A 57,005-nucleotide genomic window follows, 5' to 3' on the forward strand; every position below is an offset into this window, starting at 1 on the left:
GATCCGCTCGGCCTGCGTGCGCAAAAAGGCCAAGTTGTGATTATGCGGCGTATAAAAAGTGCAGACCAGAAGCACGCAGTGGTAAAGTCGCTCTGCTGTCTGGTGCATCAAGAATGCCGCGAGTTTGAGGTCTCCGTCTCGTACTGCGTAACCAGCATTGCGCTTAAATCCCATCGCTGTCGGCAGCCACTCGTCAAAATACTCCTGCGCCATGGCGAGCGCCTGCACCGGTGTCTTGGGCTTAGGCGTATGAAGCTCAGTCTCATCGAACTGGTAAAGCGCAACACCGTCCTCCTTCACGTCCATGAAGAAATACCGCCCGTGGGCGAGCCCGTCGTTCACCTCCTGCAGGGTATGGACGATGAAGTTGACTGGAGTCTTGAGCGTACCGGTAACGCCATATTCGCGCATCAACCGGTCATCTAGCTTCGCCCAGTATTTGACTCTGTCGGTGAGCCGCTTGTCGTTGACGATGATCAGCAGATCGAAGTCGGAGCGGTAGCCCTTCGCGGTGTGGGGCTCATCGACCCACGTGCCGCGCGCATAGCTACCGTAAAGGATCACCTTGAGGATGCGCCCCGCCTTCTTCCACTCATGCTTGGCGAGGGCAAAGGCGTCATCAAACTCCTCGAAGATAAGCTGCACCACGCGCTCAAGTTCGCGCTGCTTTTGCGGGGGCAAATGATCAAGGTCGGTCTTCATCGTCTAATCTCTAGCAAGCAGCCGCGAAGCTTGCACCTGCCGAGTGCACAGGCGCGCGGCGACGGCGCACCCCAAAGCGCTAAGGAGCCGCGCGCTGATATGCTGCGCGTTAGCAACAATCCGACAAGGATTGTCGTTAGCATAGTTAAGAGGCGCTGGAGCCCAGCATTTCTGCGGGTTTGAGGCCTGTTTTGGTTCCTAATAGTCCGAGCTGTGAGTTCCTGATAGTCCGTGTCCCCCGGTTCCTGATAGTCCGAACAGACCACAGGCTTATCCACAAGGCCCATCCCCATTTCTGGAGACAGGCCTTGATTTGGAGCGGCGACAAGCACGAGCTACCGCAGTCTCTCAATCTGGCTTCAGGGCAGACCTAGACAAGTAGGCATCATGCCACAGCACGCAACGCTGCCAGTGTGCGCGCTTGCTTGATCTCCCGCACGCTCCGCAACTCGCCACCGTCCAATAGTCGAGCAATCTCTCCCGCCACTTGATCCGCCGCGATGACGAGCGCGGTATCCAGGTGCACATAGCGCTGGGTTACGCCGCGCGGGGCATGACCGAGCAGGCCCGAGATGGTCAGTTCACTGAATCCTTGTGCCGCTGCCATGCTTGCAAAGCTGTGGCGCAGGGTGTGCGGTGTCACGCTGTCCAGACCCGCGCGCGCGCAGACCCGGCCCAGCACCCGAACGACGCCTATGAAATGCCCATCGCCCCAATCCGCCGGGAAGATGAAGGGCGAATGGCTGGACAATGCCTGAGCCTCCAGCACATGCATTGCTGAGTCTCCCGCCACGCGGATTTGCGGACCGGACTTTGTATCCGGAAAACGGACGAGATTGTCGTCGGGCTGTACCCATTCCTTGCGCATTGCCAGCACTTCCATGCGGCGAAAACCGGTGAGAAGCATGACGCGGATTGCAGCAAGGCCGGTCGGGTGCTCGCCCTCGCTTTCCATCTGCGTCATCACCTTGCCAAGGTGACGGATTTCGCCAGCGCTCAGATATCGCTTCGCCTTCTGCGAGGCCATGATGCGCACGCCTTTTGCCGGACTAGCCTCAATAATGCCGAGGCGGCGGGCGTGATTGAGTAAAGCGCGAAGCGTGCTGATGGCGCGGGCAGCAACGCCTGCGCCGCCAGCCGTTTGCCCACCTCGGGATCTGCGCCTCGCTTGGGCAGTCCGACCAGCCGCAATATCACCTTGCAAGCGTTCAATATCTGCCAATTTCAATTGGCTGACCACGCGATTGCCTATCAGCGGCTTAATGTGGAGTTCAATGCGGCTTCGATCACCTGCGATTGATGACGCTTTAATAGGGCGGCGGTTGCGTCCGATCAGCCGACCGGCTTCGGCCTCGGCAAGATACCAATCGCAAACTGCTGCGATTGTCAGCCCCGTGCGGACCGAGTGTCGTTCGGCAGACGGGTCGGCCCCGTCGATCACGGCGGCGAGTTTCTTTTGGGCGAGGTTGCGGGCTTGCTCGACAGTCAGGACTCCATATTGGCCTATGACGCAGCGACGGGTCCTCGCCTCTTGGTTCCGATACTGGATGATAAAGGTTTTGGTGCCGCTTGGTTTTGCGCGAACGCCAAAACCGCGCAGTTCGTTGTCCCAAAGGAAGGCGTCACGCTCTGGGTTGGATTTAAGCGCCTCGACGGTGCGTTTAGTTAATCTGGTCATGCGATTTGTCCGTGATTTGAGTTGTCATTCCTTTCGAAGTTGCTCCTGCGCTCCGGTGGCCCACGCGCTTGATATTTGCTTCCCCACGCAGGTGCAGCATGACCGGGGAAGCAGGGGGGAAGCAGTAGGAGGGAAACCACCGGAAATCGCAGCGTACCAATGGCGACTCGGTGTGATAAACAAGCAATTGATGTTGCGTGGAATATAGTAGATTTTACTGAAAACGGAGACGATAGCGAAAATACCAATTGGCAGTTGCCAAGGTTGGGGTCGGGCGTTCGAATCGCCTCGCCCGCTCCATTTTTCGTAGTCAATTCAACGGTTTAAAAGAACCGTTCTTGAAGCTGACTAGCGATTTTTACGGCAGGTGACCACCGGGTGACCACCGTTTTTACGCTGGAGAACAGGTCGTCTCGGACGGCTAGATATTCGCCAGACGCGTACCAACCCGTCCCACCGCCGATCCTGCGAGGGCACTGGCGATTCGCGACATCGGAGCCCTCGTCGGCGCTGGCCTCGTGATCTCTTCGAGACTACCGACAACTAGCTGGCCATATTGTGAATCGGAATGCCCACTCGCCTTCATTATCTACATTGGCGAATTCGCCAAAGCGCGGCGCCGGGCAAAAAGTACTGCATCAGGCGGAAGACGACCGACTGCTTTGAGTCCCGAAAAGTAGGTATTGCTGACTATTTTCTTCCAACCTTGACGATTTATCAAAGACCCGCGAGCCACTGTTATTCGCGACCGGGTGTCGATGCGTATGTCCAGGCTGCACGCTAAAGGTATCGATGCGCCTGCCAACGGGCGTTTTCATCGCCCGGTCACATCCGCAATTTGCGGGCTGGTTTATAATGGCATTATAAGTTGGCCGTTTTCCTTGCTCAGCTTCAGTCTTGGGGTTGCGACACAATGAGTCGTGAATCCAGAAAGAGGAGTAAGTGATGAAGGATTTCGAACATAATGAGAATGAGGTCATTGACCTCGGAAAGGCCTCGGTGGAGACCAAGGGCAACGCCCTGTTCGATATCGATGTGAGCAGCGGCCGACTGTCCTATGCGACCGGCCTCGCCGAAGACTGAGCCTCGCGGGGGCGCGCGTTCTAGCAGGACCGCGCCCCTTCGCTGCAATCCTACTGCCGTGACCGAGTTCAGCAGCAGCGATATCGCCTGGGCCGAATGCAGCGGCAGGTTCGTTTTTCTCGATATTGCCGAGGATCGCTACTTTCAGCTGCCAGCGCCTCGCGAGGAGGCTTTTCGCGCCCAGGTTAAGGGCCAAGACTGGTATCAACCAACCGCTTTCCCGCGCCCACCTGAATGGACCAGACCGCGTATTGTTTCGTCCGAGATCCATGAGGGCCCCTTCCGGCTGGCCCGCGTTTCAGCGGCAATCTGGACCCAGCGCCGGATCGAGCGCCGAATTGCAACGCGTTCTTTCCGCGAAGTCCTGCTGGAGCTGAAACGCCTGAAAGGTCCGCTGGTGACCAGTGATACAAGTGACACCGAGCGGGCTATTGAGCTTCGCGCCTTTGAACACGCCCGGCTCCTGCGCAGTGCAGCAGATCGCTGCTTGCCGCGCTCGATTGCGCTAGCTCTGCGGCTGGCCCGGCGCCGTATCCACGCCCATATCGTTATCGGCGTCCGAAGCGATCCATTTGGCGCCCATTGCTGGGTCCAGCACGGCGAGGCCGTGCTCAACGACACTGCCGAGGAAGTGCTGCGTTACACGCCGATACTGGTTGTATGACCACACTGCGCTTTGCTCTCGCATTGCCGCGCCTAAGATCGGGGGCGTCTGCTGGGCTGCAGACGATGCCAAGCCTGAAGGATCTGTGCGGCGATATCCCGCGGCTCTGGATAGCCAAAGACACGCATGTCGCGAACCTTGGCTCTGCCGGATGTGTGATCGGCACGCTCTTCTCCCGGGACACCGCGCATCGCGTTTCTCAGTTGCCAGAGGTGGGTGCTCGCTCTGCGAAATGCCTCGCCGCCAACCTCGCCGCGAACTTCTGGGGTGCCTATATCGCAATTCTGCCCGATCAGGACCGTAGCGATTTGGCTGTACTGCCGGATCCTTCCGGACTGGTTCCGATCTACCGCCGGGTGACAACAACCCATGTGGTGCTCACCTCTGATCCGAAACTCTTCGAGCAGGCCTGCGGCAAGAGGATGAGTATATCTTGGGATTCTCTGGCTCGCTTTTTGATGTGTCCCGAATTGCGCGAGAGACAAACCTGTCTCGTCGGTGTCGACGAGCTTCGGCCCGGCGCCTTGACCTATCCGACTGCTTGCGATCCCGAAGAATTCCCAGTCTGGCGCGCGCAGCAGTTCCTGCCGGGCAGACTATCGCTCTCCTATGATGAAGCGAGAGCGCAGCTTCGTGACGCGGCGATCCGTGTCATGGGTGCGTGGGCAGAAGAGCTTGGACCCGTGTCAGTGGCGGTGTCGGGCGGCGTCGACTCTTCCCTCGTCTGCGCCGCGCTTGCGCGGGCGCAAAAGCCGTTCTCCTGCGTCACGCTCGCGACAGCAGACAGAAGCGGCGACGAGCGGGACTATGCCCGTCTTCTGGCTAAGCACCTGGGTGCAGAATATGCCGAACGGATTTACGATCCTGCGCGTTTCGATCCCCAGGTCAGCGCCTCGGCCGGTCTTCCGCGTCCGAGCCGCAGATCGTTTTTGTCGACCATCGACGCGCTGCTCGCCGATGCCGCAGATAACCTCGGAGCGCAGATCGTCTTCGATGGCAATGCTGGCGACAATCTGCTCTGCTTTCTTCATTCAGCAGCGCCGGTCGTCGACCGCTTGCGGGTCGAAGGACCCGGACGCGGCGCGGTCGAAACCCTGCTCGACATGTGCCGCGTTACCGGCTGCGATTTGCCTGCCATGGTCAAGGCGACCTTAAGGCGTTTGGTGCGCCGCCCAGGCGGCGAATGGCCCTGCGACCGGCGCCTGCTTGCCGATCATCTTGCATCGGATGAGGCGCTGGACCCCGTAACACCCTGGCTCGATATCAATGTGGGGCGCCATGGGGGGAAACGCGATCATTTTGCCCTGATTATGCGCGCCCAGCACCATGTTCACGGGCTTGGCATCGGGCCTGAACGCTTCTCACCACTGATGAGCCAGCCTTTGCTCGAATTGTGCCTGAGCATCCCAACATGGCTTTGGGCCAAAGGCGGTCGCAATCGTGCACTCGCGCGCGATGCTTTTGCCGCTGACCTTCCGCCGAGCCTGTTGGCACGCACCTCCAAATCAGGACCAGACAGCTTCATCCGCCTCGCGTTCCACCACCATCGAAGCGCCCTTCGCGAATTGTTGCTCGATGGCCTGATTGCACGGAATGGATTGCTCGACCGCGCAAGTGTTGAAGCCGCATTTGAACTCGATACGTCGCTCAATGGATCGACCATCTACCGGCTTCTGGATCTGGCCGAGGCCGAAACCTGGGCCCGGTCATGGCAATAAGGATTGCCCGTCGAAACATTGTAACTCTTCGGAAGAGGGTGCGCCTTCCATCGCGCTCCACCGCCGGTATTGCTGCGCCCGTGCCGGATCGCAGTTGATACGATCCATCAGCCAGAATTCGAACCATTCGGTCGATCGCTCGTAGATCGCCTGCCGGTGGGCGGGCTGCCATTTCACATGCGTTTCGTTCTCCAGCACGTAGAGTTCGATGGCCCGCCCGCGATGCGAATAGGTTTCTATTACATCGAGGCCGCCTTCATATTCGGAGTCGCCAGTCTGGATGAGGATCGGCACATCCACGGTGTCGACATTGAGGATGAGCGACATGGGTCTCCAGAATTCTTCGGTACCGGGCTCGAAGTGGCGGTAGCCCATTGCGCGAATGAAGTCTGTAAACCGGGGCCCGGCTGCCGTAGGATAGGAATACATATCTTCGCAGCATGATCCCATAGAGGCCGCTTGGAACAGGTCGGAGTTGATAAGAGCCCACTGCACTGTTGATCCGCCGTCGCTGAATCCGCTGATGCCCATCCTCCTGGCATCGACTGCGCCCGTCTCGATGGCGAGCTCGAGCGCGATCTCCAGGGACGACTGCACTCTGCGGCGGTCGATCCAGTCGGCGCGGTTGGCGCGGACAAGCTCCTCTTCACTCGTTGCGGTGAGCGCTGCAGCCGAGAAGGTCGGGCGATCAAAACTGAGCACAGCAAAGCCGCGGTTTGCCAGCGGGTGGATCGGCACTTCGTCGCCGGTCCCGCCGCGAAGGAAGCCGTCACTTGTGTACTGCACGACCACCAATGGGTGTTGCTGCCCCGGTCTGTGATCGGGCGGCAGAACAAGATCGGCGAAGCTTTCCGAGCCATATGCATTGTGAAACCGGAGCCGCTGTACGGATCCGAAAACTGCGTTCGCAAGGTCCGGATTGGGATCGTAGACAACCCGCTCGGCGCCCGTTCGGATATCGATTGCAACAATGCGCCGGGGCCTCGCTGCCCCTTCGCGCGCGCAGATCAGTTCGTTTCCCGAAGGACTGCACCCGATCAGAACGTCATCGGTTGTCAGCAGCGAGCGGGGCTGGCCCTCCTCCATATCCCAGCGCAGGATCGCCATCTGGCTGTTCGCCCAGCCCGTTCCCTGGAGAGCAAGCAATGTCCGGCCTTCGGTTGCCCACCACAGTTGGCGTATCCCTTCGCACGCCTCCGCATCGCAGGAGATCCGGCTGCCGTCAGACCGGATCACTGCGATGCGCGACGGACTTATCAGCCGGTCGGGATGCCTGGGTTCAAGCCACGCCGCATATCCGTCCGGCCCTGCGGCATATTCGCGTGCTTGCGCAGGCAGAGTGGCAGGCCGGTGGGCAACGAGAAGCTCGGCCTCGCTGGCTGTCGCCGGACGGATGCTGCCATCGCCGAGCGCCACGAAGGCATATTCCGGGACAATCTCACCAGTCGGGATCGGGCGGTCGGCAAATTGCGGGGAGAAGCGATCATCAAACAGGAAGCCTCGCGCAGCCTCTTGCGCAATCGCTTGTGCCTGCTGGCGAACTCCCGGACGTGTTTGCACGATGAGGCCATTGCCGTCAGCCGTCCAGGCGAAGCGGTCGACATCGTCGGGCATGGCCGTTGCCCGATGCGCGGGCGCTTCGCCCGCTGGATCGGAAAGCCAGACCTGCGTCGAACCATCGATGCGCTTGAGGTAGCCGATGCGTGCGCCGTCAGGAGACCAGCGGGGCGCATTGGGCCTGTCCCATCCAGCCATGATCGCCGGAAAATCGCGGAGCGGAAAGTCATCCCGGATAAACTCACCGCCTCTGTCGATTTCGGTTTCAGTCTCGCTTCCATCCATCGCGGTCACCACGAGCCTCAGGCAATACGCATTGGCTTGCGGGTTTGCGCGCTTCACAACAAAAGCGATCCGTTCGCCATCGGGTGAGATTTCGAACGCCGAAGGCGCGCCGGTCGGAGCTGCCCTGCCAATGTCCGCAATCCGGACCTGGTCGTCGAGCGTGAATGCCGATCTTTGCGCTTGCGCGCTGCTCGGCGTTTCATCGAACAAAGCACACGGGTCCTGGTCGCCAGGATCGATATATGTCGTGGGCACGATCGTCTGCGAAAGAGCGGCGGCAAGCAGTATGATTGTCACCAGTGCCTCCGGATGCCGAAGGTGACGAACCGCCCGATCGGCGAATAATTGGTTGAATCATAGGGTGTGTCCGTCGGCCCGGTCTGGCCGAGCGTTTCGGGTTCGTCGTCGAACAGGTTCTGGATCGTGAGCGAGATTTCGAGGCCTGGTTCGCGGCCCTCACCGCGAACAATTTTATAGCTCATGCCGAGATCGACCGTGATGCTGGGAGAAAGGCGGCGCTCTTCCTCGAAGCGGCGGTCGCGCAGCGCGCCAATGTAGTTGGCGGCGATATTGGCCGCGAACCCGCCAGACTGATAGCGCGCCGTGCCCCGCGCACGGTAGCGTGGTGGATTGAAAACCGTTCCGGCTAGCTGAACCTCGGGCAGATCGGGCGTGACCTGTTGCTGGCTATCGAGAAAGCTGCCCGAGAGATCGAAGGAGAGTGACTGTTCGTCGCCCAGGTTCTGGTTCCAGGCGATCCTGGCATCCACGCCTTCGACGGCCCAAACCGCAACGTTCCTGTTCCGGTTGTCGACAAAGGCGGCAACATTGGCGGGATCGTAGGGGGAGCCCGAGAAGTTTTCGAGACCGAATAGCGATCCAGCAATGAGCTCGGATAAAGTTGTCGGATCGGGAGAGAAATCGATCAGGTTTGCAAACCCCGGGTCGCGGAAAGCAGCCGCAATCGAGCCCGCAATAGGTCGCACCACCCGGTCTTGATAGCGAATGTCGTACCAGGTGGCCGAAAACGTCAGTTCGGGAATGGCGACCGGCTGCAGTTCCACACCCGCGGTCCAGCTGCGCGCGCGTTCCGATTTCACGTCCGGATTACCGCCGCTTGTGAAAAACACCGTGTCGGACCCCGTTCCGGCGCCGAATACGGCCGCTGGCAGCAGAATGGTCTGGTAGGGTATGAAACGCTGAAAGAGGGTCGGAGCCTTGAACGAGCGCGCCCAGCTGCCGCGCAACGTCAGCCCTTCGACCGGTGTGTAGCTCAAACCAAAGCGCGGCGTCGTCTGTTGATCGAGGCCTGGATAATCTTCGTGACGCGCCGCCGCCGAAAGGGTCAGCTCGGCGACTCCATCGATTGCATTACGCGGCGAAACGACCGGCAGGAAGAGTTCGCCATAGGCGAAACGCGCGCGCTGCGTCTTGTCGAAAGCGATCAGTAAATTTCCCGCTTCGCTGCGGCTGAAATCGAGCGTGTTGTTTCGCAGACCCCCGCCGACAGCCAGACGCGCCTCGCCTCCGGGAAGCGTGAACAGCGGACCCTCCAGACCCGCTTCGAGTGAGAAAACCTCATTGCAAAAACACCCCTCGGTCACGCTCGACGACCCGTCCTGCAGCGCGAAGGCGGTTCGGTAGTGCGTCCGGTCGCGGCCGAACACTCCCAGCACTGTTGCCTGCCAGTCTCCTGCGACGTCGAATTTCAGTGACGGGGCGAGCGTATAGGATTCCACCTCCGGATCGGCTTCCGATCGAAATGCCGATGATGCGGCCACGAGCGTTGAGCTTCGGCTTGAATAAAGCGCGTCGATACTGGCCTCGAGGCCGGGCGCGAGTTCGTGATGTGCCGAAAGCGTAACGGCATGGCGTTGCTGCGAGGGGAAGAGCGTGGTCTCCGGATCAAGCGAGCTGGCATAGGAGCGCTGGCCAGCCTCGATCGCCGAATTGTTTGCAAAATCGTAAGCGACGAAGAACCCGCCCCCGCTCCAGCGCGTGCCCGCCACTATATCGGCCTGCTGGCGGAAATTGCCGCCATCCGTGCTTGCGCCGATCTGCGCGGATGTCGTGATGCCTTCAAAATCGCGGCGAAGGATTACATTGACCACGCCCGCGACCGCATCTGAACCGTAGAGGGCCGAGGCTCCGTCCGGAACGATTTCAATCCGGTCGACCGCCGCGAGCGGGATGGATGAAATGTCGACCCCTGCAAAAGCGGAATCATAGGGTAGCCGGTGGCCGTTGAGGAGTGTCAGCGTCGCATCTGGTCCGAGACCGCGCAGATTTGCGCTTGAGGCCGAGTTTACGTTGCTGTTGGCGAACCCTGCGCCTGATCCAATACCTGGATTTTGCCCGCCGGAAAAGTTCTGCGGAAGTGTCCGGATCGCTTCGCCCAGATCGATCTGGCCCGCTTCGACGATCGCCTCGCGGTCGAGCGAAATTGTATCGCCAATGATCCGCGCGCCCCGGATCCGCGTTCCTGTAACGACGATCGCGTTGTCCCCGCTGGCGACATCCGAATGATCGTCCTGCACTTCATCGACTTCACTCTGGGGCGGCCCTGCGGATTGGGCGAGAAGCGGCGAAGAAAAGCCTGCCAGGGCGGTTCCTGCCAAGAGCGCCGTAATTGTCCGGATTGTCGATTGCATTGTCATCTCCCTGATCTGTTGCGATTATGTCGCCACAGGGAATGACGCAGGCATTCACGAGCACCTTAGTTTCAAATGAAATTAAATTTGCAGAGCCTGATCTTTGCGCGGTAAATCTGTCGCGCGCATTCAGACCCGATCAGCGAAAACCGTGCGAAGATGCGCGAGCGCTTTCATCATGTGATAATCGACTGTCGGCAGCGCGATGCCCAACTCTTGGTGGATCTGGCGGTAGGATTTTTTCTCGAAGCGGTTCATCCTGAAGATGCCCGCCGTTTTGTCGGGCAACTGCGCCAACGCGGCCTCGAAGCGCCCGGTCGTCTCTTCCACCTCAATTCTGTCTTCCTGCTTGGCGCAGCACGGCGCATCGGTGTTTTCGACCAGTGGCACCGTCTTGATACGGCATTTCTGTCTGCGGGCTTCATCGACCAGCAGATTGCGAGCGATCCGGAATAGAAATCCTGCCGGGTTCCGGAGATCTGTCAGTTGCGGGCTGGTCGCAGCGCGCACGAAAACGTCCTGAACCAGATCGCGGGCTCGCTCACGACCGACGCAGCGCGAAAAATAGGCAAGCAGGCATGCGCTCTCTCGGCGGTACAGGGCGTCGAGCGGGCAGGGCGAGCTTACCCGAGCTTGCGGTGCCGGGGTTCGCAGCGCGGAGCTCGATAGTCGATGATCGTCTCGCAGGGTGTCGGCAGAAAGCTGGTTCATGCAATGGACTGGGAGGCAACCGCAATCGGCGGCTCCTCATCGCAAGCCGAATGCGGGATCCAGAACTGTGCCGCCGTTCAGGACGTATCGACGTCCCTTGACCGGTTGGGCCGCCGGGCCTTGAGCGGACCGGCGTGCATGATAGCTGGCGGAAATATCCACGCGGTCGGCGCCAGAGTTTCAAACCGCGCGGGTCGAATGTGCCCAAGACAAAAGCAGCTTGCAAGGGGCAAGTGCCTCCATTTTCGAGGCAGCATGATACCCGCCCGGCGTTGCGGTCGCGCCGATATAAGGCACTCACATGCCTAGTACTGGGGAGGGCTCCTCCACATGCTTGGAATGTCCGCTGTTATCCCGCGGCGCTAGCCATCCGAGCCGAAAGGAGGTGCTCTATGGCTCGATCATCTGCCGACGATACTGGTACAGGCGACTTCGATTTTTCGGACTTCGCGCAGGAATTCCTGCGACGCAATCCGGCGTACAAGGATCAATATGCCGGACTTCATTTGCGCGATACCGGCGACAAGAAACCATCCGCCGCGCGGCGAATGGCTCGGTCATGGGGCCTAGAATTTCCCGTTCGATCCGAGTGTTTCGGCCACAGACAGCCCGGCGATCTGGAGAAGCGATGCCAATGCAAGCGTCGTTATCGTGGCTGGCGGCGCCCGGGACCTTGCCGGAATCAGAGGCACATTGGCTGAGTGCAAGGTGATTGCCCAGCACGAGAACGATGCCGGACAGCACATGGTGGTTTCCGATACGCGAAATCGTCACCGCGTCCTGTTGGCGCGCGAGCCATCTCCCGGCATTGATGGCTATGTCGTCCCCGACGATGCCGATCTTGGTGTCCGCGTAGCAGCTCTCAGTGAATTCGACCGGTCGAAAGAAGGCGCGGCGACAAAGGCGCACCATCGGCTCCTCAAGCCATCTGCTTACAAAAGCTACAGGCTGAGCATCCTGCTCGCCATTCTCGATCTGCTCGAAGACGCTTCACCCAAGCAGGTGACATTGAGAGAGGTCGCCAAAGCACTGATCTATCCCGGCCTTAAAGTCGGCCGCGCGATCGACTGGAAAACATCATCGCATCGCCGGCAGACACAGCGTCTCGTCGCTGAAGCGCATCGCATGGCGGCTGAGGGTTATCGTGAATTGCTCAATCCCTCACGGGGCAAGCGTTGTGCGAATTAACTGGCGTCGAAATCGTATTCGCCCGGCTGGCCTACCAGTCACAGGCCAGACGAATATCAGGCCTACGTCCTTGCAAAGACTTCCCAAATTCGCTGAAGTCGTTATGCCTCTCCTTGTGGCGCGATCTGCATCTCGCGACCGACGCCGCAAGGAACCCGACCTTCGGGGGCGCAACTGCAGCAGCCGGAACCGGTGCAATGGAAGCGCCGGGACTGGCCACCAGCAGCGATCGGACGGCGGCGTGTTGGATAGCGCCCTGCCGATCGGACGGGCAGGGCTATGCAGGCTTATTTCGCGGAGGAATTCGCATCCGAACTGGTCAATGTCCAGTCAGACGAGGAACTCGACGAGGCGCTGAAGCAAGTCTCTCGGCGGCTTGGCTTCGACCACTTCGCCTTGAGCCTCGAGCTGCGTTCAGGATCGTGCGAGGCTCCCGGTTTGCTCCTGCATGATTATCCCGACGAATGGGCCAAGGTGTATGTCGGGTTCGATCTGGCCGGACAGGATCCGGTCCGGCGAGCCTGCGACAAGTCGTTTGTCGGCTTTGCGTGGGGGTCACTGGGCGAACTGATCCCGCTAACTCGCGGTGATCGCCAGATGCTGGCGGTGGGGCGCGAATGCGGAATCGGTGATGGCTACACTGTCCCGCGACATTTGCCCGGTCTTGCGCGCGGAACGTGTACATTTGCGGTCTGCCCCGACCGAGACCTGCCACACAGTCGCTTTGCGGTCGCAGAAATGGTCGGTACGCTCGCACTGAGCTGTGCATTGGGACTGGGCTCAGCTCAATCCGACGGATCCGTGCCTGTCCTGAGCGACCGGCAACGCGAATGTCTTCTGTGGGTCGCACGAGGCAAGACCTCAGCCGAGACGGCCATGATCCTTGGGATTGCGACCGAAACAGTAATCCAGCATCTCAAAATGGCGCGAGAACGCTATCAGGTTCACTGTAAGCAATCTTTGATCGTTTCGGCGCTGTTCGATGGTCTGATCGGGTTTTCCGATATCATCCGATGGCGCGATGCGGGATGATTGGCGAAACAGAAGCTCTAAGGCCGGAACCGCTCGGAGGCCGTCAATTGCTGACCATCAAGCTCGATGGAAAGTGAATATTCTACGCCCCAAACCATGCAAGCAGCTAACGTCTTCACCAGAAGCCGACGATCAACAACTGGTATCGAGCAGATTACAGCATGGACCCTAAATCCGAGCCAACCGAGGGGTAGGCCGCGACCAATTTCTTCAGATCTCGAGTTGTCAGTGACAGCCTCATTGCAAGGCCGAAGAAATTGATAATCTCCCCGTATTCGGGTCCAAGCAGATGCGCGCCGAGGATAGTGTCGGTGTCTTTGTCGATGATAATTCTGGTGGCAGCACAGGTCTCGCCAACGCGAAGATTGGAATACCAATTGCCTGTGTCGTTTTCGGCGGCGCGGATATTGTAACCGGCTTCCTCTGCTTCTTCTTCGAGCATTCCGACGCGGGCCAATTCCGGAATTGTAAACACAGCGCTGGGCACGCCGCGATAGTCTGGCTTGGTCTGATTGCCCTTGAGCATGTTGGAGGCAGCGACCTTGCCTTCGAATACCGCGACAGGTGTCAATGGAGGCCCATGCGTGTTGGCCGCATCGCCTGCGGCGTAGATTTTCGGGTTGGACAGGCTCTGCAAATATTCATTGACTGCTATTCCCTTGTCTCCCGCCTCGATATTGGCAGCGCTCAGGTTCAGGCGATCGATTTCAGGCACGCGTCCCGCACCGTGCACGACCAGATCGGCGTGCAAGTCTTCGGTTTCACCATTCTTTTCGACAGTGACGATGAATTCGACGCCGTCAGTGGCGATCGATTTCAGCGATGTACGCCGACGCAATCCCACCCCAATTTCCTCGCCTCGTGCTACAAGCTTTTCGACGAGGTTTGTGTCAAAGGCCTTCAATGGCCTGTCACCGCGATCAATGATCTGCACCTCGCTGCCAGCTCGTGCAGCGATATGACCGAACTCGAACGAGACGAACCCGCCGCCGATAAACAATATACGCTTCGGGAGCACGCCCATCCGCATGAATTCGGTGCTGTTGGTGAGGTGTTCGGCACCTGGAACATCCACCGGGCGGGGCTTGGCGCCAGTAGCGATCAGGATGTGGTTTGCTTGGAAACGCCCTTGGCCCTCGATTTCGATCGTGTCTTCGCCAACGAATTGCGCCGTCCCGTGAAGTGTGGTGACGCCGTTTCTGTCGAGACCGCTCTCAATCTTCTCAGGCATTCTGTCGGTAAAGGCCTGAGCGAAGGCGATGAGATCAGGCCAGTTGATCGCGAGATCATTCGGTTCAATACCCTTGCCCTGCATCAGGCGAGCTCCATCGATGATTTCGGCGCCTCGCCGCAGCATCTTCTTTGGGTCGCAGCCGCGCAGCGCGCACGTGCCGCCATAGGGCAGTTCGTCGACCACTGCGACCGACCAACCCGCAGCGGCGCATTTGTTCGCGGCATTCACCGCCGCCATTCCGACGCCGAGTACGATAAGATCGAAGCTGCGTTCGTTCATGTCATTGACCTCAGCAGCATTCAACGCTTGTGCCATTGGCACGCGCTTCTTGAATTGGCGGGCAAGGCGCTGTGCCGAACGAACAGAAGACACAGCAGTCGCCTGCATTGGGTTTCAGCTTCATTCCGCAGCCCTTGCAGTCGTAGAAAAACCAGCATGCGTCGGTCGGCATGGTTTCGATTTCCTGGTGGCCGCACTGAGGGCACGTGATCGTGGATTGTAATTCCATCAGAGGCCGGTCCCGCTAAATTGTGTTTGGGCGGGATAGCCTACCTCGGTCGAAGCAGTAGCGATGTCGCGCATGGTGGTTTTGGCAGGATCGAAATGCGCTGTAGCAGTCTTGGCTTCGTAATCGATTGTCACATCATGCACACCTGCAACGCCTTCCATTGCGCGCCGCACCGTGATCGGACAGGTCGCGCAGGTCATATTTTCAACCGCGAAGCTTGCCGTTTGCAGCGTTTCAGCACTTTGAGCGGTTTTCTCGTTCGAGGACTGCGGCATGAGCGTCGCTGCCCCAATGCCTGCTCCGGCGATGGCCAATCCGGCAGCAACGGCAATCATTGTTTTTTTCATCCGTCTAACTCCTAATAAAAATGCGGCGCCCACCAATCGACCGTGGCCGAGGCAGCAACCAAGGCGGTTGCCAGCCACAGGGCGCTTTTTAGGATCGGGCTCGCTTCAGGACGCGCGCAATATGTACTGTCCTCACAAGTCTCGACTTTTCGGGAATGGACATGCCAAAATCCAAGGCCCAGACAAGCGACCGCTACGGCAATAAAAATCCACTTATAGGGTTCGAGCGCGGTCAGATTGCCGATCCACGCGCCACTGACGCCGAGGCTCAACAGGAGCAGCGGAGCAATGCAGCAGGAGGCTGCAAAAACCGCACTTAATGCGCCACCGCTCGCCAACAATCTCTGGGAGGTCTTTTGCGTTTGATCGGCCATGAAGTTCAATATAATCTCTGTAGTTACTACAGGTTCAAGCACAAATTGGCACGCGGCATATGACGACATCAAAAATGATTAAGCGAGGCGAACTGGCCAATCGGTCAGGATGCAACCTTGAGACCATTCGCTATTATGAAAAGATCGGTCTGCTGAAGCCGCCCGAGCGCACGGCCAGCGGGCACAGGCTCTATTCGCGCGATGACCAAGCGCGGCTTGGTTTCATCCTGCGTGGCCGTGATCTCGGTTTCTCGATCGGAGAGCTCAAGAGTCTGCTCACTCTCGTCGATTCTCACGACTACAGCTGTGGTGAGGTTTTAGAATTAACTGACGGCCATCTAGCGAGCGTTCGGCAGAAGATTATTGACCTGAAGAAGCTCGAGCGAACGCTTGCCGATGTCTCGGCTCAGTGCGAAGGCGGCGACGTTCCCGAGTGCCCCATCATCGACGCGCTTTACGGGCATGAGGTCGTTGTGCCCAATTGAGGTTTCACGTCGTCAAGGCTCGTAAATTGGCTGATTTAAGATTTGAAGAGAGGAACAGAACAGAGCGAGCTCGCCGGTGCGACTGCGTCCGATGACACGATTATGAGCACCCCAAAGTCGCAGCATCCCCAGTTCTTGGTATGTCTGCGATCGCCCCGAACTGGTGAAAGGCGACCTGTCTTCAAATCGCCAGGTAGCCGCCATGCAACACTCCCCAGTTTCTCTCCAAGCTTGCCCTTCGGATCCAGCACTTCGCGCAATGTTCGAGGCGCGCAAGCGGGTATTCGTCGATCTCCTTAAATGGAATGTTCCCGTTTTGGATGATGCATACGAGATCGACCAGTTCGATACGCCCGATGCGAGCTATTTGGTGCTGACCGACGGAGAAGGCCGCCATCGCGCTTCAGCGCGCCTTTTGCGGACTGACGGCGCTCACATTCTGGGAGAGCTTTTCCCCTGTCTGTGTGATGGTCCGATACCCTCTGGGTCCGATTTTCGCGAGATCACGCGTTTCTGCATCGAACCCACGCTCTCGCGGTTTGAGCGCCGTACGGCACGCGATCAACTGGTGACCGCGCTTGCCGACCATGCCCTAAAGACCGGCCTGTCGGGCTACACCGCTGTGGCCAATAGAGTTTGGTTCCGCCAAATCGAAAGCTTCGGCTGGCAATGTCGCACACTTGGCGGCGGCTGCAGGATTGACGGTGAGGACCTTGTCGCACTGCAGATCGATATAGATTGCGACACGCCGGACGATCTCGCTCGCGGCGGTATCTATCGAAAAGGTGCCTATCGGGTCGCCGAGGCGGCATCGGAGGTGGTGTCATGAGCGATATCAAATCAATCGATTGGCTCGAACGGCTGCAGAAGGATGGCTATTGCATCATTCCGGACCTCCTTCCTCAGAGCAGCATCGCGGCGCTCGATGCAGATCTTGAACGGGATTTTACCGAAACCCCTATGGGTCACGGCGATTTCTACGGGTTTCGCACGAAGCGTTTCGGTAGTTTGTTGCGCCGCTCACGCTGGGCCTGTGACCTTGTTCTGCAGCCTCTCATCCTTTCGCTGGCCCGCGAAGTCCTCGGTAAGGCTTGCGACCGAATTCAGCTCAATGTGGCCCAGGCAATAGCCATTCATCCCGGCGAGATCGAACAGTTCCCGCATTGCGATCACGACATGTGGGCCGGTGCCAAGGGTGAACACGAATATCTGCTCAATGTCATTTGGCCGCTCACCGACTTCAACTCATCCAACGGCGCGACCCGCATCTATCCCGGGACACATAAACGTCCTGTCGAGAGCCTCGATCAACTCGGTGATCCGATTGTTGCGGCAAGCAAGCCAGGTGATGCGATCTGCTTTCTTGGTTCGACCGTGCACGGTGCTGGACCAAACTCGACCGAAGACGTCCGACGCGGCGTCGTGATCGGCTACAGCCTCGGCTGGCTCAAGCCGTACGAGAACCTTTGGCTGGCATATCCGCCAGAGGTCGCGCGAAATTTTCCGCCCGAACTTGCTGAATTGGCAGGTTATGCGCAGCACCGGCCGAATCTTGGGAACTACGAAGGTCAGTGTCCATCCATTCTGCTCGGTGAAGAGGTAGCCAATTATCCGCAGGCTACCGATGCGCTTCGGCCCGAGCAGCTTGCAGCTGTCCATGAATTTGCGGAAGCTTGTCGCTCCAAGAGATGAGCCCGGCACAGGTCCTGGAACCGACCTATCGCCGCCTGAAAAGGGCATTGATGGAGGGTACTTGGCCGATCGGCCAGAAACTCGAAGCGATGCGATTGGCAGACGAGTTCGGTGTCAGCATGACACCTGTGCGAGACAGCCTCAATCAACTTGTCGGCGAAGGTCTTGTCGATCTGACCCCTGGCGAGGGGTACCGGGTCACGCTCCTGACCGAACATTCGTTGCGCGACATGCTCGCAGTAAATGTTCTTCTCTTGGAAAGCGTGGCCGATCCAGCACCACGGAAAATCGACACGGCTGATCTAGCCGCACCGATCGACACCTACGCTGACCGCGTTGGCGATGTTTTTTCGATTTTTGCCTTGGGTTCGGAAAACAGATTTCTAAGGCAGACGGTCGACCTGATTAGCGACCGATTGCACATCGTAAGAAGGCTGGAGCCTGACGTCCTGCCAAACGCTCTGGAGGCGCTTGCGGAGCTGGAGGGCAATGCTTTGGCGTCTCCGTCGAAGCGCGTCCAAGCTCTAAGGCGATATCATGACCAATGCCTCGCGAACGTCTCCCGGCTGATTGCGGTGCTCGCGGAACAGGGATCGACCTGAGAGTTGCAAGGCATAGCTCCTCAAGCATATGCTTCAAGCCTGTTCGGACCCGTTCAGTATCTGGACCAGATGCTCATTCCAATCATCGAGCGCTTCTCTCTTCTCCTTTTTCCAGTCGTGGCGTTGGTAGATCCCTGCAACGCCTGCTCTTGAGCCGCTGACATGGTTCAAGACTGCCTCTGTAACCTCGAAGCGAACGCCGAGGCGCTGGAAGTTGGTCGCTAACGTGCGCCGAAGATCGTGCAGCCGCCAGGATTGCAATGGCTCGCCAAGTTTTTGCTCTATGAGACCGTCCAGTTTCTTCTTGCCCTTGGCGTAGCCGGTAAAGCCTGCCCCGCTTGACGTGGCAAAAACGCGTCCTTTCTTCGGCCAGTTTGCGCCACCTGCCTGCCGATCGAGTTCGGCAACGGCAAGGTCGTTCAGCGGGATCGCGTTTGGTTCATTATTCTTTGTTCGTGAACCTGGTAGCGTCCAGAACCGGTCTTTCCGATCAACCTCTTGCCAATGTATTCCTGAAACCTCTTCGCGGCGTTGCCCTGTTGCAATGAGCAAGCGGACAATTGGACCGAAGCAAAGATAGCATTCGGGAGCTGCCTCCCAAATGTGTCGAAGCTCGTCGTCCTGTAGCCAGCGATCCCGCGGTCTTACCGGCGGTGGTGCTTCCATTCCCTCCATAGGACTGCGCTCGATATCGCCACGACTGACAGCCCATCGGAATAGGCGCCGCATCACCGCAAAGACATTCCGGCGATTGGCAACCTGATGCTCGGGCATATTGTCCAGGACGGCTACGATATCCGGCCTCGAAACTCGGGGAAGCGGCTTTTTTCCGATAACCGGTTCAAGGTAAAGCCGGATGACGCGTTCAACGAGCCTCGCCCAGCCAACACCCTTGCAGGATCGAGCGAAATGCGACGCATAGTTGTCGAATGCGAGATCGACGGCTTCGCGGCGCCTCTGCTTATCATCGTCTACAGGGTCGATACCTTGCGCAATTAGTAACTGAAGGCGTTCCGCCTCCACTCTCGCTGTCGTCGGTGTCCACGGCGACCCGTGCGCCCCGATAGTATAGCGTCTTGTTCGAGCTTCACGGCCGCCCATTCGGAACTGCAGCACATAGGATATCGAGCCGGCTGGAGTGATTTTCGCACCGAATCCTTTGAGGTCCGTATCCCAAAGGAGCTGGCTCGAGCTGCTCGGCTCCAGCGCATCTATCGATTTTTTCGTGATTTTTCCTGTTGCCATCCGAAACCTCGTGTCCCTTTTCTGGCAATCACCGGGCAATCACGCAAGCGGAAAAAGGGGCGAAATGGAGGCAATTCTAGCGTAAGGTGAACCTGCTAAGTACATTGTTTTACAATGATTTCGTACTTTAGCGTCGTCTGAATCGAAAGTACCAGACTTCGTGGTTATAAACCGTGCGCGCCTTGTGCTCGTAGCGCGTTTCGGGCCAGCCAGGGGGACGGTTCTGCCAGCTTGCCGGACCATCGACGACCCATTCGAACTCGTCGGTAAAACGGCGCATCACCATCAGCGCGTGGCGCAGATAGACCGCGTGATCGGTGCCGAAGCGAAACTCGCCGCCGGGCTTCAGCTTGTCGGCGATCATTCGCACCGGCCCATCGTTCATCATCCGCCGCTTGGCATGCTTGTTCTTGGGCCAGGGATCGGGGTGGAGCAGATAGACCATCGTCAGCGCGCCATCGGGTACGCGGCGCAGCACCTCCAGCGCGTCGCCATGCTGGATGCGGACATTGGCCAGCGTGCGGTCGCGCACATGGGTCAGCGCCTGCGCCACGCCGTTGACGAAGGGCTCGGCGCCGATGAAGCCATGGTCGGGCAGCATGTCGGCGCGCTCGGCCATGTGCTCGCCGCCGCCAAAGCCGATTTCGAAATGCAGCGGGCGATCGAAGCCGAACAGGCGTTCGGCTGTCACCGGGCCTTCCGCGGGCACTGCGATCTGGGGCAGCAATTTATCGACCAGTTCCTGCTGCGACGCGCGCAGCGGCTTGCCCTGGCTGCGGCCGTACAGCCGGTTGAGGGTGGTGGGGTCGCCTTCTTTAAACGCGCTCATGGCGCGGGCGCCTACAAGCCTACCCCCACGCCGTCCAGATGCCGTAGGCGCTGGTCACGCTCAGCGCGATGCCGACAAGGACCAGCATCAGCTTGGGGCTGAAATGCTTGGCCGCCATAGCGCCGAAGGGCGCGGCAGTGATCCCGCCGATGATCAGGCCCAGCGTCGCGCCCGCGATATGCGAGATGCCGAGGTGATAGATGAAGCTCGCCGAAATGGTCAGCGTGAGGAAGAACTCGACCGAATTGACCGTGCCCACGACCTTGCGCGGTTCGGCCCCCTGGACCAGCAGGTTGGAGGTCACCACCGGCCCCCAGCCTCCGCCCCCTGCCGCATCGAGGAAGCCGCCGACCAGCCCCAGCGGCGCGACATGCTTCGCTTGGCGCAGCTTGGGCGGGTAGAGCAGGCCGCGGATCAGCAGCCACACGCCGATCCCGGCGAGATAGATCAGTACGAAGGGTTTGATCGTATCGCCGTCGATCGAGGTGATCAGATAGGTCCCCAGCAGGCCCCCGATCACGCCGGGGACCAGCAGGCGGAAGAACAGCCCTTTGTCGATATTGCCATGCAGCAGATGGCTGATGCCCGACGTCGCAGTGGTGAAACATTCGACCAGATGCACGCGCTGCGAGGCGAGCGCGGGAGGCACGCCAAGCAGACCGACCATCAGCGTATTGGTGATGACCCCAAAGGCCATCCCCAGTGCGCCGTCGACCATTTGTGCTGCAAAACCGATCAGGATGAATGGGACGATGGGCCCCAGATCGAAACCGAACACCTCCATTGCGGGGGCGGGCCTTTCGCTGTTGATACCAGCGGCATCTACAGCGATTCGCAAAACCGCGCGAGATAGAAAATCTCTGCCGGTCTCGGGGGGTTGAAGCGGGCTCCCGCCTGCGGCTAGGCAGCGCGCCATGGACGGACTTCTCGACCGCTACGCCGACCTCGCACTGTGGCTCCAGTCGCTGATCGCCCTCGCCGGCCTGGTGGTGGTGGCGCTGGCAGTGAACTGGCTGATCAAGCGCGTGCTGCTGCGCGCCGCAGCGCCCTATCTCGACCGGCGCAGCGATACTGCCGATCGCGCGGTGGCATGGCTGGCGACGGTTATCCCGCTGCTGGTGGTGTCGCGCGGGATCGATTGGGTCCCCAACCTGCCGCCCGAACTGGTCACGGTCACGGTCAATGTCGTGCGCGCGTTGATCGTGCTGTCGGTGGCGATGGCGATCAGCGGGGCGCTCGATTACGCCAACGAGCTTTATGCGCGCCGCCCCGAAGCGCGCAGCCGCCCGATCAAGGGCTATATCCAGGTGGTCAAGATCGCGATGTTCTGCGGCGCGGCGATCCTGATGATCGCGGTGCTGATCGAACAGTCGCCGCTGCTGCTGCTGTCGGGGCTGGGCGCGATGGCGGCGGTCCTGCTGCTGGTGTTCAAGGACACCATCCTCAGCCTCGTCGCCAGCGTCCAGCTGACCAGCAACGACATGCTGCGCGTCGGCGACTGGATCGAAATGCCGAGCATGGATGCCGATGGCGATGTCATCGATATCGCGCTGCACACGGTGAAGGTGCAGAATTTCGATAAGACCATCACCACCATCCCGACGCACAAGCTGATTGCCGACAGCTTCCGTAACTGGCGCGGGATGAGCGACAGCGGCGGCCGGCGGATCAAGCGGGCGCTGGTGCTCGACCAGAATTCGGTCCGGTTCCTGGGTGAAGACGAGGTCGCGGGGCTCAAGCGGTTCCGCCTGCTCGAGAAGTATCTGGAGCGCAAGCAGGACGAGATCGCCGAATGGAACCGCCATGAACTGGCGAGCGATTCGGATGCCATCAACGCCCGCCGGATCACCAATATCGGCACGCTGCGCGCCTATGTGATCGCCTACCTGCAAAGCCACCCGCGGATTGCGGACGAGGGCTTCACGCTGATGGTGCGCCAGCTACCGCCCAGTCCGCAGGGCCTGCCGCTCGAAATCTACTGCTTTGCGAACACGATCGACTGGGCCGAATACGAGGCGATCCAGGCCGATATCTTCGACCACATGCTGGCGATCCTGCCCGAGTTCGGGCTGCGCGTGTTCCAGCAGCCGAGCGGTCTGGATTTGCAGGGCCTGGCCACGCCAGGGTGACGCGCAGCGACCCGGTCGTCACCGCCGATTCATCTGCCTGATCTGTCCCGCATAAGCGAAACGCCCGGTAGCCGAAGCTCCGGGCGTCGCTTGCTATCCCGTCCAGGGCAGCTGGATCAGGCCGCTTCGGCCTCTTCGTTCGGGTCGCGCAGCACATAGCCACGGCCCCAGACGGTCTCGATGTAGTTCTCGCCGCCGCAAGCATGGCTGAGCTTCTTGCGCAGCTTGCAGATGAAGACGTCGATGATCTTGAGTTCGGGTTCGTCCATTCCGCCATACAGGTGGTTGAGGAACATTTCCTTGGTCAGCGTGGTGCCCTTACGCAAGCTGAGCAGCTCGAGCATCGCATATTCCTTGCCGGTCAGGTGGACGCGGGCGCCATCGACTTCGACGGTCTTGGCGTCGAGGTTCACCGCCAGCTTGCCGGTGCGGATGATCGACTGGCTGTGGCCCTTCGAACGGCGCACCACGGCGTGGATGCGGGCGACCAGTTCCTCGCGGTGGAAGGGCTTGGTCACGTAATCGTCGGCGCCGAAGCCGAAGCTGCGGATCTTGCTGTCCATTTCGGCAATGCCCGAGAGGATCAGGACCGGGGTCTGCACCTTGGCGACGCGTAGCTTCTTGAGCACATCATAGCCATGCATATCGGGCAGGTTCAGGTCGAGCAGGATGATATCGTAATCATACAGCTTGCCCAGATCCAGGCCTTCCTCGCCGAGGTCGGTCGAGTAGACATTGAACCCTTCGGTCGTGAGCATGAGCTCGATCGCCTTGGCGGTTGTCGGCTCGTCTTCGATCAGCAGTACACGCATGGGAACTCCCCTGTCTGGCCCCTAGTGTCTCGCGGTAACTCCCGGGTAAGAGGAGTTGCCATGTATTAACCACACAACATCTGAATGGAAAAGGTTAACGCGAGGTAAAGGCCGTTAACTTTTTCTGCAGGGATCGTGGAAAATCAAATCGCTGCGAGCTTTTTCTGGCGCCGTCGCTGCGCGCTCGAGCCGATGCCGATGGCCTCGCGATACTTGGCCACGGTGCGCCGCGCGAGGTCGAAGCCCTCTTGCTTGAGCAGATCGGCGAGCTTCTGGTCGGACAGGACCTTCTTTGGATCCTCGCCGTCGCACAGCGTCTTGATATGCGCCTTGATCGCTTCGGAGGACGCGCCTTCGCCGTCCGCCGCCGACACCCCGCTGGAGAAGAAATACTTCAGTTCGAAGGTGCCGCGCGGGCAGGCGAGATATTTGTTGCTGGTAACGCGGCTGACCGTGCTTTCGTGCATCTCGATCTGTTCGGCGACCTCGCGCAGCGTGAGCGGACGCATGGCGGTCACGCCTTCGCGGAAGAAGCCTTCCTGCTTCTTGACGATTTCGGCGGCGGTCTTGAGGATCGTCTTCTGGCGCTGGTCGAGCGCGCGGATCAGCCAGTCGGCCTCGCCCAATTGTTCGTTGAGCCAGCTGTGCGAGGCCTTGTCGCGCGTGCCGGTCTTGAGCTCGAGATAATAGTCGCGGTTGACCACCAGCCGCGGCAGGCTCGCTTCATTGAGGCGGATATCCCAGCCATCCGCGCTTGGTGTGATCAGCACATCGGGCACGATGGCTGATTCGGCGCTGCCGCCGAAGGCCAGCCCCGGCTTGGGGTCGTAGCCGCGCAATTCGCCGAGCATGTCGGCAAAATCCTCGTCGTCGACTTCGCACATCCGTTTGAGCCGCGCGATATCGCCCGTCACGACCAGATCGAGATTGTCGATCAGACGCGCCATGCACGGATCGTAGCGATCCGCCTCCTGCGCCTGCAGCGCGAGGCACTCGGCCAGCGAACGCGCACCCACGCCGGTCGGGTCGAGCGATTGCACGGTGGCCAGCGCCCTCTCGGCCTCGGCCAGCGGGACCCCCATTTCCTCGGCAATCAGCCGCAACTCGCCGAGCAGATAGCCGGCTTCGTCGAGATCGCCGATGATGCGCTGCGCGACCAGCGCCTCGCGATTGTCATGCGCCACCGCGCCAACCTGGTTGGACAGATGTTCGGCCAGCGTCGGCCCGTTGGCGGAGCGGTTTTCGAGATCGGGCAGCTCGGCGCTGCCGCTACCGATATCGCCGCGGCTCCAGTCGCCCATGTCGCCGGGCGCAGCTTCGGGGTCGATCGCGTGGTCGGCGATATCGAGCGCGTTATCGCCATCGAAATCGGGCGCGCTGTCATGTTCCTGGGGTTCGGGGGCGCTATCCTCGCCCGCTTCGCGCTGGACTTCGCCCATTTCCAGCAGAGGGTTCGACTCCAGCGCGTCGCCGACGAAGGTCTCGATTTCCAGATTGGACAGCGCCAGCAGCTTGATCGCCTGCTGCAGCTGCGGCGTCATCACCAGCGACTGGGTTTGCCGCAGATCGAGGCGCGGACCCAGCGCCATTGATCAGTTCCCCGTGACTGTCGGCATCACAGTGTGAAACTCTCGCCCAGATAGAGGCGGCGCACGTTCTCGTCGGCGACCAGCGCTTCGGGCGTCCCGGCGAACAGCACCTGCCCGCCATAGATGATGCAGGCGCGGTCGACGATCTCGAGCGTTTCGCGGACATTGTGGTCGGTGATCAGCACGCCGATCCCGCGCGTGCGCAGATCCTTGACGAGGTCGCGGATGTCGCTGATCGACAGCGGATCGATCCCCGCAAAGGGTTCGTCGAGCAGCATGATCGAAGGCTTGGCGGCAAGCGCGCGGGCAATCTCGCAGCGGCGGCGTTCGCCCCCCGACAGTGCCATCGCCGGGCTCGCGCGCAGGCGGGTAAGGCCGAATTCACCGAGCAGGCGCTCCAGCTCCGCGGCGCGCGTGTCCTTGTCGGGCTCGACCATTTCGAGCACGCAATTGATGTTCTGCTCGACCGTCATGCCGCGAAAGATGCTGGTTTCCTGCGGCAGATAGCCCAGCCCCAGGATCGCGCGGCGGTACATCGGCAGATTGGTGACATCCTCGCCATCCATCAGGATGCGTCCGGCATCAGGGCGCACCAGCCCCATGATCGAATAGAAGCAGGTGGTCTTGCCCGCGCCATTGGGGCCGAGGAGGCCGAGCACTTCGCCCTTGCCCACCGACAACGAGATATCGGTCAGGACTGCACGCTTGTCATAGCTCTTGGCGATCGAAATCACCTCGAGCCCGCCCTGCGGGATCGGCGGGGCGGCATCGTGCAGCGCAGCGTGGTCCGGGTCGGTTGCGATATCGGCCATGCGCGGCGACATAGCATGCCAACTGCGCGTGAAAACCCCGCAGGCACGCCTTTTCGTTAAACTGGCAGGATTTGTGCATGGGCGGCAGTCGATGCGGGCCTGTGCCGCAAAAGGACGCCGCGTATCGCAATTACGCAGGATTGCTTGCCACACGGAAGCAATTTTGAAACAATACGATTCGGGTTGGAGAGAGCAAGGAGAGACGCGTTGAACAAGGCGCTCCGGGAAAACGATATCGTCAGCGGTCCGATGACCGAACGCAGGCGCGACTGGCGCAAGGCCATGAGCGACAATGTCGCGCTCGCGCTGCTGGTCTATACCGGCCTCCAGATCTTCATGACTGTGGGGGCGATGAAACAGGGCGTTTCCTCCATCGTGCCCTATCTCGCGCTGGTCATCCTGGTCGCCGGGATTATCCCCGCCTGTCGCTGGTTCGAACGCCGCTGGTCCGATCTGTCGGACGACGAAGCCGCCGACCTCGCGCTCAAGCCCGCCTTCCGCCGCGACCAGATCATGCTGTGGGTGCTGGCGATCGGGCTTCCGGTCGTTCTTACGCTCATCTTCAAGCTGATCTTTTCCTGACCGGCCGGGCGGTTGCCAGCCGGCGGCGCGGGGCCTACCTCGCGCGCATGACTGCCCACTCCCGGACCCTGCCATGATCACTTCCGACGCGGCGCTTGCCCGCTGCCAGGACCTCGTCGATCTCGCGCGCCAGATGGGCGCGGATGAAGCCGATGCGGTTGCCCGTGCCTCCTCTTCCGAAAGCGTCAGCGTCAGGCTCGGCGCGCTGGAAGAGGTCGAACGCTCCGAAAGCGAGGAGATCGGTCTGCGCGTCTTCGTCGGCCGCCGCTCCGCCTCGATCAACACCAGCGATTTCGCCCCCGAGGGGCTGAGGACGCTGGCGCAGCGTGCAGTCGAAATGGCGCGGCTCGCCCCCGAGGACCCCTACGGCGGGCTGGTACCGCGCGAGGCGCTGTTCAGCGGTGACGGTCCCGATCTCGATCTGTCCGATGGCGGCGAACTGTCACCCGGCGAATTGCGCGAGGCCGCGCTGGCGACCGAGGACGCCGCGCGGGCGGTGGCCGGCGTGACCAACTCCAACGGCGGCAGCGCGTCCAGTTCGCGCTCGGTTTTCGCATTGGTCACCAGCAATGGCTTTGCGCGCGGCCATGCGGGCGGGGCGCACACGCTTTCGGCCAGCGTCGTCGCGGGCGAGGGCGGGGACAAGCAGACCGATTACGCCTATCGCACCCAGCGCCATCGCAGCGATCTGCCCGATCCTGCGGGGATCGGCCGCGAGGCGGGCGAGCGCGCGGTGCGCAAGGTCGGACCCGGCTCGATTCCCTCCGCCAAAATGCCCGTGGTGTTCGACCCGCGCGTGGGCGGCGGGATCCTCGGTCATCTGCTCGGCGCAATGGCTGCCCCCTCGATTGCGCGCAAGGCGAGCTTCCTGATCGGCCGCGAGCAGGACCAGCTGTTCGACTGCGCGCTGCGGATCGTCGAGGACCCGCACCGCTTGCGCGGCCTGCGCTCGCGCCATTACGACGGCGAAGGCACGGCAAGCGTGCCGCGCGCGCTGGTCGAGGAAGGCCGCATCACCGGCTGGCTGACCAATGTGGCCAGCGCGGCGCAGCTCGATCTCGGCCTGACCGGCCATGCCAGCCGCGGCGGCGGCGGCGCGCCGGGGATTGCGCCGGGCAATGTCTATATGGAAGCGGGCGGCCCCAGCGTCGCCGAGCTGATCGCCGATATCGAGGACGGCGTCTTCGTCACCGACCTGTTCGGCCAGGGCGTCAACCTCGTCACCGGCGATTACAGCCGCGGCGCCAGCGGGCTGCGCATCCGCAATGGCGAGCTGGCGGGGCCGGTGGCCGAGATCACCATTGCGGGCACGCTGCCCGATATGTTCCGTGCGCTGGTGCCTGCCGGCGACCTCGAGCTGCAACGCGGGATCGACGTGCCGACCTTGCGCATCGACGGCATGTCGGTGGCGGGCCAGTGAGGGCTCTGCTCGCCGCGCTTGCCCTGCTGTGGGCGATGCCGCTGGCGGCGCAGCTTGAAACCACCGCCGAACCTGCCGCGACCCCAACCCCGGTCCAGACCATCGCCGCGACGCAGGATGCGGGCGACGACGAGCGCATTGCCGAGCGGATTTCCGGCATTTTCGCCGAACTGCCCGCCTTCGCAGCGGTCGAGGTCGCGGTCAGCGAAGGTGTGGTCTCGCTTACGGGCACCGTGCCCAAACCCGGCGATATCGCCCGCGCCGAGGCCATCGTGAACCGCGTCACGGGCGTGGTGACGGTCGAGAACGGGCTCGAGCGCGACCTGTCGCTGTCTGCCGACAGCGCGGGCATTTCGAGCCTCGCCGAACGCTGGAACTCCTTCGTTCGCATGCTGCCGCTGATCGCCGCGGCGCTGGGCGTGTGGCTGGTCATCGCCGCGATAGGCTATCTGATCGCGGGGCTCGGCCGGTTGTGGAAGCGCGTCGCGCCGAACAATTTCCTCGCCGAACTGATCGCCAGCGCGATCCGTTTCGTGTTCGTGGTCGGCGGGCTGGTGGTGGCGCTCGACATGATCGGCGCGACCGCGCTGCTGGGTGCGGTGCTTGGCGGGGCGGGGGTGGTCGGCATCGCGCTCGGCTTCGCCATGCGCGACACGATCGAGAACTACGTTGCCTCGCTCATGCTCAGCCTGCGCCAGCCCTTTCGCGCCAATGACTGGGTGCGGATCGACACTTTCGACGGCCGCGTGATCCGGCTGACCAGCCGCGCCACCGTGCTGATGACGCTCGACGGCAATCATTTGCGCATCCCCAACGGGCAGGTGTTCCGCGCGGTGATCCTCAACTACACGCGCAATCCGCAGCGCCGTTTCGAATTCGACCTTGGCGTCGATGCCGATGACGATGCCCGCGCGGCGCGCCAGCTGGGCCGCGATACGTTGGCCGGGCTCGAATTCGTGCTCGCCGATCCGCCGCCCGAGGCGCGGATCATGGAAGTCGGCGATTCCAATGTGGTGATCCGGTTCCTCGGCTGGATCGACCAGCGCGAGACCGATTGGTGGAAGGCGCAAAGCCAGGCGATCCCGGCGGTCAAGCAAGCGCTGGAAGATGCCGGATTCGGCCTGCCCGAGCCGATCTACCGGCTGCGTTTCGACCCGCGCTCGGCCAGCGTTCCCTTCGCCACCGAGGCCAGCGCCGTGGCCGATACGGCTGCGCCCGAAAAGCCGCGTCCCGTCCAGACCATCGCCGCCGCGCAAGCCGACGAGGACGTGCGCCCCTCCGACGAGATCGCCGCCATGGTCGAGGAAGAACGCCGGACCGGAGGGGAGCAGGAAACCGACCTGCTCGACCCCTCCCGCCCGGTCGAATAACTGTTACTTCGCGGCGTTGTACCGCTCGATGCTTTCGAGCACGATGTCGCGCGCTTCGGCGGCATCGCCCCAATTGCCGATCCGCACCCATTTCTCGCTTTCGAGATCCTTGTAGTGGGTGAAGAAGTGCTCGATCTGCTGGAAGATGATGCTCGGCAGATCCTTCGTTTCGGCGATGTCCGAATAATAGGGGAAGGTCGTGTCCACGGGCACACAGATCAGCTTCTCGTCGCCGCCATGCTCGTCTTCGAGGTTGAGCACGCCGATCGGGCGGGTGCGCACCACGCAGCCGGGGACGAAGGACGACCGCGCAATGACCAGCGCGTCGAGCGGATCGCCATCGGGGCTGAGCGTGTGCGGGACAAAGCCGTAATTGGCCGGATAGCGCATCGGTGTGTGCAGGATACGGTCGACGAACAGCGCGCCCGAATCCTTGTCGAATTCGTATTTCACCGGTTCGCCGCCGGTGGGGACTTCGATGATGACGTTGAGGCTTTCGGGCGGATTGTCGCCCGTGGGGATCATGTCGATGCGCATTGTGTGTCTTCTCTCTTTGCGGTCAGCCCCTCTCCCGGAAAGACTTCGCGGCGCCGATAGCGGCTTGTGAAGCATTGCGGAAGGGGGACGATGGCCCTAATCGCGCGCACCATGGCAAAGACACCCCAGGCAATCCGCGGCACGCAGGACATTTTCGGCGCCGACGCCGAGGCATTCGCATTCGTGGTCGAAACTTTCGAGCGCGTGCGCAAGCTCTATCGCTTCCGCCGCGTCGAAATGCCCGTGTTCGAAAAGACCGAAGTATTCAGCCGCGCGATCGGCGAGACGACCGACGTGGTCAGCAAGGAAATGTATTCCTTCGACGATCGCGGCGGCGAAAGCCTGACGCTGCGCCCAGAATTCACTGCCGGCATCGCGCGCGCCTTCCTGTCGAACGGGTGGCAGCAGCACGCGCCGGTCAAGCTGGCGACGCACGGCCCGTTGTTCCGTTACGAACGCCCGCAGAAAGGGCGCTATCGCCAGTTCCACCAGATCGATGCGGAAATCATCGGCGCGGGTGAACCGCAGGCCGATGTCGAACTGCTCGCCATGGCCGACCAGCTGCTCAAGGAACTCGGCGTCACCGGCGTGACGCTGCATCTCAATACGCTGGGCGATGGCGACAGCCGCGAGGCTTGGCGCGCCGCGCTGGTCGAGTATTTTCGCGCGGTGAAGGATGAATTGTCGGAGGATTCGCAGGAGCGGCTCGAGAAGAACCCGCTGCGCATTCTCGACAGCAAGGACCGCCGCGACCGCGCCTTCGTCGCCGATGCGCCCAAGATCGACCAGTTCCTGTCCGATGATGCGCGCGCCTTCTTCGACGCGGTCACCAGCGGGCTGGATGCGGCAGGGGTCAAGTGGCAGCGCGCCGAAAGCCTCGTGCGCGGGCTCGACTATTATCGCCACACCGCGTTCGAATTCATTCCCGACGAGGGCAGCGAAGCTGCGGGCAAGCTCGGCAGCCAGAGTACGATCCTGGGCGGCGGCCGCTATGACGGGCTGATGGAAAGCCTCGGCGGCGCGCCCACCCCCGCGGTCGGCTGGGCCGCGGGGATCGAACGGCTGGCGATGCTGGTGGGGGCCCTTCCAAGCGAAACACCGGACCTTTGGTTTATCCAAGATAATCCCGATTCTGGTGACTTAGCTCGGGAGTTGCTCGCGGTCGTCCGACGCGAGGGCATTTGGTCTGAAATGGCCTTAAGTGGATCGATAAAAAAGCAATTCGATAAGGTCAAAAAGGACTTGGCCGCAGTGCGTGTCGTAGCTGTTCAAACTGATCCTGACGAAAACATCATTGGTCGCATTCGACTTCGTGATATTTGGCACGAAGCTCCTCCGGTGCGAAAGCGACTGAAGGAAGCACTCGCAAAATATTACGTCATAGACGACGATGACGGAACGCGGGTCATTTCGATAATCCAACGCAAAAAATGACCATCCCTGCCGAACGCCTCGACCAGATTGCCCATCGCTTCGCCGAGCTCGAGGCGCGGATGGCGTCGGGCCAGCTCGTGGGCGACGCTTTCGTCCAGGCCAGCCGCGACTATGCCGAGCTCGAGCCGGTGGCGAAGGTCGCCGCCGAAGTACGGGCGGCGCGCGAGGAAGTCGCCAGTCTCGAGGAGATGCTTGCCGATCCGGAGATGAAGGCGATGGCCGAGGAGGAGCTGGCCGAGCTGCGCCAGCGCCTGCCCGAGGCCGAACGCGAACTGGCCATCGCCATGCTCCCCCGCGACACCGCCGATGCCAAGCCCGCTATGCTCGAAATCCGCGCGGGCACCGGCGGCGACGAGGCGGCGCTGTTCGCGGGCGATCTCTATCGCATGTACGAACGCTTCGCGGCCGAGCAGGGATGGAAAGTCGAACCGGTCAGCATGAGCGCGTCCGAGGTCGGCGGCTTCAAGGAAGTCGTCGCCAATATTGCCGGCACGGGCGTGTTTGCGCGGCTCAAGTTCGAAAGCGGGGTCCATCGCGTCCAGCGTGTGCCCGAAACCGAAAGCGGCGGGCGCATCCATACCAGCGCGGCAACCGTGGCCGTGCTGCCCGAACCCGACGAGGTCGATGTCCAGATCGATGCGGGCGATCTCAAGATCGATACCTACCGCGCCAGCGGGGCGGGCGGCCAGCACGTCAACACCACCGACAGTGCGATCCGCATCACCCATCTGCCGACCAACACCGTGGTCACCTGCCAGGATGGCCGCAGCCAGCACAAGAACCGCGAGAAAGCGATGCAGGTGCTGCGCGCGCGGCTGTTCGAACAGCAGCGCGAGGCGACCGAGGGCGCCGAGGCCGAAGCACGCAAGGCGATGGTCGGCTCGGGCGACCGGTCCGAACGCATCCGCACCTACAATTTCCCGCAAGGGCGCGTGACCGATCACCGGATCGGGCTGACGCTGCACAAGCTGCCCGAGATCCTCGCCGGGACCGGGCTGGGCGAACTGGTCGATGCGCTCATCGCCGAGGACGAAGCCAAGCGTCTTGCGGCGATGACCGAGTGAGCGACGGACAGGCCGTCGCCGATGCGCTGCGCGCTGCCGCGACCCGGCTTGGCGCAACCAGCCCGACCCCGCGGCTCGATGCCGAATTGCTCATGGCGCAGGCGCTTGGCGTCTCACGCTCGCATATGCTGCTGCAGCGCATGGGCGAAAGCGTCCCCGCCGGCTTCGACGATCTGCTCGACCGCCGTGCCGCGCATGAACCCGTCGCCTATATCCTCGGGCACCAGGAATTCTATGGCCGCAAATTCCGCGTCACCCGCGACACGCTGATCCCGCGCGCGGACAGCGAGGCTGTGGTCGAGGCCGCGCTTGAAGCGGCTACCGGGCCGAGCCGTGTGCTCGACATGGGCACCGGCACCGGCGCGCTGCTCCTGACCGTGCTTGCGGAACAGGGCGGCGAAGGGGTGGGCATCGACCGCAGCGCGGCTGCCATCGCGGTAGCGGCGGAAAACGCGGCCGCGATCGGCGTGTCGCAGCAGGTGCGTCTGCTGACCGCCGACTGGACCATGCCCGGCTGGAACGACGGGCTGGGCCAGTTCGGCCTGGTCCTGTGCAACCCGCCCTATGTTGAGGCGGATGCCGAGCTTGAGCCGGATGTGCGCGACTTCGAGCCGGCCTCCGCGCTTTTCGCCGGGCATGCCGGGCTTGACGATTATCGCGTGATCATTCCGCAGCTTGGCACGTTGCTGATGCCCGGCGGGGTCGCAGTACTCGAGATCGGGGCCACGCAGGACGCGGCAGTGAGCGCGCTTGCGCGCGAATCGGGCTTTGCTGTAACCCTGCGGCGCGATTTGGCGGGACGCCCGCGCGCGCTGGTCCTGCGATAAAAGACTTGGCAAAGTCGATTGGAACCCTTAATCGTGGCCACAGGCCTGCGGTGTACGGCTAACGCCACCCCGCCGGTTCCAGCTCCGACATTGCAGTTACGGTGCGCAGCCTACCGCTACGCATACCATGCACAAACCGGAGCACGCGAGCTGCGACAAGCGCAGGCGCGCAAGGGGTCACGCGGCCATTTGCGAACCGGATACGGTTCGCGCCGCGCTTTGTATGAGGACCAACTACCCTTGAACATGAATCGCAATAACCGTCGTCGTGGACGCGGTAACCGCAATCAGGGCGGCGCCAATTCGGCCAACCGCATCGACAGCCGCGCGCGCGGCAATGCCCCGCAGCTGCTCGACAAGTACAAGAAGCTTGCGCAGGACGCCCAGCACAATGGCGACCGCGTGCAGGCCGAATACTACCTGCAGTTCGCCGACCACTATCTGCGCGTGATCGCCGACAACAAGGCGCGCCAGGAAGAATCCAAGGGCAAGCGCGGCGACGATCGCGGCCAGAACCAGTTGGACGATGACGACGACGACGATGCCGGCGACGATCGCCGCAGCAACCGTCGTCCGCGCAGTCGCGGCGACGATCAGGAAGGCGGCAATCGTCAGCGGAGCCGCCGCGATGACCAGGATGACGGCAATCGCAAACCGCGGGCGCGCAAGCCGCGCACTGGCGATGATGGCGACGCCAATGATTTCGAATCCTCGGACAATCCCTTCACGCGCGAGGAAGAAAGCGAAGCGCCCAAGAAGCGCCGCGCTCCGCGCAAGGCGAAGAAGAACGAGGAAGGCACGCCCGGCAGCGAAGGCGAAATCGATGCGACGGTCCTGCCGCCCTCGATCGGCGCGAATGACGCCGATGGGGATGCCAAGCCCGCCCCGCGTCGGCGCAAGCGCAAGCAGGACGACGACAGCGAAGTGAGCGCGGTCGGCTGATCGCGCTTGCACCGCTGACCTGACGATCTAAGGGGCAGGCCGATGGAGAGAATCCCCGGCCTGGCCCGCACCCACCCGAACATCGCCGCCCTGCTCTTGGGCGTGTTGTCGGCTTTCGGCTTCCAGCCCTTCCATTTGTGGCCGCTCGGCCTCGCCGCAGTGGGCGCGTTCGGCTGGCTCGCGTGGCGTATGCCCAGCTGGCAGCGCGCGCTGCTCGCCGGCTGGCTGTTCGGCGTGGCGCATTTTACGGTCGCGAACAATTGGATCGCGACTGCCTTCACCTATCAAGCGGAAATGCCTGCCGTGCTCGGCTGGGCGGCAGTGCCCCTGGTCTCGCTTTATCTCGCGCTGTGGCCCGCGCTGGCGACCTGCGCCGCGTGGCTGGTGGCGCGCCGCGGCAGCCTGATCGCTTTCGCGCTGGCCTTTGCCGCGATGTGGATTGCCGCCGAGTGGTTCCGGAGCTGGGTCTTCAGCGGGTATAGCTGGGGTCCACTGTCGATGATGCTGCTGGGTCCATGGGACCGGCCGGGTCTGGCGATGGCGCTGCCCTTCGTCGGCAGCTATGCGCTGTCGGGTCTTACCGCGGGGTTCGCCATCCTGCTCGCCGATTTCGTCCGCACGCGCCGCTGGGCAAGCTTCGGGCTGGCCGCAGTCGCGCTTGCCGCGCTGCTCTACCTGCCTGCCGGGACGGTCCGCGAGGGCACGCTGCCGCTGACGCTGGTCCAGCCCAATCTCGGGCAGGACGAGATTAACGACGCCTCGCGGTTCGAAGAGCAATTCCAGCGCACCGCGCGGCTGAGCAGGCCGCTGAAACCGCAAAGCTCCCGCCTCGTCCTGTGGCCCGAAAGCGGCATCCCCGATTACCTGCGCGATGGCTATCCGCAGCGCTATTACACCCAGATGACCGCAGCCGGCGATCCTGCCTTCGCCCGCGCGCGTATCGGGCAGACGATCGGCGAGGGCAGCCTGCTGCTGACCGGCGTGGTCGATCTGGAAATTGCTACGGTCGACGGGCGCGAGCGCGCGGTGGGCGCCTATAACGCCATCACCTCGATCGACCCTGCGGGACGGCTGGGTGCGCGCTATGCCAAGGCGCATCTGGTGCCCTATGGCGAATATCTGCCGCTGCGCACATGGCTCGAACCGCTTGGCCTGTCGCGGCTGGTTGCAGGCACGCTCGATTTCATTCCGGGCCCGGGACCGCAAAGCTACGATCTGGGCGATCACGGCACCGCGGGCATGCAGATTTGCTACGAGATCGTCTTCTCGGGCGAGACCGTCGACCGCGCGAACCGGCCCGATTACATCTTCAATCCCTCGAATGACGGCTGGTTCGGCAGATGGGGCCCACCGCAGCATCTGGCGCAAGCGCGGATGCGCGCGGCCGAGGAAGGCCTGCCGGTGCTGCGCTCGACCACCACGGGGATCAGCGCGGTCATCGATGCGCGCGGCGTGGTGCGCGACCATATCGGACGCAATGTCGCCGACCGGATCGATACGCTCGTCCCGCCGCCGCATGCGCCCACCTGGTTTGCGCGGCTGGGTCACTGGCTCACGCTGCTCTGGGCGATCGCCCTGCTGGCGCTATCGCTGGTTGCCATGCGTCGTTCGGGAGGCTACCCCGTAAGGAACACATAAAGATTTCTTTATATCGGGAATTCGACCTTCATGCGCGCCAGTTTCCTCTTTACTTCCGAGAGCGTTTCGGAAGGCCATCCGGACAAGGTTTCCGACCAGATCTCCGATGCCATCGTCGATCTGATGCTGGCCAAGGATCCCGAGGCGCGGGTTGCCTGCGAAACCATGACCACGACGCAGCGCGTCATCCTCTCGGGCGAGATTCGCTGCGCGCCGATGTATGATGCGAAGAACCTCGACTGGGCCGAAAACGCCGGCTGGGCGCCGGGCGCAAAGGAAGAAATCGAAAAGGCCGTGCGCCGTACGGTGCGCGAAATCGGCTATGAACAGGACGGCTTCCACTGGAAGACGCTGACCTTCGAGAACCATCTGCATGGCCAGTCCGCCGAAATCGCGCAGGGCGTCGATGCCAATGGCAATAAGGACGAAGGCGCGGGCGACCAGGGCATCATGTTCGGTTTTGCCTGCGACGAGACCCCCGATCTCATGCCGGCGACGATCGACTACAGCCACAAGATTCTCGAACGGCTGGCGGCGGATCGCAAGAGCGGTGCGGCGCCTTTCCTTGAACCCGACGCCAAGAGCCAGGTCACGCTGCGCTATGAAAACGGCACGCCGGTGGCCTGCACCGCGGTGGTCGTCTCCACTCAGCACGCCAAGGGTTATCACGAGGGTGCCAAGGAAGCCGAGCTCAAGGCCTATGTGAAGGGCGTCGTCACCGAGCTGCTGCCCGAAGGTTGGATCGATGGCGATACACAGTGGCATATCAACCCCACGGGGGCGTTCGAGATCGGGGGCCCCGATGGCGACGCAGGCCTGACGGGGCGCAAGATCATCGTCGACACCTATGGCGGCGCCGCGCCGCATGGCGGCGGCGCGTTCAGCGGCAAGGACCCGACCAAGGTCGATCGCTCGGCCGCCTATATTACCCGCTACCTCGCCAAGAACATCGTCGCGGCAGGCCTTGCCCGGCGCTGCACGATCCAGCTTGCCTATGCGATCGGCGTGTCACAGCCGCTGTCGCTCTATGTCGATACCCACGGCACCAGCGCGGCGGGGGTCACCGACGAAGCGCTCGAGGATGCCATCCGCGGGATCGAAAAGCTCGGCGGGCTGACCCCGCGCGGGATCCGCACGCATCTCGGCCTCAACCAGCCGATCTACCGCAAGAGCGCTGCCTACGGCCATTTCGGGCGCCAGGCCGAAGGCGCGTTCTTCCCGTGGGAACGGACCGATCTGGTCGAAGACCTCAAGGCGGCGCTCGCCTGACCCGTTCGGGCGAGCAGGATCGCTGCTCGCTTTGCCATCACGGATTTCGAACGCGGCGCGGAGGGAAATTTACCCGTGTTCGCCCTTGCGCGGGCTGGGGTGGTCGAGCGCGAGTTCGGCGTCGGAGAAGGTGAACGGGCTGCGCACCCCCGCAATGCCGTCGAGTTCTACCCGCATGCCGCGCGCGCGCACTTGCGGATCGGCGAACACGGCGTCGATCGGATTGATCGGCCCGGCGGGAATTCCCGCTTCGCCGCATGCGCCGAGAAATTCCGTGAGTTCCCACTTGCGCGTCTCTTCGGCGATCATTGCGTCGAGTTCGGCGCGGTTGGCGAGGCGGCTTTCATTGGTGGCGAAGCGCTCGTCGCCCAGCAGGTCGTCGCGCCCCAGTAGCGCCAGCAGCCGCCGGAACAGCCCGTCATTGGCGGGCGCCAGCACGACCTTGCCATCGGCCACGGGGAAGACGCCGTAGGCGCTCACCTGCGCATGCTCATTGCCCATGCGCGGCGGGTTCTCGCCGGTGGTGAAGAAATGCGTCGCCTGGCTGGCGAGCAGGCCGACCGAACAATCGAGCAGCGCCATATCGACATGCTGGCCGCGCCCGGTGCGTTCGCGCATCGCCAGCGCGGCCTGGATGCCGATGACGGCATAGAGCCCGCAGGTCAGGTCCGAGATCGAAATGCCCATCTTCATCGGCTGGCCCGCAGGTTCGCCGGTCAGCGCCATGAAGCCGCTCATCGCCTGGACGACGAAATCGTAGCCCGCTTCATGCGCGCGAGGCCCCGTCTGGCCGAAACCGGTGATCGAGCAATAGACGAGGCGCTGGTTGGCCGCGGCAAGGCTGGCGTAATCGAGCCCGAACTTGGCGAGTGTCCCGGTCTTGAAGTTTTCGAGCACCACATCGGCCGAAGCGGCGAGATCGCGCACCCGCGCGAGGTCCTGCTCGTCCTTGAAGTCGGCTACGATCGAGCGCTTCCCGCGATTAGCGGCGTGGTAATAGGCCGCTTCGCGCTCGCCATTCTCACGCTCTATCCAAGGCGGCCCCCATAACCGTGTGCCGTCCCCCTCGGGGCTTTCGACCTTGATCACATCCGCGCCGAGATCGGCGAGGATCTGTCCGGCCCACGGCCCTGCCAGGACGCGCGCGAGGTCGAGGACCTTCAGTCCGGCTAGAGGCGCCTGCGGGTTGCGCGGTTGATCGAGCCACATGGCCCACGGCTTGCGCAGCCCTGACCCCGCGGTCAAGTCACTGCGTGTCCATCGCCGCCATCAGCCCGCTTACCGCGTCGATAAACTCCTCGCGAAAATCCTGCACCACCTGCCGGCTCGAACGCACCTGCTCGACCAGCCCGACGCCTTGGCCGACGAAATAGCTGACCAGTTCGCGCGCGCCTGCATTGCCCGCGGCTGCCTCGCGCTCGATCCGCGCAAAGGCGGGTTCGGAGACCATGCCCATCAGCGGCATCGGCAAGGTGCCCGGCCCTTCGGGAGCATCCCAGGCGGCGTGCCACGGCGTCCCGAGCTGGCGCGCAGGCTTGCCGGTGCGGCTGCGCGAACGCACCGTATCGCGGCTGCGCGCGGCGACCATTTTCTCGCGGAACGCGTCGGAGGCTTCGGCTTCGGGCGTGGCGAGCCAGATCGATCCGGTCCAGGCACCTTGCGCGCCTGCAGCCATCATCCCCGCCATCTGTCCGCCGGTCATGATCCCGCCCGCGGCCAGCACCGGAATATCGTGGCCCGCGCGCGCCAGTTCGCGGACGACTTCGGGGATCAGCACCAGCGTCGATACTTCGCCGCAGTGCCCACCCGCTTCGGTGCCCTGCGCGACAATGATGTCGACCCCGGCCTCTGCCTGACGGATCGCGTGTTCCTTGGCGCCGACCAGCGCCGCCACGGGCACGCCGCGCCGCTTGCCTTCCTCGATCATCGCGGGCGGGGCGATGCCCAGCGCATTGGCGATCAGCCTGATCGGATGGCGAAAGGCGACCTCCATCAAGGCGAGCCCGTTTTCGGGCGTGATACCCATGCGTTCGCGCAGGATCGGCAGGTCCGCTTCGGGGGCGATGCCATATTCGCCCAGCACCGAATTGACGAAGCCCTGGTAGGACGGGTCGATCACTGCCGCCCGGCTCTTGTTGTCCGCCAGCTCGCGGACCCGCGGGTCGACAACTTCGGGGACGAGGACGTCCACCCCGTAGGGCGTACCATCGACATGCGCGTCGATCCAGGCGAGTTCTTCCTCGAGCTGGTCGGGGCTGAACCGCGTCGCACCGAGCACGCCGAAGCCCCCCGCCTTGCTGACTGCGGCAACGACATCGCGGCAGTGACTGAAGGCGAATAGCGGGAACTCGGCCCCCGTCATTTCGCATACGCGGTTCATCGGCATTGGTGTCTCCTCTCGCAGGTCACCCTATCCGCAAGCCGCGTCGGCGCAAGCGCGCGTTACTGGCGCTCCATGATTGCCGGCGCATCGCCCGGCGTGGGCTTCCAGCGGGTGGCGGGCGGGAAGACCTCGCCCACGCTGCCGTGCTGCCAGCCGCCGTAGACCGGGTTCGGCATCAGGAACCAGCCATTGCCCCACAGCTGCGCATATTCACCGCGAGCGACCATCGCGCGGCGCGCGGCAATCGCGCTCTCGTCGGCATTGAAGACATCGGCGAAGTCGCCGAGATTGTCGCCCGCCATGGCGATCACGCAATAGCTTTCCGCGATCATCGCGCGGCGGCCATCCTTGCGGCTGCCCATATCGTCGTCGCCGCGCAGATAGAGCGTTTCGAGGTGGACCGCGGGCCCGGCGCCCGCCGCCTCGAGCGCGGCCACCGTGCCTGCCGCGGTGTCCGAGTTGCGGTTGGTGTTGAAAATCACCGTGATGCCCGCCTCGCGCAGCCGCCTGAGGCCAGTAACCGCACCCGGGACGGGCGGGGCGATGCCCGCGCCCTGGTCCGCCCATTGTTTCCATTCGGCCGGGTCGAAGGCCTTGCCCGTCAGCGCCTGCCAATATTCATAGCCGGTGTTGAGCAGGACGGTCTCGTCGACATCGAACACCGCGGCGAAGGGCTTCGCCGTCCCGTCTTCGGCCACACATGACGGCGTGCCGATCCCGCCCGCTGCATCGGGCAGGCCGAGCGGCACAGAGCGCGGTGCGCTGCGCTGGCGCGAAACCGCGATGGTGTAATCGGCCAGCTGGCGCCATGTCTGGATCGATGCCCCCGCAGCTTCGCCCGAACCATAGAGCCAGCGCATCGTATCGGGGGCGGGCTGTTCCTCGCCGGTGGCGGCGGCGGGAGCAGCGGCGATCGGGGCCGCCTCCACGGTTGCGCAACCGGCAAGCGCAATGGTGCTGGCGGCAAGCAGGAAAAAGCGGGTCATCGGCGGGTCTCCATATCGGCGGGAAGGGGGCAGGCGGGCGTCTCGACAAGCCAGAGCAGCGAATGGATTCGCCAGCGTCCGGTTTGGTCGCGCCTTACCTGGAACGAGTTGACGCCGCGAGTCGCCCCCGTGGTGCCGTCCGCTTCGGTCCATGCCCCATCATAGGATGACCATGCATGGCCAATGTCGCCATAGACCTCGACGCGGTTGACCAGCGCGGTCTCGCCAAAGCCGTTACCGGTGAGAAAGGCGCACTTGCCGGCGATGTATTCCTCGACCGTACAGCTTTCGCTGCCGGTGGGGCGCAGCGCGGTCATCCGCGCTTCGGGCCAGTACAGTGCGCGCATCGCCGCCCAGTCACGTTCCGCACCGGCGGGTCCGGAGATGACCGCATAAGCATCGGTGACCAGCTGCTCGATCGCGGCGGCGGTGTCAGGCATCGCATTCTCCTCGCGTCCTGCCTAATCCGCCGAAGAGGGGCTGTCACCTCGCTGCGTGCGCCGCGATCGGCGATGTGATTGTGCGGCGCAATATGGAAAATGTGCACCGCACGCATTTCCGAGAGACGGTAAATCAAGGGTTTACGATATCTGCAACCTCATATGTTGCGGTTCATGCAACAAAACTTGTTCTTTTCGCACTTGCACAATATCCGGATGCCGCGCATATCTCCTCGTGCCTTTTAGGCATCCTCTCCCAAGACTTCTAAGCCCGGTTGGTTCGCCAGCCGGGCTTTTTTCTGTCTGCGGCAGACCCGCTGCCCGCGCTCGTGCATTGCATCGGCGGCGACCGGTCCCCAAGTGGGGCCTCACCAGACCACAGGTAAGCGGAGCCCCACCCAGATGCCCGACGCGGACGCTTCAACAGCAGCAGAAGAAACCACCGTCAGACTGCAGGTTGCAGCTGCGCGTCAGGACGAAAGCGGGCAAGGCATTGCGCGCATGCCGCGCTCGGCCTTCCAGACGCTTGGCATTACCGAAGGCGATGTGGTCGAGATAACCGGCAAGCGCGCCACCGCGGCGATCGCCATGGCTGCCTATGACGAGGACCAGAGCCTCGACGTGGTGCGGCTCGACGGGCTGCAGCGCGGCAATGCCGAGGTCGGTTCGGGTGAACATGTAAAGATCGCAGTAGGCCAATCGCGCCCGGCGACGCGTGTCGTCTTCGCCCCCGCGCAGCGCGAAATGCGCCTGCAGGGCCCGGCGCAGGCGCTGAAGCGCAATTTCTTCCGCAAGCCGCTGGTCGCGGGCGATCTGGTCGCCACCACCGGGCAGCAGCCGGTGCAGAACATGCCGCCCGAAGTGCGCCGCATGTTCAATGCGCCCGCCTATGCGCTGACCCAGATCCGCCTTAGCGTCGTATCGACCACGCCGAAGGGCATCGTCCATATCGACGAGGATACCGAGGTCGAACTGCGCGCCGAATTCGAAGCCCCGCGCGATGCCCGCGCGGTGGTCAATTACGACGATGTCGGCGGGATGGAGGATACCATCCAGCAATTGCGCGAGATGGTCGAACTGCCGCTGCGCTATCCCGAACTGTTCACCCGGCTGGGTGTCGACCCGCCCAAGGGCGTGTTGCTGCATGGCCCCCCGGGGACCGGCAAGACCCGGCTGGCGCAGGCGGTCGCCAATGAAAGCGACGCCAACTTCTTCACCATCAATGGCCCCGAAATCATGGGCTCGGGCTATGGCGAGAGCGAGAAGGCGCTGCGCGAGGTATTCGAACAGGCGGGCAAGTCCGCCCCTGCGATCGTCTTCATCGACGAGATCGATTCGATCGCCCCCAAGCGCGACCGCGTTCCGGGCGAAGCCGAAAAGCGCCTCGTGGCGCAGCTGCTGACGCTGATGGACGGGCTCGAAGCGCGCTCGAACCTGGTGGTGATCGCAGCGACCAATCGCCCCGACGCGATCGACGAGGCATTGCGCCGCCCCGGCCGTTTCGACCGCGAAATCGTGATTGGCGTGCCCGACGAACAGGGCCGCCGCGAAATCCTCGGCATCCATACCCGCGGCATGCCGCTGGGCGACAAGGTCGATCTCGATGAACTGGCCAAGGCGACCTACGGTTTCGTCGGCGCCGACATCGCGGCGCTGGCACGCGAAGCGGCGATCGACGCGGTGCGGCGGATCATGCCCAAGATCGACCTCGACGAGCGGACCATCCCGCCCGAGGTGCTCGACGAGCTCTACGTCGGGCGCGAGGACTTCCTTTCCGCGCTCAAGCGGATCCAGCCGTCCGCCATGCGCGAAGTCATGGTCCAGATGCCCAAGGTCGGCTGGTCCGACATCGGCGGCGTGGGCGATGCCATCGGCAAGCTCAAGGAAGGTATCGAACTGCCGATGAAGAATCCCGAGGCGTTCCATCGTCTCGGCATCCGCCCGGCCAAGGGCTTCCTGCTCTATGGCCCCCCGGGCACCGGCAAGACGCTGCTGGCCAAGGCGGTGGCGCGCGAGGCCAAAGCCAATTTCATCTCGATGAAAAGCTCGGACCTGCTGTCCAAATGGTATGGCGAAAGCGAGCAGCAGATCGCCCGCATGTTCAAGCGCGCGCGCGCGGTGGCACCCTGCGTCCTGTTCATCGACGAAATCGACAGCCTCGTTCCCGCACGCGGGTCGGGGCAGGGCGAACCGCAGGTCACCGGACGCGTGGTCAATACGATCCTCGCCGAAATGGACGGGCTGGAGGAATTGCAGTCGGTCGTGGTGATCGGCGCCACCAACCGCCCGACTTTGGTCGATCCCGCACTGCTACGTCCGGGGCGCTTCGACGAACTGGTCTATGTCGGTACGCCCGACCGGCCGGGCCGCGAACAGATCCTCGGCATCCATACGCAGGACATGCCGCTGGCCGACGATGTCGACCTTGGCGATGTGGCGGGCAAGACCGCGCGCTTCACCGGCGCCGATCTCGAGGATGTCGTCCGCCGCGCGGGCCTCAACGCGCTGCACCGCGCAGGCGGCGATGTGCAGGAAGTGGCGGGCATCGACTTTACCGAAGCGCTCAAGGACAGCCGCGCGACAGTCACTTCGAAGATGGAAGCCGAGTACAAGAAGATGCGCGGCGAGTTGAAGAAGCGTGCCGCCGAAGTGCGCCCGATCGGCTTTCTTTACGACGGCATGGTCGAAAGCACCCGCGACGCGAAGCACGGGCCCGAAACCGAAGGCTAGCCGCCGTCTGCGGCGCGCGCGTTGGCGGCCTCCACCTCGAGCCGGTGGCGAATCAATGCCTCGGGCTGGTTGGTCTTTAGCCAGCCCAGCATGTGTTCGCGCACCGCGCAGCGCAGCGTCCACAGATCGCCGATCGTCTCCGCGCTCATCGACAGGCGCAGTTCGACGCTTTCGGGGTACGCTTCGGTCATGAGCAATTGGAGGTTGCGTCCGTCCCACAGCGGGTGAGCCTGGACGTAACGCTCGAATTCAGCGCGGATCGGCTCGATATCGGCGATCGGGTCGAGATTGAGCATGACCGGGCCGGTCAGCTTCTCGTCGACCCGCGACCAGTTCTCGAAACTCTCGTCGAGGAAGCGCATGGTCGGCACCACCAGCACGCGCTCGTCCCAGGTGCGCACGGTGACGAAGCTCATGCGGATTTCCTCCACCCGCCCCGCCTGATCATCGACCTTGACCAGATCGCCGATCCGCAGCGGCTGGGTGATCGCCATTTGCAGGCCCGCAATCAGCGATTTGAGCGCGGGCTGGGCGGCGGCACCCACCGCGAGCGCGGCGAGGCCCGCCGAAGCGAGCATGGTCGTCCCGACATCGCGCACGCCGGGGATGTTGAGCATGATCAGCGAGACGGTGATGATGATGATCCCCACCTTCACCGTGCGCGACAGGATCGCGATCCGGGTCAATCGTCCGCGCTGCGCCACCGGGTCGTCGGCTTCCCCGATCTGCGCTTCATACCCACGCGCCAGGCCGCGCACGACCGCATAGGCGACCCAGCCGATCACTGCCGGGGTGAGGAATTTGGCGAACAGGTCCCAGCCGCGTCCGACCAGCGCATCGTTTTCCGCGGCGGCGGTAATCGCGAAGGCAATCGCGGCCCAGCGCAGCGGCCTGCGCACCGCTTCGACCACCACGTCGTCGAGCGTGCTTTCCGAAGCGCGCGCCAAGCGGCGCAGGATGGCGAAGATGATCCAGTGCGCGATCAGCGCGACCAAGACCGCGCCGCCCAGCACGATAAGCGTGTGAATCAGGCCGTCGTAGGAAATTGGCCAATTGCGCGGATCGTAGCGTTCGAGCATCTGCGGCGGGAGTATGGGCGCAGGCGGGTTAACGCAAGCTAGTCGTCGGTGGGAAGCTTGATCGTGACCTGCAGGCCGTCGTCGGCAAAGCTGCGGTCGAACGTGCCGCCGAACTGGCGCGCCGCGCTGGTCATCAGCAGGCTGCCGAAGCCCTTGCGTTCGGGCATCTCGGCCAGCTCGGCCCCGCTTTCGCGCCAGCTCAGGATGACGGTGCCATCCTGCTCGGTCCAGCTGACATGCACCGTGCCCTCGTTCTTCCACGCGCCATATTTGACTGCATTGGTGGTGAGTTCGTGCAGCACGAGGCCGAGCGGGGTGACCTGCTTTGCGGGCAGCAGGATTTCGGGTCCCTCGATCTGTGCCGGATGCTTGCTCGACCGATAGGGCGCGAGCGAGGTCTCGACCAGCGCGCGGAGCGAGGCGACGGGGCGCTCGAGTTCGCCCTGGCTCACCTCATGCGCGGTCAGCAGGGCGCGGATGCGCTGCGCAATGCTGTCGGTCACTTCCTTGGCTTCGGGCTTGTCGCGTGCGCTCATCTGCACGATCGCGAGGATCACCGCGAAGAGGTTCTTGACCCGGTGGTTGAGTTCGCGCGCCAGCAGGTCGGCGCGGTCGCGCGCTTCGCTGACGATGGCCGCCTGCGCCGCCTCGGCCTCGGCGCGTGCCGCACGCCCCACCAGCCGCGTCCCGGCGAACATGGCGAGCACCAGCAAGACCAGCAGCGCGCCGAGCAACGGCAACACACGCGCTTCGGACCGTGCGGCCTCGGCGCTGTGATCGGCGAGAATCTCGTTCTCGATGTCCTCCATCTCGGCAATCGCGCGGACGAGCCGTTCCATCGATTCAATGCCTTCGTCGGTCAGCACTGCACGGCGCGCATCGAGCAGCCGGCCGTCTTCGAGCAGTTCGACACTCTCGGCCATCTCGTCGAACTTGGCGCGGGCGAGTGCGTCGATCTGGTCGATCAGCTCGATTTGGCGCGCAGTCGCTTCCTCGCCGATCAGCGTGCGAATGCGGTCGAGCGCCGGATCGATCTGTTCCCGGCCAGCCAGGTAGGGGGCGAGATAGCGGCGATCGAGCGTGATCAGGTAACCGCGCTGCCCGGTCTCGCCGCTGAGCACCGAGCGGTTCACCTGCCGCAGTTCCTCGAGTACCTCGACCGTGCGGCGGACCTGTTCGCGCTGGGCGCGTTCGGACTCCACCGTCTGGTAGACCAGGAACAGGGTCGCGAACATTGCCGCGGCGATGACGCCGAGCAGCGCGACATTCATCCAGCGTGGATCGCGCGTGCGCGCGACGAATTCCTCGATCTCGGTCAGTGTGCGGCTCCCCAGCTGGTGCCGGTGCCGATATCGACACCCAGCGGCACATCGAGCGTCACCGCAGGTTCGGCGGCGCCCGCCATGACCCGCTCGATAACCGCAGAGGCGGCGGCGACATCGGCTTCGGGCAATTCGAACACCAGCTCGTCATGCACCTGCAGCAGCATGCGGACATGGCCCAGCCCGGCTTCCTGCAGGGCGGGCATCATGCGGACCATCGCGCGCTTGATGATATCGGCGCTGGTCCCCTGGATCGGCGCATTGATCGCTGCGCGCTCGCTGCCCTGCCGCTCGGCCTGGTTCTTCGAACCGATCCGCGGGAACCAGGTCTTGCGCCCGAAGAGCGTTTCCGAATAGCCGCGTTCGCGGACTTCCTCGAGCGTACGGACGATATATTTCTGGATGCCGGGGAAGCGCTGGAAATAGGTGTCGATCATCGCCTGCGCCTCATCCGCCTCGACCCCCAGGCGTCCGCCCAGGCCCCAGCGCGAGATGCCGTAGAGGATCGCGAAATTGATCGTCTTGGCGCGTCCGCGCGTATCGCGATTGACCTCGCCGAACATCTCGATCGCGGTGCGGGCGTGGATGTCCTCGCCCTGCGCGAAGGCTTCCTTCAAACTCGGCACATCGGCCATATGCGCTGCCAGCCGCAGCTCGATCTGCGAATAGTCGGCGGCAAGCAGGACATGGCCCGGCTCGGCGACGAAGGCCTCGCGGATCTGGCGACCGATCTCGGTGCGGATCGGGATGTTCTGCAGGTTGGGATCGGTCGAGCTCAGCCGCCCGGTCTGCGCACCGACCAGGCTGTAGCTGGTATGCACCCGGCCCGTCTGCGGGTTGATCGCTTCCTGCAGCGCATCGGTATAGGTGCTCTTGAGCTTGGCGAGCTGGCGCCATTCGAGTATCTTGGCCGCAATCGGCGCGCCTTCGCCCGAAAGGCGTTCGAGCACGCTCTGGTCGGTCGAATACTGCCCGCTCTTGCCCTTCTTGCCACCCTTGTAGCCGAGCGTGACGAACAGCACTTCGCCCAATTGCTTGGGGCTGCCGACGGTGAATTCGGTCCCCGCAATCGCGTGGATTTCCTTCTCCAGCCGAGCGGTTTCGCCGGCGAATTCCTCGGACAATCTGGCCAGCCGCGCGCGGTCGACCTTGATCCCGTGCCGCTCCATCTGCGCCACCACCGGGACCAGCGGGCGGTCGACGCGCTCGTAGATCTTCGTCCCGCCTTCGGTCGCGAGCCGCGGTTTCAGCTGCTGGTAGAGCCGCCAGGTGACATCGGCATCCTCGGCGGCATATGCGGTCGCCTTGTCGAGCGGCACTTCGCCAAAGGGGATCGCCTTGCGCCCGGTGCCGCACAATTCCTTGAAGGTCAGGCAGGTATGGCCGAGATGGCGTTCGGCCAGTTCGTCCATCCCGTGACCGCCGCCGATCCCGTCGAGCTGGCGCCCGGCATCGAGATCGAAGCTGATGATCATCGTATCGTCGACCGGCGATACCGCCACGCCGTTGCGCGCGAGCACGTTGAGATCGTATTTGCCGTTGTGGAACACCTTGAGCACGGCATCATCCGCCAGCAGCGGCGCGAGCGCCTCGAGCGCGGCAGCCTTGTCGATCTGCATCGGCTTCTCGGCAAACATGTCGCTGCCGCCATGACCAAGCGGGATATAGCAGGCATCATTGGCGCCCAGCGCCAGGCTGATGCCGACCAAATCGCACTGCATGCAATCGAGCGAGCTGGTTTCGGTATCGACCGCGACCAGCCGCGCGGCTTGCGCGCGCTCGACCCAGGCCTCGAGCCGGTCGAGCGTCTGGACGCATTCATAGGTGCTGCGATCGACCGCGGGAAAATCGGGCAGCGGCTGGCGATTGCCCGCCGCATTGGCGGGCGCACCGGCCGTGTCGCGCTTCGCCGGGTCGAGATCGGTGGTGCGCGACGGGCTGCCATTGCCTGCCTCGAGCCGTTTGAGCAGGCTGGAGAAGCCATGCTTGCCGAGGAAGGCGGCGAGCGGTTCGCTGGGGACCTGGTCGAGCTTCATGTCGTCGAGCGACACGGGCAGGCCGCAATCCTCGCGCAGCGTCACCAGCACTCGGCTGAGCTCGGCATCGGCGCGATATTCGAGCAGGCGTTCCTTGAGCTTGCTTTTCTTCATGCCCTCTGCCGCATCGAGCGCGGCGGTCAGTCCGCCATGTTCGGCGATCAGGCGGCTGGCAGTCTTGGGGCCGACACCGAAGATACCGGGGATGTTGTCGACCGAATCGCCCATCAGCGCGAGAACATCGCCGACCTTTTCGGGCGGGACGCCGAATTTCTCCTCGACCTCCTCGATATAGATGCGCGCATTCTTCATCGTGTCGAGCATGTCGATCCGCGCGCCGTCCTGCTCGCCGACAAGCTGCATAAGATCCTTGTCGGACGAGACGATCGTGACGTTCCACCCCTGCCGCTGCGCTTCGCGTGCGTAGGAGGCGATCATGTCGTCCGCCTCGACATCGGGTTCCTCGATGCACGGCAGGCTGAAGGCGCGGGTGGCGTCGCGGATCAGCGGAAACTGGGGCACCAGATCCTCCGGCGGCGGGGGCCGGTTGGCCTTGTACTTGTCGTAGATCTCGTTGCGGAAGCTGCGGCTCGACTTGTCGAGAATCACTGCCAGATGCGTCGGCCCATCGGCCTTGTGCAGATCGTCGGCCAGCTTCCACAGCATGGTGGTATAGCCATAGACCGCGCCCACCGGTGTCCCTTCGGGGTCGGTCAGCGGGGGGAGGCGATGATAGGCACGGAAGATATAGGCCGAGCCATCGACGAGGTAGAGATGCGGTGTTTCAGCCATGGCCAAGCGGCTTAGCAACGGCGTGGCCCAATGGGGAGCGCGATTTTCGCCCATCCCCACAAGTCGCGGAATCCTGTCGATTTTGGCCAAAATGAGACCGGAATGTGGCAAGATTGCGGTGAATCTGCTTGCCGTGCCCCATTTCTGCCATTATTCAGACGCTGTGAGGCCCCAATAGGGTTTCGCGCGGGAGGGGCCACCGGCCTTGCACCGCACCCAACACTCGCTGTTCAAGGATTTAGAACTATGCGCAAGATCGCTCTTTTCGCTGCTGCTTCGGCCGCTGCCCTGACCCTCGCCGCTTGCTCGGAAGCTACCGAAGACAGCGCCGAAGCAACTGCCGATTCGGTTGCTGCCGACGCTGAAGCCAACATGGAAGCCACTGGCGAAGCCATGGAAGCCGGCGCTGACGAAATCGCTGCTGACGCCGATGCAACTGCTGCTGAAGTCGAAGCTGCTGTCGAAGGCGACGAAACTGCTGCTGAAGCTGAAGCCGACTAAGTCGATTTCGCTTCGCGGACGGTTTTTCGTTCACGAACAGAAAGGGCGGTGCCTCACGGCGCCGCCCTTTTTGTTTGTCCGGATGGCAAGCTGGGGGTCAGTCCCCGCCGTAGTCCGCCGTGGCCCAGTTGCGGCCGTCCTGCGCTTCGCGGCCAAAGCCGTCATACAGCGCCTGGGTAATGGTCGAGATCCGCGAATCGCGATTGTAGCGCGCTTCGAGCTTGCGCGTGCGGCTGCCGTTTTCCACCGCCATCGACGGGCTTTGCCCGGTGACATAGATCGCGGCGGCAATCGCGCGCCCATCGGGCGTATGGAAAATGCCGATATCGCTCGCGGTCCGCGCAAGCGTCCCGGTCTTGTGCGCCAGATTGGCGCTGAGCGGTAGCGCCGAACGCATCCGCTGCTTGCCGGTGGTGGTTTCTTCCATCGCATCGAGCAGGACGCGGCGCGAATAATCGCTCAGCCATTTGCCCTGGTAAATCCCCGCGAGCAGCTGGCCCATCGCACGCGGCGTCGCGCTGTCCTTGGTATCGACGCTCCAGGCGGGGTCGATGCGGCCATCCTCCCGGATGAGCGTGGCGATATCGCGGGTCAGCTGGAACCCTTCGATCCCGGCATCTTCCATCCATTTGTTGACTGCGCGCGGGCCGCCGACTGCGGCAAGCAGCGCGTCAGTGCAATCGTTGCAGCTCTTGCTGATCATCAGGCTGAGATGACGGTAGGCGGGCATATAGGCCCCGCCCGGACGCGGCAGGCGAAACTCGCTCGTCAGGCTCCACCGGCCGGCATCGACACCCGCCAGATAGGTCGCGGCAATCGCGACCTTGCTGGTGCTGGCCATCGGGAAACGCTGGTCGGCCAACACGCCGACCTCGCGCCCGGTCGACAGATCGATCGCATAGACGCCGATCCGCCCGTTCGACCCTTCCGCCAATTGCGCGATCTGGCGCTCGAGCGGGGTCGCATACAGCGCGTCATAGCTTGGCGGGGTCCGAACTTCGGTCCCCAGAACAGTGTCGAACTGGGATTCGAATCCATTGCCCTGCGCCAGCGCGGGCGTGGCGCATGCCATCGCCGCAATCGCCAGCAGTCGTCCGAAAAGTCTGTTACCCATACTGACCCTGTATACCTTTCAAGGTTAGGCGAAGCTTAATGCTGATCGATTGGGGCCAGACAAGGGCGCCGCGATGAAAAGTGTTGCGCGCGCGACAGGTTCGGTGATCGCCGCGTTACTTTGATGCGGGGAGCATCGGTCAAGCGTTGGCAATCACTTGTTCGATCCGCTCGGTCGGTTCGCCCGACATGGTCTTGTCGATCTCGCCGACCAGCCGCTTTTCCAGTTCGGAATGATAGTGGCGGCGCATTTCGCCCAAAGTCTTGGGATCCGCGATCACCAGTACATTGTCGATCTCTCCCGCGACTGCCTTGGCGTTGAGCCATTCACTGGCCGCGGCGCCATGCGCGAGCTCGTTGAGATCGGTGCGCCCATGCTGTTGGCCACCTGCGTCCTGATGCTTCACCCCGGCGCTGAAGTTGGTCGCCGACAGATCGGGTTTTTCGGCTGCCCCGAGCTTGGGTTCGAGCGGCTGGCCGCTGTTGCGCATCACGATGAAGTTCTCGCCGTCGACGATGGCGACATGGGCATTGGTGGGAAGGCGCATGGAGTCTCCTCTGGATTGTTGCTTGCCCTGACAACGATCGAGATCGCGATGAGGTCCGGGCTTGAGCAACGGCCCGTTTCAATGCACAACTCATTCCATGGGAGAGACGGAAAGCGCGGGCGCGCTGGAGCAGGGACTGGCGCAGGCGCTCGCACGCGCCGGTATGGCCGCACCCGGGGGGATCACGCGGCTGACGGGCGGCGCAACCATGGAAAGCTGGCGCTTTGCGAGCGGGGGCGGGGACTATGTCCTGCGCCGCGCGCCCAGCCTGTCATTCATGGAAGACCGCCCCCTCGGACATGATACCGAGGCCGCGATCATCCGCGCCGCGCATGGTGCAGGCGTCACTGCCCCCGAAGTGCTGGTCGAATTGCAGCCCGGCGACGGCATCGGCAGCGGTTTCGTGATGCGCGCCTTGCCCGGGACGCCCGATCCGCGCGCGATCCTGGCGATGGACGATCCTGCGCAATTGCTGCGTCAGGTGGCGCGCGACCTGGCGAAAATCCATTCGCTGCCGCGCGCCGCGCTGCCCGGAGATGTGCCCGAAATGGATTATGCCGAGGGGGTCGATGGCCTCGCCCGGCAGTTCGAGGAAGCTGGCGCCGACCGCCCGATCATCGCGCTCGGCCTGCGCTGGCTGCGCGAAAACCTGCCCGAGCGTGTCGAGCCGGTGCTCAACCATGGCGACTACCGGCTGGGCAATCTGCTGGCGCAGGATTCGCAGCTCACCGGCGTGCTCGACTGGGAACTCGCGCATTTCGGCGACCGGCACGAGGACCTCGCCTTCGGCTGCATGGCGGTGTGGCGGTTCGCGCGGGTCGACCGGCCCGCGCTCGGGCTGGGATCGCTGCAGGACTATGTCGATGCCTATCAGGCCGAAAGCGGCGCGCAGGTGCATGCCGGGCGGTTCCGCTTCTGGCTGGTCTATCGCACGGTGTGGTGGGCGCTCGGCTGCCTGCGCATGGCGAGCTTCTGGCGCAGCGGCGATGATCGCATGCTCGAACGCGTGGTAATCTCTCGGCGGACGAGCGAGCAGGAGCTCGACCTGCTCCTGCTGCTCGAAGAGGATGCCCCGGCCGCCGAACAGGCTCGGCCCGTGCCTCCTGCCGACGACCCGCTCGAACCCGAAGGCGAAGCGAGTGCGGGTGAACTCGCCACTGCCATCGCCGAATGGCTCGGCACGGTGAAGGACCGGATGGAGGGGCATGACCGCTTCCAGCTGGCAGTCGCGCGCAATGCGCTGGGCATGATCGCGCGCAATGACGCGGTTGCCACGCAGAGTGAAGATGCCATGCTCGCGCAGGATCTGCTCGACGGCAAGGCAACGCTGGCAACCCCCGGCCTGCTGGCGATGCTGCGGCGCACCGCGCTCGACAAGCTGGCTGCCGACGTGCCCAAATACCCGATGCTCGCACTCGCGCAGGCCAAATGGACAGGAGAGGATTGATGGACTTCGCGATACCGCAGGACCTGGAGGACTATTACGCCGAGCTGGAAGGCTTCATCGACAGCACCATCGCGCCGCTGGTGGCGCGCGACGACAACATCCGCTTTTTCGATCACCGCCGCGAGGATGCGCGCACCGACTGGGATCGCGGCGGCCTGCCGAGCCACGATTGGGAAGACCTGCTGCGCGAATGCCGCAAGGCCGCCGACGAGGCGGGCCACTGGCGCTTCTCCGCGCCGAAGAAATACGGGGGCAAGGATGGCTCGAACCTGTGGATGGCAGTGATCCGCGACCGCTTCGCGCAGCGCGGACTGGGGCTGCACAACGATTTGCAGAACGAGCATTCGATCGTCGGCAATTTCCCCTTCGTCGCGATGTTCGAGACTTTCGGCACCGAGGCCCAGAAGCAGGAATTCATCACCGGCGGCTTCGAAGGCACGCGCCGCGTCGCCTTCGGCCTGACCGAGCCCGACCACGGTTCCGACGCCACCTGGATGGAGACCAGGGCGGTGCGCGAAACGCGCGACGGGGTCTCCGGCTGGCGGATCGATGGCGAGAAGATGTGGATCACCGGCATGCATGTCGCCACGCATTGCGCGATGTTCGCGCGCACCGGCGGCGAGAATGGCGATGCCAGCGGGATCACCTGTTTTCTCGTCCCCAATCCCACGCCGGGCCTCGAGATCGAGGAATGGATGTGGACCTTCAACATGCCCACCGATCATCCGCGCCTGTCGGTCAACAATGTCTGGGTGCCCGACGAGGCGATCCTCGGGGTCGAGGGACGCGGGCTCGCGCTGGCGCAGAGCTTCGTCCACCAGAATCGCATCCGGCAGGCCGCATCGAGCCTTGGCGCGGCGCAATATTGCGTGGAAGAAAGCGTCAAATACGCGCGGACCCGCAAGCCGTTCGGCCAGGAACTCGCGCGCAACCAGGCGATCCAGTTCCCGCTGGTCGAGCTCGCGACGCAATGCGAAATGCTGCGGCTGCTGATCTACAAGACCGCCTGGGACATGGACAACATGCCGCATGAAGAGATCGAGAAGACGATCTCGGACAAGGTCTCGATGTGCAATTACTGGGCGAACCGGCTGGTGTGCGAAGCCGCCGACCGGGCGATGCAGGTGCATGGCGGGATCGGCTATTCGCGGCACAAGCCGTTCGAGCATATCTATCGCCACCACCGCCGCTACCGTATCACCGAAGGGGCGGAGGAAATCCAGATGCGCAAGGTCGGTGCCTATCTGTTCGGCTATCTCGGTCCGCGCCGCGGGAAGTTCTCCGCAGCCTGACCGGGCGCGAGGGCGGTTCCCGAAATTGCCGCTTGACCGGCTGCGGATCGCAGGGCCTTTTGGGGCAGCAAATTTGGGGATCGACATTATGAAAATCACGCTTCAGGCGCTGGCTACCGGCCTGCTGCTGTCCACCTCGGCTGCGGCCTTTGCCCAGCCTGCGCCGATCGTGCTGCCCGGCGCGCCGGGCACAGCCTCGCGGGTGATCGACGAGGATGAGGCGATCCGCCTGTCCGATACGCGGTTCTCGCCTGCCGACGTGAAGTTCATGCAGGACATGATCGTCCATCACCAGCAGGCGGTCGATCTGGCCGCGCTGGTCGAGGGCCGCAGCAACCACGCCGATCTGGCGAAGATCGCCGGACGCATCGATGCGAGCCAGGCGGACGAGATCACCTTCATGCGCGACTGGCTGGCCGAACGGGGGCAGCCCACCGCGGCAATGCACCACGCGGGAATGGACCATTCCGTGCATCACCTGATGATGGGCATGGCGACGCCCGAACAGATGGCCGAGCTGGCAACGCTCGAAGGAACCGCGTTCGACCGCATGTTCCTGCAGTTGATGGTACGCCATCACGAGGGCGCGATCGATATGGTCGAAGCGCTGCATCGCCAGCCCGGGACCGCCTACGACCCGGTGATGTTCGAATTCAGCAACGATGTGGTCAAGGAACAGAAAGCCGAGATCGACCGGATGAACGGCATCCTCGCGGCGCTGTCGAGCGATCCGCGCGCCAGCCTCGCAGCGGGGTTCCGCGATGCAGAGGAAGCGATCAGCAATCTGCGCCTCGTGACCGCACTGCCCAAGCCGACCGGCTTTTTCGATCCGGAGAACCCGGCCCAGCTTGCGCCGCTGATCGAGGAAGACGAGGAAACCGAAGACGCAGCCGAGCTGGTCGATGCGACCCGTCCCGATATTCGCGACGAGGAAGACGAGGACGGCCAGCCTCGCTTCGGCGAGCGCGGCTCGCTGCTGAGCTTTGCCAATACCGACATGGCGTTCAGCCGCGACCTGCTGGTGGCGGGCAATTACCACGGGTTCAACACCTACCGGCTGGGCGCGGACGGCGCCCCGCAGCTGATCAGCTCGACCGTCTGCCCGGGCGGACAGGGCGATGTCTCGATCGTCGGCGACCTCTTGCTGATGAGCGTGCAGGACAGCCGGGCACGCAAGGATTGCGGGCTGCAGGGCATTGCCGACAATGTCAGCGACGAACGGTTTCGCGGCCTCAGGATCTTCGACATTTCGGACGCCACCCGCCCGCGCCAAGTCGGGCAGGTACAGACCTGCCGCGGCAGCCATACGCATTCGGTCGTCAGCGCCGATGCGGACCGCGTGGTGGTCTATAATTCGGGCACCAGCTACGTCCGCGATGGCAAGGAACTGGCGGGCTGTTTCGAAAGCGGCGGCGACAGCACCGCGCTGTTCAGCATCGATGTGATCGCGATCCCCGTGGAAGATCCGGGCGCGGCGCGGATCGTCGACAGCCCGCGCATCTTCGCGCAGGACGGGCAGATCGCGGGCCTATGGCGCGGCGGCGACCATGGCGAGGGCACGCAGGACACCCGCGTCACCGATCAGTGCCACGACATCACCGTTTTCCCGTCGCTCAACCTTGCGGCGGGCGCCTGTTCGGGCAATGGCATCATCCTCGACATTGCCGACCCGCTCAAACCGCAGCGGATCGACGATGTGACCGACCAGGGCTTCGCCTATTGGCACTCGGCGACCTTCAACAATGACGGCACCAAGGTGCTGTTCACCGATGAATGGGGCGGCGGCGGGCGACCGCGCTGCCAGGCGGGCGATCCGGTGACCTGGGGCGCCAATGCGATCTACGCGATCGAGGATGGCAAGCTCGACTTCCGCAGCCTCTACAAGCTGCCCGCACCGCAGACCGACAAGGAAAACTGCGTCGCGCACAATGGTTCGATCATCCCGGTGCCGGGGCGCGATATCTTCGTCCAGGCATGGTATCAGGGCGGCATTTCGGTGATCGATTTCACCGATGCGGAGAACCCGTTCGAGATCGCCTATTTCGACCGCGGGCCGGTCGATGCGGACCAGCTGGTGACCGGCGGTTACTGGTCGGCCTATTGGTACAATGGCCGCATTTACGCGACCGAGATTACCCGCGGGCTTGATGTCTTCGCGCTCGAGCCAAGCGAGTTCTTGACGGCCGAGGAGATCGCGGCGGCCGAGGCGGCGCAGTACGAAGGCGAGCTGTTCAATCCGCAGACGCAGACGCAGGTGACCTGGCCGGCAGAAGTCGCCGCGGCGGCGGAGGCCAGCCGCAAGGGCGGTTGAGATGGCTATCGATCAGCGAAGCGGCGCCCGCTCCCGCAGCCGGACGATCGGGGCGAGGCTTGTCATCGGGCTGCTCGCGCTGCTCGCCATCGCGGCGCTGATATCGCTGCTCGATACCAACCGCGGTTCGGTGCGCATGCTCGACATGCTGCGCGAGCCGTCGGTCTATCTGGCTGCGGCGCTGGCGGTGGTCGGCCTGATCCTGTCGCGCAGGCGGGCAGTGGTGCTGGGTCTCGCGGCGATCACCATCGGCATCAATATGTGGCGTTTGTGGCCCTATACTTTCCTCGCCACTGCGCAGGTTCCCCTGCCCGACGAGGTCGACGGGATGAGCTGCGCGCGGCTGCTGTCGTTCAACGTGCTGCAGGACAACGACCGCTATGATGACACCGCAAAGCTGATCGAGCGGGTCGATCCCGATATCCTGTTACTGATGGAAACCCACCAGCCGTGGCTCGACGCGCTCGAGCCGCAATTGGCGCGCTATGGCTACCGGCTCGACCGGCCGCTCGACAACAAATACGGCATGGCCTTCGCCACCCGGCTGACCGTCGACCGCGCCGAAATGGTCGCCAACACCAGTTCCAATACCCCGACGCTCTATGCCACCCTGCGCATGAACGATGGCGCGCGGTTCGAACTGATCGGCCTGCACCCACGCCCGCCGCTGCCGGGGCAATCGACCCGGAGCCGCGATGCGAATATCGCGCAGGCGGGTGCGCGCACACCCGACGGCCTTTCGAACGTGCTCGCGATTGGCGATTTCAACGATGTCCCCTGGTCTAAAACCACGACGCGCTTTGCCCGCGAAGGCGGCTATCGCGATCCGCGCGCGGGCCGTGGCAGCTTCGCGACCTTCCCCGCCGACTACGCCTGGGTCGGCTGGCCGCTCGACCAGATATTCGTCAAGGACGGGGTCAAGGTGGAAGAGCTCATGATCGGCGACGATGTCGGATCAGATCACCTCCCGCTGATCGCACGGGTCTGCGTCGATCCGATGTCCGCCGATGCCGAT

General features: G+C 63.1%; 51 protein-coding genes (1 of these 51 running past the window's edge). 26 read left to right on the top strand and 25 right to left on the bottom strand.

Annotated elements, in window-relative coordinates; all coding sequences use genetic code 11:
- Both V6B15_RS00005 and V6B15_RS00010 read right to left on the bottom strand, forming a co-directional pair.
- Positions 1 to 702 (bottom strand): nucleotidyltransferase domain-containing protein (locus tag V6B15_RS00005; protein WP_334199580.1); only part of this gene is annotated, 702 nt, incomplete at its 3' end.
- A gap of 385 nt (positions 703 to 1,087) precedes the next feature.
- Positions 1,088 to 2,380 (bottom strand): tyrosine-type recombinase/integrase, encoded by a 1,293-nt coding sequence (locus tag V6B15_RS00010; RefSeq protein ID WP_103025251.1) that lies wholly within the window; start codon positions 2,378 to 2,380, stop codon positions 1,088 to 1,090.
- Positions 2,381 to 3,325: 945 nt separating this feature from the next.
- On the opposite strand from V6B15_RS00010, the gene V6B15_RS00015 reads away from it, so the two are divergent.
- Genes V6B15_RS00015 through V6B15_RS00025 form a run of 3 tightly spaced genes read left to right on the top strand, consistent with a single transcriptional unit; the run spans position 3,326 to position 5,845 of the window.
- Positions 3,326 to 3,463 carry a benenodin family lasso peptide gene (locus V6B15_RS00015; RefSeq protein WP_156488976.1) on the top strand — a complete coding sequence of 46 codons (138 nt, stop codon included), beginning with the start codon at positions 3,326 to 3,328 and terminating at the stop codon, positions 3,461 to 3,463.
- A 58-nt stretch (positions 3,464 to 3,521) separates the two neighbouring features.
- Entirely contained in the window at positions 3,522 to 4,127 is a 606-nt protein-coding gene (locus V6B15_RS00020) for a lasso peptide biosynthesis B2 protein (protein ID WP_063510607.1), read from the top strand.
- The gene (locus tag V6B15_RS00025) at positions 4,124 to 5,845 is read left to right on the top strand and encodes an asparagine synthase-related protein (RefSeq protein WP_334199581.1); all 1,722 of its coding nucleotides are present in this window, start codon (positions 4,124 to 4,126) and stop codon (positions 5,843 to 5,845) included. The genes V6B15_RS00020 and V6B15_RS00025 overlap by 4 nt, the downstream gene beginning before the upstream one ends.
- On the opposite strand, the gene V6B15_RS00030 is transcribed toward V6B15_RS00025, so the two are convergent.
- The 3 genes from V6B15_RS00030 to V6B15_RS00040 all read right to left on the bottom strand — a co-directional run bounded on the left by V6B15_RS00030 (position 5,834) and on the right by V6B15_RS00040 (position 11,049).
- Positions 5,834 to 7,897, bottom strand: a complete 2,064-nt coding sequence (locus tag V6B15_RS00030) for an Atxe2 family lasso peptide isopeptidase (protein ID WP_334199582.1) — start codon at positions 7,895 to 7,897, stop codon at positions 5,834 to 5,836. The genes V6B15_RS00025 and V6B15_RS00030 overlap by 12 nt on opposite strands.
- Positions 7,898 to 7,980: 83 nt before the next feature.
- Positions 7,981 to 10,338, bottom strand: coding sequence for a TonB-dependent receptor plug domain-containing protein (locus V6B15_RS00035; protein ID WP_234000606.1), 2,358 nt, complete (start codon positions 10,336 to 10,338; stop codon positions 7,981 to 7,983).
- 129 nt (positions 10,339 to 10,467) lie between these two features.
- Positions 10,468 to 11,049 carry an RNA polymerase sigma factor gene (locus tag V6B15_RS00040; protein ID WP_082847605.1) on the bottom strand — a complete coding sequence of 194 codons (582 nt, stop codon included), beginning with the start codon at positions 11,047 to 11,049 and terminating at the stop codon, positions 10,468 to 10,470.
- Between the two features lie 392 nt (positions 11,050 to 11,441).
- Here V6B15_RS00040 and V6B15_RS00045 point away from each other — a divergent pair, with 392 nt between their 5' ends.
- From V6B15_RS00045 to V6B15_RS00055, 3 genes are all read left to right on the top strand, one after another.
- Positions 11,442 to 11,750 (top strand): transcriptional regulator domain-containing protein, encoded by a 309-nt coding sequence (locus V6B15_RS00045; protein WP_233996616.1) that lies wholly within the window; start codon positions 11,442 to 11,444, stop codon positions 11,748 to 11,750.
- Positions 11,751 to 11,757: 7 nt separating this feature from the next.
- Entirely contained in the window at positions 11,758 to 12,237 is a 480-nt protein-coding gene (locus V6B15_RS00050; protein ID WP_063506635.1) for a DUF2285 domain-containing protein, read from the top strand.
- A 279-nt stretch (positions 12,238 to 12,516) separates the two neighbouring features.
- The gene (locus tag V6B15_RS00055) at positions 12,517 to 13,269 is read left to right on the top strand and encodes a LuxR family transcriptional regulator (protein ID WP_063506634.1); all 753 of its coding nucleotides are present in this window, start codon (positions 12,517 to 12,519) and stop codon (positions 13,267 to 13,269) included.
- A gap of 154 nt (positions 13,270 to 13,423) precedes the next feature.
- On the opposite strand, the gene V6B15_RS00060 is transcribed toward V6B15_RS00055, so the two are convergent.
- Genes V6B15_RS00060 through V6B15_RS00075 form a run of 4 tightly spaced genes read right to left on the bottom strand, consistent with a single transcriptional unit; the run spans position 13,424 to position 15,732 of the window.
- Positions 13,424 to 14,890, bottom strand: coding sequence for a dihydrolipoyl dehydrogenase family protein (locus V6B15_RS00060; protein WP_334199583.1), 1,467 nt, complete (start codon positions 14,888 to 14,890; stop codon positions 13,424 to 13,426).
- Positions 14,793 to 15,011: a GDCCVxC domain-containing (seleno)protein gene (locus V6B15_RS00065; protein ID WP_334199584.1), complete on the bottom strand. Its 219-nt coding sequence runs from the start codon at positions 15,009 to 15,011 to the stop codon at positions 14,793 to 14,795. Before V6B15_RS00065 ends, V6B15_RS00060 begins: the two co-directional genes overlap by 98 nt.
- Positions 15,011 to 15,358 carry a heavy-metal-associated domain-containing protein gene (locus tag V6B15_RS00070; protein ID WP_253521684.1) on the bottom strand — a complete coding sequence of 116 codons (348 nt, stop codon included), beginning with the start codon at positions 15,356 to 15,358 and terminating at the stop codon, positions 15,011 to 15,013. The genes V6B15_RS00065 and V6B15_RS00070 overlap by 1 nt, the downstream gene beginning before the upstream one ends.
- Positions 15,359 to 15,369: 11 nt before the next feature.
- Positions 15,370 to 15,732: a mercuric transporter MerT family protein gene (locus V6B15_RS00075; protein ID WP_253521687.1), complete on the bottom strand. Its 363-nt coding sequence runs from the start codon at positions 15,730 to 15,732 to the stop codon at positions 15,370 to 15,372.
- A 59-nt stretch (positions 15,733 to 15,791) separates the two neighbouring features.
- Here V6B15_RS00075 and V6B15_RS00080 point away from each other — a divergent pair, with 59 nt between their 5' ends.
- The 4 genes from V6B15_RS00080 (at position 15,792) to V6B15_RS00095 (ending at position 18,511) form a co-directional block, all read left to right on the top strand.
- The gene (locus V6B15_RS00080) at positions 15,792 to 16,217 is read left to right on the top strand and encodes a MerR family transcriptional regulator (protein ID WP_063506632.1); all 426 of its coding nucleotides are present in this window, start codon (positions 15,792 to 15,794) and stop codon (positions 16,215 to 16,217) included.
- Positions 16,218 to 16,476: 259 nt separating this feature from the next.
- Entirely contained in the window at positions 16,477 to 17,046 is a 570-nt protein-coding gene (locus V6B15_RS00085) for an acyl-homoserine-lactone synthase (RefSeq protein WP_334199585.1), read from the top strand.
- Positions 17,043 to 17,909: a phytanoyl-CoA dioxygenase family protein gene (locus tag V6B15_RS00090; protein ID WP_334199586.1), complete on the top strand. Its 867-nt coding sequence runs from the start codon at positions 17,043 to 17,045 to the stop codon at positions 17,907 to 17,909. Before V6B15_RS00085 ends, V6B15_RS00090 begins: the two co-directional genes overlap by 4 nt.
- Complete coding sequence (locus V6B15_RS00095) at positions 17,906 to 18,511, top strand: GntR family transcriptional regulator (protein WP_063506629.1); 606 nt, start codon at positions 17,906 to 17,908, stop codon at positions 18,509 to 18,511. The genes V6B15_RS00090 and V6B15_RS00095 overlap by 4 nt, the downstream gene beginning before the upstream one ends.
- 33 nt (positions 18,512 to 18,544) lie before the next feature.
- On the opposite strand, the gene V6B15_RS00100 is transcribed toward V6B15_RS00095, so the two are convergent.
- From V6B15_RS00100 to V6B15_RS00110, 3 genes are all read right to left on the bottom strand, one after another.
- Positions 18,545 to 19,756: a tyrosine-type recombinase/integrase gene (locus V6B15_RS00100; RefSeq protein WP_230834131.1), complete on the bottom strand. Its 1,212-nt coding sequence runs from the start codon at positions 19,754 to 19,756 to the stop codon at positions 18,545 to 18,547.
- A gap of 127 nt (positions 19,757 to 19,883) precedes the next feature.
- Positions 19,884 to 20,585, bottom strand: coding sequence for a tRNA (guanine(46)-N(7))-methyltransferase TrmB (trmB, locus tag V6B15_RS00105; protein ID WP_334199587.1), 702 nt, complete (start codon positions 20,583 to 20,585; stop codon positions 19,884 to 19,886).
- A 19-nt stretch (positions 20,586 to 20,604) separates the two neighbouring features.
- On the bottom strand, positions 20,605 to 21,369 hold the full coding sequence (locus V6B15_RS00110) for a sulfite exporter TauE/SafE family protein (protein WP_253521699.1): 765 nt from the start codon (positions 21,367 to 21,369) through the stop codon (positions 20,605 to 20,607).
- Between the two features lie 130 nt (positions 21,370 to 21,499).
- Between V6B15_RS00110 and V6B15_RS00115 the strand changes: the two genes are divergently transcribed.
- Complete coding sequence (locus V6B15_RS00115) at positions 21,500 to 22,714, top strand: mechanosensitive ion channel family protein (RefSeq protein WP_334199588.1); 1,215 nt, start codon at positions 21,500 to 21,502, stop codon at positions 22,712 to 22,714.
- 116 nt (positions 22,715 to 22,830) lie between these two features.
- Here the strand turns inward: V6B15_RS00115 and ctrA are convergent, their stop codons facing one another.
- The 3 genes from ctrA to lptB all read right to left on the bottom strand — a co-directional run bounded on the left by ctrA (position 22,831) and on the right by lptB (position 25,927).
- Positions 22,831 to 23,526 carry a response regulator transcription factor CtrA gene (gene ctrA, locus V6B15_RS00120; protein ID WP_142787809.1) on the bottom strand — a complete coding sequence of 232 codons (696 nt, stop codon included), beginning with the start codon at positions 23,524 to 23,526 and terminating at the stop codon, positions 22,831 to 22,833.
- Positions 23,527 to 23,669: 143 nt separating this feature from the next.
- Positions 23,670 to 25,115, bottom strand: a complete 1,446-nt coding sequence (gene rpoN / locus V6B15_RS00125; protein WP_334199589.1) for an RNA polymerase factor sigma-54 — start codon at positions 25,113 to 25,115, stop codon at positions 23,670 to 23,672.
- A 26-nt stretch (positions 25,116 to 25,141) separates the two neighbouring features.
- Positions 25,142 to 25,927 (bottom strand): LPS export ABC transporter ATP-binding protein, encoded by a 786-nt coding sequence (lptB, locus tag V6B15_RS00130; protein WP_253521705.1) that lies wholly within the window; start codon positions 25,925 to 25,927, stop codon positions 25,142 to 25,144.
- Positions 25,928 to 26,134: 207 nt separating this feature from the next.
- Between lptB and V6B15_RS00135 the strand changes: the two genes are divergently transcribed.
- The 3 genes from V6B15_RS00135 (at position 26,135) to V6B15_RS00145 (ending at position 29,299) form a co-directional block, all read left to right on the top strand.
- A complete protein-coding gene (locus tag V6B15_RS00135; RefSeq protein ID WP_320181487.1) occupies positions 26,135 to 26,509 on the top strand; it encodes a hypothetical protein in 375 nt (124 codons plus the stop codon).
- A gap of 73 nt (positions 26,510 to 26,582) precedes the next feature.
- Positions 26,583 to 27,929 carry a TldD/PmbA family protein gene (locus tag V6B15_RS00140; protein ID WP_334199590.1) on the top strand — a complete coding sequence of 449 codons (1,347 nt, stop codon included), beginning with the start codon at positions 26,583 to 26,585 and terminating at the stop codon, positions 27,927 to 27,929.
- Complete coding sequence (locus V6B15_RS00145) at positions 27,926 to 29,299, top strand: mechanosensitive ion channel family protein (protein WP_334199591.1); 1,374 nt, start codon at positions 27,926 to 27,928, stop codon at positions 29,297 to 29,299. Before V6B15_RS00140 ends, V6B15_RS00145 begins: the two co-directional genes overlap by 4 nt.
- A 3-nt stretch (positions 29,300 to 29,302) precedes the next feature.
- Here V6B15_RS00145 and ppa read toward each other — a convergent pair whose 3' ends face one another.
- Complete coding sequence (gene ppa / locus V6B15_RS00150; protein WP_253521712.1) at positions 29,303 to 29,836, bottom strand: inorganic diphosphatase; 534 nt, start codon at positions 29,834 to 29,836, stop codon at positions 29,303 to 29,305.
- Positions 29,837 to 29,947: 111 nt separating this feature from the next.
- Between ppa and hisS the strand changes: the two genes are divergently transcribed.
- From hisS to metK, 6 genes are all read left to right on the top strand, one after another.
- Entirely contained in the window at positions 29,948 to 31,270 is a 1,323-nt protein-coding gene (gene hisS / locus V6B15_RS00155) for a histidine--tRNA ligase (RefSeq protein ID WP_334199592.1), read from the top strand.
- On the top strand, positions 31,267 to 32,334 hold the full coding sequence (gene prfA / locus V6B15_RS00160; RefSeq protein ID WP_334199593.1) for a peptide chain release factor 1: 1,068 nt from the start codon (positions 31,267 to 31,269) through the stop codon (positions 32,332 to 32,334). Before hisS ends, prfA begins: the two co-directional genes overlap by 4 nt.
- Entirely contained in the window at positions 32,331 to 33,161 is an 831-nt protein-coding gene (prmC, locus tag V6B15_RS00165; protein ID WP_334199594.1) for a peptide chain release factor N(5)-glutamine methyltransferase, read from the top strand. The genes prfA and prmC overlap by 4 nt, the downstream gene beginning before the upstream one ends.
- A gap of 246 nt (positions 33,162 to 33,407) precedes the next feature.
- A complete protein-coding gene (locus tag V6B15_RS00170; protein WP_334199595.1) occupies positions 33,408 to 34,103 on the top strand; it encodes a DUF4167 domain-containing protein in 696 nt (231 codons plus the stop codon).
- A 42-nt stretch (positions 34,104 to 34,145) separates the two neighbouring features.
- Positions 34,146 to 35,741, top strand: coding sequence for an apolipoprotein N-acyltransferase (lnt, locus tag V6B15_RS00175; protein WP_334199596.1), 1,596 nt, complete (start codon positions 34,146 to 34,148; stop codon positions 35,739 to 35,741).
- Positions 35,742 to 35,771: 30 nt separating this feature from the next.
- Positions 35,772 to 37,010 (top strand): methionine adenosyltransferase, encoded by a 1,239-nt coding sequence (gene metK / locus V6B15_RS00180; protein WP_334199597.1) that lies wholly within the window; start codon positions 35,772 to 35,774, stop codon positions 37,008 to 37,010.
- A 69-nt stretch (positions 37,011 to 37,079) separates the two neighbouring features.
- Here the strand turns inward: metK and V6B15_RS00185 are convergent, their stop codons facing one another.
- The 4 genes from V6B15_RS00185 to V6B15_RS00200 form a co-directional block, all read right to left on the bottom strand.
- Positions 37,080 to 38,219 carry a CaiB/BaiF CoA transferase family protein gene (locus V6B15_RS00185; protein ID WP_334199598.1) on the bottom strand — a complete coding sequence of 380 codons (1,140 nt, stop codon included), beginning with the start codon at positions 38,217 to 38,219 and terminating at the stop codon, positions 37,080 to 37,082.
- A 37-nt stretch (positions 38,220 to 38,256) separates the two neighbouring features.
- Complete coding sequence (locus tag V6B15_RS00190) at positions 38,257 to 39,390, bottom strand: nitronate monooxygenase (protein WP_334199599.1); 1,134 nt, start codon at positions 39,388 to 39,390, stop codon at positions 38,257 to 38,259.
- A gap of 62 nt (positions 39,391 to 39,452) precedes the next feature.
- Complete coding sequence (locus V6B15_RS00195; RefSeq protein WP_334199600.1) at positions 39,453 to 40,379, bottom strand: 5'-nucleotidase, lipoprotein e(P4) family; 927 nt, start codon at positions 40,377 to 40,379, stop codon at positions 39,453 to 39,455.
- Positions 40,376 to 40,819: a hypothetical protein gene (locus V6B15_RS00200; protein WP_334199601.1), complete on the bottom strand. Its 444-nt coding sequence runs from the start codon at positions 40,817 to 40,819 to the stop codon at positions 40,376 to 40,378. The genes V6B15_RS00195 and V6B15_RS00200 overlap by 4 nt, the downstream gene beginning before the upstream one ends.
- 402 nt (positions 40,820 to 41,221) lie before the next feature.
- Between V6B15_RS00200 and V6B15_RS00205 the strand changes: the two genes are divergently transcribed.
- Complete coding sequence (locus V6B15_RS00205) at positions 41,222 to 43,549, top strand: CDC48 family AAA ATPase (RefSeq protein ID WP_334199602.1); 2,328 nt, start codon at positions 41,222 to 41,224, stop codon at positions 43,547 to 43,549.
- Here V6B15_RS00205 and V6B15_RS00210 read toward each other — a convergent pair.
- From V6B15_RS00210 to polA, 3 genes are read right to left on the bottom strand one after another with little or no spacing between them, the layout of a single operon-like run.
- A complete protein-coding gene (locus tag V6B15_RS00210) occupies positions 43,546 to 44,628 on the bottom strand; it encodes a mechanosensitive ion channel family protein (protein WP_334199603.1) in 1,083 nt (360 codons plus the stop codon). The genes V6B15_RS00205 and V6B15_RS00210 overlap by 4 nt on opposite strands.
- A gap of 38 nt (positions 44,629 to 44,666) precedes the next feature.
- The gene (locus V6B15_RS00215) at positions 44,667 to 45,899 is read right to left on the bottom strand and encodes a sensor histidine kinase (RefSeq protein WP_334199604.1); all 1,233 of its coding nucleotides are present in this window, start codon (positions 45,897 to 45,899) and stop codon (positions 44,667 to 44,669) included.
- 44 nt (positions 45,900 to 45,943) lie between these two features.
- Complete coding sequence (gene polA / locus V6B15_RS00220; RefSeq protein ID WP_334199605.1) at positions 45,944 to 48,778, bottom strand: DNA polymerase I; 2,835 nt, start codon at positions 48,776 to 48,778, stop codon at positions 45,944 to 45,946.
- Positions 48,779 to 49,024: 246 nt separating this feature from the next.
- Between polA and V6B15_RS00225 the strand changes: the two genes are divergently transcribed.
- Positions 49,025 to 49,279, top strand: coding sequence for a hypothetical protein (locus V6B15_RS00225; protein WP_334199606.1), 255 nt, complete (start codon positions 49,025 to 49,027; stop codon positions 49,277 to 49,279).
- A gap of 97 nt (positions 49,280 to 49,376) precedes the next feature.
- Here V6B15_RS00225 and V6B15_RS00230 read toward each other — a convergent pair whose 3' ends face one another.
- Together V6B15_RS00230 and V6B15_RS00235 are read right to left on the bottom strand one after the other, a co-directional pair.
- Complete coding sequence (locus tag V6B15_RS00230) at positions 49,377 to 50,393, bottom strand: serine hydrolase (RefSeq protein ID WP_334199607.1); 1,017 nt, start codon at positions 50,391 to 50,393, stop codon at positions 49,377 to 49,379.
- Between the two features lie 139 nt (positions 50,394 to 50,532).
- On the bottom strand, positions 50,533 to 50,940 hold the full coding sequence (locus V6B15_RS00235) for a baeRF12 domain-containing protein (RefSeq protein ID WP_320181506.1): 408 nt from the start codon (positions 50,938 to 50,940) through the stop codon (positions 50,533 to 50,535).
- 97 nt (positions 50,941 to 51,037) lie between these two features.
- On the opposite strand from V6B15_RS00235, the gene V6B15_RS00240 reads away from it, so the two are divergent.
- The 4 genes from V6B15_RS00240 to V6B15_RS00255 all read left to right on the top strand — a co-directional run.
- Positions 51,038 to 52,387, top strand: a complete 1,350-nt coding sequence (locus V6B15_RS00240) for a phosphotransferase (protein ID WP_334199608.1) — start codon at positions 51,038 to 51,040, stop codon at positions 52,385 to 52,387.
- Positions 52,387 to 53,679, top strand: coding sequence for an acyl-CoA dehydrogenase family protein (locus V6B15_RS00245; RefSeq protein ID WP_334199609.1), 1,293 nt, complete (start codon positions 52,387 to 52,389; stop codon positions 53,677 to 53,679). Before V6B15_RS00240 ends, V6B15_RS00245 begins: the two co-directional genes overlap by 1 nt.
- An 88-nt stretch (positions 53,680 to 53,767) precedes the next feature.
- Entirely contained in the window at positions 53,768 to 55,990 is a 2,223-nt protein-coding gene (locus tag V6B15_RS00250; RefSeq protein ID WP_334199610.1) for a DUF305 domain-containing protein, read from the top strand.
- 1 nt (position 55,991) lies between these two features.
- Positions 55,992 to 57,005 carry the 5' portion of an endonuclease/exonuclease/phosphatase family protein gene (locus V6B15_RS00255; RefSeq protein ID WP_334199611.1) on the top strand. The gene runs 48 nt beyond the window's last position, so only the first 1,014 of its 1,062 coding nucleotides appear in the window; its start codon is at positions 55,992 to 55,994; the stop codon falls past the right edge of the window.

Source organism: Qipengyuania sp. Mu-71 (assembly GCF_036867055.1).
GTDB lineage: Bacteria > Pseudomonadota > Alphaproteobacteria > Sphingomonadales > Sphingomonadaceae > Qipengyuania > Qipengyuania profunda.

Coding starts and splice junctions, on each gene's coding strand:
- V6B15_RS00010 (WP_103025251.1), bottom strand. CDS start 2,380: ATGACCAGATTAACTAAACGCACCGTCGAGGCGCTTAAATCCAACCCA.
- V6B15_RS00015 (WP_156488976.1), top strand. CDS start 3,326: ATGAAGGATTTCGAACATAATGAGAATGAGGTCATTGACCTCGGAAAG.
- V6B15_RS00025 (WP_334199581.1), top strand. CDS start 4,124: ATGACCACACTGCGCTTTGCTCTCGCATTGCCGCGCCTAAGATCGGGG.
- V6B15_RS00035 (WP_234000606.1), bottom strand. CDS start 10,338: ATGCAATCGACAATCCGGACAATTACGGCGCTCTTGGCAGGAACCGCC.
- V6B15_RS00040 (WP_082847605.1), bottom strand. CDS start 11,049: ATGAACCAGCTTTCTGCCGACACCCTGCGAGACGATCATCGACTATCG.
- V6B15_RS00045 (WP_233996616.1), top strand. CDS start 11,442: ATGGCTCGATCATCTGCCGACGATACTGGTACAGGCGACTTCGATTTT.
- V6B15_RS00055 (WP_063506634.1), top strand. CDS start 12,517: ATGCAGGCTTATTTCGCGGAGGAATTCGCATCCGAACTGGTCAATGTC.
- V6B15_RS00060 (WP_334199583.1), bottom strand. CDS start 14,890: ATGCAGGCGACTGCTGTGTCTTCTGTTCGTTCGGCACAGCGCCTTGCC.
- V6B15_RS00065 (WP_334199584.1), bottom strand. CDS start 15,011: ATGGAATTACAATCCACGATCACGTGCCCTCAGTGCGGCCACCAGGAA.
- V6B15_RS00070 (WP_253521684.1), bottom strand. CDS start 15,358: ATGAAAAAAACAATGATTGCCGTTGCTGCCGGATTGGCCATCGCCGGA.
- V6B15_RS00075 (WP_253521687.1), bottom strand. CDS start 15,732: ATGGCCGATCAAACGCAAAAGACCTCCCAGAGATTGTTGGCGAGCGGT.
- V6B15_RS00080 (WP_063506632.1), top strand. CDS start 15,792: ATGACGACATCAAAAATGATTAAGCGAGGCGAACTGGCCAATCGGTCA.
- V6B15_RS00085 (WP_334199585.1), top strand. CDS start 16,477: ATGTTCGAGGCGCGCAAGCGGGTATTCGTCGATCTCCTTAAATGGAAT.
- V6B15_RS00090 (WP_334199586.1), top strand. CDS start 17,043: ATGAGCGATATCAAATCAATCGATTGGCTCGAACGGCTGCAGAAGGAT.
- V6B15_RS00095 (WP_063506629.1), top strand. CDS start 17,906: ATGAGCCCGGCACAGGTCCTGGAACCGACCTATCGCCGCCTGAAAAGG.
- V6B15_RS00100 (WP_230834131.1), bottom strand. CDS start 19,756: ATGGCAACAGGAAAAATCACGAAAAAATCGATAGATGCGCTGGAGCCG.
- trmB (WP_334199587.1), bottom strand. CDS start 20,585: ATGAGCGCGTTTAAAGAAGGCGACCCCACCACCCTCAACCGGCTGTAC.
- V6B15_RS00110 (WP_253521699.1), bottom strand. CDS start 21,369: ATGGAGGTGTTCGGTTTCGATCTGGGGCCCATCGTCCCATTCATCCTG.
- V6B15_RS00115 (WP_334199588.1), top strand. CDS start 21,500: ATGGACGGACTTCTCGACCGCTACGCCGACCTCGCACTGTGGCTCCAG.
- ctrA (WP_142787809.1), bottom strand. CDS start 23,526: ATGCGTGTACTGCTGATCGAAGACGAGCCGACAACCGCCAAGGCGATC.
- rpoN (WP_334199589.1), bottom strand. CDS start 25,115: ATGGCGCTGGGTCCGCGCCTCGATCTGCGGCAAACCCAGTCGCTGGTG.
- lptB (WP_253521705.1), bottom strand. CDS start 25,927: ATGGCCGATATCGCAACCGACCCGGACCACGCTGCGCTGCACGATGCC.
- V6B15_RS00140 (WP_334199590.1), top strand. CDS start 26,583: ATGATCACTTCCGACGCGGCGCTTGCCCGCTGCCAGGACCTCGTCGAT.
- ppa (WP_253521712.1), bottom strand. CDS start 29,836: ATGCGCATCGACATGATCCCCACGGGCGACAATCCGCCCGAAAGCCTC.
- hisS (WP_334199592.1), top strand. CDS start 29,948: ATGGCAAAGACACCCCAGGCAATCCGCGGCACGCAGGACATTTTCGGC.
- prfA (WP_334199593.1), top strand. CDS start 31,267: ATGACCATCCCTGCCGAACGCCTCGACCAGATTGCCCATCGCTTCGCC.
- V6B15_RS00170 (WP_334199595.1), top strand. CDS start 33,408: ATGAATCGCAATAACCGTCGTCGTGGACGCGGTAACCGCAATCAGGGC.
- lnt (WP_334199596.1), top strand. CDS start 34,146: ATGGAGAGAATCCCCGGCCTGGCCCGCACCCACCCGAACATCGCCGCC.
- metK (WP_334199597.1), top strand. CDS start 35,772: ATGCGCGCCAGTTTCCTCTTTACTTCCGAGAGCGTTTCGGAAGGCCAT.
- V6B15_RS00185 (WP_334199598.1), bottom strand. CDS start 38,219: ATGTGGCTCGATCAACCGCGCAACCCGCAGGCGCCTCTAGCCGGACTG.
- V6B15_RS00190 (WP_334199599.1), bottom strand. CDS start 39,390: ATGAACCGCGTATGCGAAATGACGGGGGCCGAGTTCCCGCTATTCGCC.
- V6B15_RS00195 (WP_334199600.1), bottom strand. CDS start 40,379: ATGACCCGCTTTTTCCTGCTTGCCGCCAGCACCATTGCGCTTGCCGGT.
- V6B15_RS00200 (WP_334199601.1), bottom strand. CDS start 40,819: ATGCCTGACACCGCCGCCGCGATCGAGCAGCTGGTCACCGATGCTTAT.
- V6B15_RS00205 (WP_334199602.1), top strand. CDS start 41,222: ATGCCCGACGCGGACGCTTCAACAGCAGCAGAAGAAACCACCGTCAGA.
- V6B15_RS00210 (WP_334199603.1), bottom strand. CDS start 44,628: ATGCTCGAACGCTACGATCCGCGCAATTGGCCAATTTCCTACGACGGC.
- V6B15_RS00215 (WP_334199604.1), bottom strand. CDS start 45,899: ATGAATGTCGCGCTGCTCGGCGTCATCGCCGCGGCAATGTTCGCGACC.
- polA (WP_334199605.1), bottom strand. CDS start 48,778: ATGGCTGAAACACCGCATCTCTACCTCGTCGATGGCTCGGCCTATATC.
- V6B15_RS00225 (WP_334199606.1), top strand. CDS start 49,025: ATGCGCAAGATCGCTCTTTTCGCTGCTGCTTCGGCCGCTGCCCTGACC.
- V6B15_RS00230 (WP_334199607.1), bottom strand. CDS start 50,393: ATGGGTAACAGACTTTTCGGACGACTGCTGGCGATTGCGGCGATGGCA.
- V6B15_RS00235 (WP_320181506.1), bottom strand. CDS start 50,940: ATGCGCCTTCCCACCAATGCCCATGTCGCCATCGTCGACGGCGAGAAC.
- V6B15_RS00240 (WP_334199608.1), top strand. CDS start 51,038: ATGGGAGAGACGGAAAGCGCGGGCGCGCTGGAGCAGGGACTGGCGCAG.
- V6B15_RS00245 (WP_334199609.1), top strand. CDS start 52,387: ATGGACTTCGCGATACCGCAGGACCTGGAGGACTATTACGCCGAGCTG.
- V6B15_RS00250 (WP_334199610.1), top strand. CDS start 53,768: ATGAAAATCACGCTTCAGGCGCTGGCTACCGGCCTGCTGCTGTCCACC.